Below are 57,671 nucleotides of genomic sequence, written 5' to 3'. Positions count from 1 at the left end.
GCAAAGTCCCAGGATGATGACTCCAATGAGGCAGATGAACAATCCCGTACGGGCTAGGGCCGGTGTACGGAAGGTAGCAATCGGCGTATCGTTGGGAGTGATATACATGGCTTTCACAATCAGCAGGTAGTAGTAGAGAGAAATGATGGTGTTCACCAAGGCCAGGAATACTACCAGCCAGTGGCCGCTGTGGAAGGCAGAAGCAAATACGAAGAATTTGGAGAAGAATCCGGCAAACGGCGGGATTCCGGCCAAAGAGAACAAGGCCAGCGTCATGAGGAAGCTCAGGTGTGGGTTGGTTTTATAGAGTCCATTGTACGCGCTGCGGTCTACTTTTCCTCCGGTATGTTGTTCAATGACACTGATTACACCGAATACAGCCAGGTTGGCAGCGATGTACACTACGAGGTAGTACACCAGTGAAGCCATTCCCTGTTCGTTTCCTCCCAATACGGCCAGCATGATGTAGCCGGCCTGTGAGATACTACTATAGGCCATGAATCGTTTCAGGTCTTCCTGCAGGATGGCGAAGATATTGGCAATGGTAATGGTCAGTACGATGACGATGCTCAGCAGCAGACTCCAGTTGGCCACCATCTGTCCGAATACTTTCACTAGGATGCTCATCAGTGCAAAAGCAGCTGCACCTTTGGAGATGACAGACAGGTAGGCCGACACTGTGGTTGGAGCTCCCTGGTAAGTATCGGGTGTCCACATGTGGAACGGAACCAAGCTCAGCTTGAATCCCAGTCCGGCAAAGAAGAACACCATGGCCATAATCTGGAGCGGTGTGCCGGTCAGTGCGGTCGTTACATCGGCAAAATAAGTGGTTCCGGTAGTACCGTACACCATAGAGATACCGTACAGCATCAGGGCAGAAGAGAACATGGAGTTCAGAATGAATTTTGCTCCGGCTTCGGCACTGTGATGACGGAACTTGTCGAAAGCCACCAGACAAGCCATCGGGATGCTGGCCAGTTCCAATCCTACATAGAACAGGATAAAGCTTCCGGCGCTCACCATGAAATACATTCCCAGCAGCGTACTCAGGGTCAGCATGTAGAATTCACCGGCTTTGTGGCGGGTATCTTCGCGTGACAACCATTCGCCCGACTGCAGGAACACGAGCAGGGTACCGGCGGTCAGGATGGTTTTTACGATAGATGCCATTTGAGTGGCATGATACATTCCTCCGAATGCTTCACCGCTGGTCGGAACGATGTTCAGGGCCAGTTGTACGACCATCAGCACGCAAGCCATGTACTGGAGCGGCTTGTGGCTGGGCGTCTTCATAATCAAGTCGGCCAGCAGCATGAGGAGGATGATAGCGACCAGGCTTATTTCAGCCTGCATAGTAAATAATTCGCTCATATAATTTCTTTTTATTTATTCGGGTTATCGGATAAGTTGGCTGATAATAGGTTCTACGCTTCCGCTGATGACGTTGCTCACCCAATAAGGAGCAAGTCCCAGTCCGGCTACGGCCACAATCAGGCAGATTACAGCCAGACGTTCGTCCCAGGTGGCATCGGTCAGTTTCAGGTGTTCCGGGTTATGGCAGGTGCCATACAGGATTTTTCCGACCACGCGTAGGATATACACTGCCGTAATCACAATACTCATCGTAGCGATGACGGTGCAGGTGCGGTGGAACAAGTCCGGATTCTGGAAAGAACCGACGAAGACGGTCATTTCGGCAATGAATCCGCTCAGGCCCGGCAGACCCAAGTTGGCCAGACCGGCAATGACATAGCCGACAGACAGGAACGGCATGATTTTCATCAGTCCGCTCAACTGACGGATGTCACGGGTGTGGGTACGTCCGTAAATCATACCGATGAGGGCGAAGAACAGGGCGGTCATCAATCCGTGGCTCAGCATCTGCAGGATGGCACCCGTCGCACTGACGCGGGTCATCATCAGCAAAGCAAACAACACCAGTCCGCAGTGGCTTACGGAAGAGTAGGCGTTGATGTATTTCAAGTCGGTCTGTACCACGGCACTGAAGGCACCGTATACGACAGAGATGGTCGTCAGCACCAGGAAGAAGTCACCCCAAATGGCAGCTCCGGTCGGCATCAGGTACATGGCGATACGGAAGCATCCGTAACCTCCCAGTTTCATCAATACACCGGCGTGCAGCATACTTACGGCCGTCGGGGCAGAAGCATGACCGTCGGGGCTCCATGTATGGAAGGGGAAGAGGGCGCCCAGTACACCAAATCCCAGGAAGACCATCGGGAAGAAGATGCGCTGCATCTCGGTCGGTATCTGGTGTTTCACGATTTCTAGAATGTTCATGGTTTCTGCGCCGGCTCCGTAGTAGATGCCCAGGATACCAATCAACAGGAAGGCGGAACCACCCATCAGCATCAGGGTCAGTTTCATGGCGGCATATTCCTTGCGGCCGCTTCCCCATACACCAATCAGCAGGTACATCGGAATCAAGGCTACTTCATAGAACATGAACATGGTGAACAGGTCGGTAGAGATGAAGAAACCGAATACACCGGTGCTCAGCAGGGTGAACCACAAGAAGTATTCCTTGGTGAGCGGCTTCAGTTTCCAGGAGGCAAATGTACCGGTAAATACGATGATGGAACTCAGCAGCAGCATGACCACCGAGATACCGTCTACTCCCACCGAGTAGCAGATGTGAAGCGGGGCATACCACGTGATGCTGTCCATGAAAAGCATCTCAGTCGTGGCTCCGGCATGGCGCTGTCCGATATAAGACACCGTGAGGTAGGCGGCAAGCACCAGCAGGATGGACGAGCCAGCCACCATCACTCCTCTGACCTGATTGACGTTGCGGGCAATCCACAGTCCCAGCAGCATCAGCAGAGGTATCAATACGAAAAGACTTAATATATTCATACGTTATAGATTCTTCTTTGTTAGTTCAGCAGCAAGATGATTGTCAGTACAATAATACCTGCCAGGAAATAATGAGTGTACGTCTGGATTTTACCATTCTGTATCGGCTGTACGGTTTCTCCAGCGGCGTTGGTGCTCCATGCCATGAAATTCATGAACTGGTCGATGACGTGGCGGTCGAACCATGCCAGCGGAGTGGATACGCAGCGGAAGATGATTTTCTTGGTAACGAACAACCAGATCTCATCCATGTAGAAGCGCTTGTAGGCTGCACGGTGCAGGGTACTGAAGCGCTGTGCCAGCATCTCGGGTACAGGCTGTTTTTCGCGGGCATACATCCAAGTGGCCAGGGCGATGGCGATGACGGCAATGACGATGCTGGTGCCGGCTACTCCCCAGTCGAGGTGAATGTCGTAGGCATGTCCATTGGAAGAAACGAAGTGTCCGAAAGGAATGAATCCGGCTACGATGGTAACCAGTGCCAGGAACATTAGCGGGAAAGTCATGGCCAGCGGACTTTCATGCGGTACATGATGTGCATGCAGTTCCTTGTTTTCCTTGCCCCAGAAGATGCAGTAGTACAGACGGAACATATAGAAAGCGGTCATTCCGGCGATAATCGTCATAATCCATCCGATGACCGGGCTGTACTGGAAGCAGGCCGTCAGAATCTCGTCCTTGGAGAAGAATCCGGAGAACGGAGGAATACCGGCGATGGCCAGGCAGGCAATCAGGAAGGTGATGTGGGTAATCGGCATGTATTTGTGCAGGCCGCCCATGGTTTCCATTTCGTTGCTGTGTACGGCATGGATGATGCATCCGGCACCCAGGAAAAGCAAGGCCTTGAACATGGCGTGAGTGAACAGGTGGAACATGCCGGCCATGTAACCCAGACCGCCTTCGTGTGGGTCGGCTGCGGTGCAGACACCCAGTGCCACCATCATGAAACCAATCTGCGAGATGGTAGAGAAGGCAAGTACACGTTTGATATCACTCTGTGCGCAGGCTACGCTGGCTGCGTAGAAGGCAGTGAAAGCACCTACCCAGGCCACGATGTGCAGGGTGTGAGGCGCATAACCGATGAACAGCGGGAACATGCGGGCTACCAGGTACACACCGGCTACCACCATGGTGGCGGCATGAATCAAGGCAGATACCGGAGTCGGACCTTCCATGGCATCCGGCAACCAGATGTGCAACGGGAACATGGCACTCTTACCGGCACCACCCACGAACATCAGTCCCAGTGCGAGGGGAAGTACCATTCCGGCCTGCATCAGACGTTCCGTGCCCGGAGTGAAGGTAAAGGTCTGCATGTAATATCCGTAAATCAGGATACCGATTAGGAAGCCCAGGTCGGCAAAACGGGTTACGATAAACGCTTTCTTGCTGGCGGCAATGGCTTCCGGTTTGGTGTAATAGAAACCGATGAGCAGGTAAGAAGACACACCCACCAGCTCCCAGAACACATACATCTGGAAGATATTGGTTGCAACGACCAGTCCCAGCATGGAGAAAGTAAACAATGACAGGAAGGCGTAATACCGCTGGAAACCGACCTCTCCTTTCATGTAACCGAAAGAGTAGATGTGTACCATCAGGGAAACGGTGGAAATGACCACCAGCATCATGACGGAAATCGGGTCCAGCAGGATACCCATGTCAATATGAAGAGACGAAGTGAACGGCAGCCATTCAATGTTCCACGGAGTCAGCGTGGGGTAGAGGCCTTCCGCAGTACGTGGAGCCGTGAAATAGCTGAATGCCGTCAGATAGCTCAGTACGGCTACCACTCCCAGTGAAAGTGTGCCGATGGCGCCCGCTACACGATGAGGCATTTTCATGCCGGCCAGTGCCAGGAGCAGGAAGCTCAGCATCGGGAGGGCAAGTATCAGAATTGTATAATCCATAAGCAATTTAATAATGTATAAGAAAGTTATCCTTTCAAATCGGTTATATCATCGGTAAGCACCTGTTTCAGGTTGCGATACACATTAATAATGATGGCAATGGCCACGGCGGTTTCGGCTGCAGCGATGGCTATTCCGAACAGGCTGAAGAAATGCCCCTCCAGTTGCCCGGGGAAAAGATAACGGTTGAATACCGCGAAATTGATGTTGGTCGCATTGAGCATCAATTCTACTGAAATCAGCAGTGCCAGCAGGTTCTTGCGGGTAAAGAAACCATAGATGCCGCAGAAAAGCATGACGGTGCTGATGACGAGGTAGTGAACTACATGAATTTCTATTTCCATAATTTTACTGTGTTATTTTTCTTTGCGTGCAATCAATATCGCACCAATCATACAAGCTAATAACAATACGCTGACGGCCTCAAACGGCAGGACGAACTGGTATTTGTCGGTACCAATCAACGCGTGTCCAATCTGGTCGACTGGAAGTTCCACTCCCTGTGGAATCAAGTTCAGGGCAAATCCGTTGGTCATGACCAGGAAGAGTACCAGTACAGCTCCCACCACGGTGGTAATCAGTACGCTGATAAGTTTGGCCTGGTTTTGTTTGTATTTCATATTCTTGTCCGACTGGGTCAGCAAGATAGAGAACACATACAATACCACGATACCTCCGGCATACACCATCAACTGGACCGCACTCAGGAAGGTGTAGCCCAGGATTCCGTAGATGGCGCCTGTGCCGAAGAGCACGAACAGCAGGTAAGTGGCTGCACGCAGAAGTCTTCCTGTAGTGACAGCCAGAATGGAGCTGACGATGATACAGGCACCTACGATATAAAATACGATTTCTTGAAGTGATATATTCATATCCGTTTCGTTTTATTTATTTCTTGTTCAGTGTCATTACGAGTTTTTCTTTCTGGAACACCGCATTCTCGAAGTCGTTCGTGAATCGGATGGCGTCGTGCGGGCAGGCATTGACGCACAGCATGCAGAACATGCAGGATCCCAGGTTATACTCATATTTCACCAGTACTTTTTTCTTTTTGCCGTCTTCGGTTTCCCGCATTTCCGTGGTCAGGTGGATGGTTCCGTTCGGACAGTTCATCTGGCACAGTCCGCAAGCAATGCAACGGTTGTTTCCGTTCTCATCGACCGGCATTTCGAGCATGGCTCTGTGGCGTTCCGGAATATGGAGAGTCGTGTGGCGGTTTTCCGGATATTGTTCGGTTATCTTCTTCTGGCAAAACACCTTCATGGAGGTACGCATACCTACCAGCAGGCTCTTTACTCCACCGACATATCCTTTCAAATATTCTTCCAATGCATTCATATTCAAAAAAATTTAATCAAAATGTCAGGCCGCATACTTTGCATACGGTCATCAGTAACAAAACCACCAGTGAAAGCGGCATCAAGTATTTCCATTCCAGTGTCAGTACCTGGTCGATACGCAGGCGCGGGAAAGTCCAGCGAATCCACATCAGCAGGAAGACGATGAGGAAGGTTTTTCCCATAAACCAAACAAATCCGGGGATGTAGTCCATCACCAGGTTCAACCCGTCGAGACCGGCAATGTGCAAAGGCATCCATCCGCCCAGGAACAGGGTGGTGGCGATACCGGCTGTAATGAACAAGTTCAGGTATTCGGCTAGATAGAAGAACCCGAAGTGCATACCGGAATATTCTGTATGGTATCCGGCTGTCAGTTCCTGTTCTGCTTCTGCCAAGTCGAACGGGCCACGGTTGGCCTCCGCATTACCTGCAATCAGGTAAATGATGAACGCCATGATGGCTGGAATGTGTCCCTTGAAAATGTTCCATCCGTTGGCTTGACCCTCTACAATGGTCTGGATGTCCATGGCACCGCTCATGACCACCATGGTCAATACGCTGAGGCCGATGGAAAGTTCATAACTGATAATCATGGCACCACTTCGTACAGCACCAATCAGCGTATATTTGCTGTTACTACTCCATCCGGCCAGCAGGATACCCAGCACGCCGATGGAAGAAGCTGCCAGCACGAAGAAGATACCGATGTTCATGTGCAGGATTTCCCCTCCTTTGTTCCACGGCAAGCAGGAGAAGGTAAGGATAGAAGCCAAGATGACGAGGAACGGAGCCAGGTTGTACAGAAAATGGTCGGAGTTCTTCAGGCTGATGATTTCCTTGGTCAGGATTTTCAACACGTCGGCTGGAACCTGCAACAGTCCGCCCTTTCCTCCTACACGGTTCGGACCGATACGGCACTGGAAAGCCGCACAGACTTTACGCTCCATATAGATAAGGATGATGGCCAGTACGGCGTACATGACGAGAATGAACACGCCGACCACGAGGCCTTCAAGGGTAAGTGCCAGCCACTCGGGCATCAGGCCGCACAGAAAGGCATGAATCTGCATGAGCAGCGGGCTGAAATTATAATAATCTAAAAACATATTTCTTTTAATTTTTCAGTTTTACTGTGATGATTGTCCACTTGTTTCATCGGGAGATTATCGGTCAATGTCGGGAATGACAAAGTCGAGTGTACCTCCAATGGCAATTAAGTCCGCAATCTTTGTTCCGCGGCAGATTGTATCCATGGCATGTACCAATGGAATTCCCGTAGAGCGATAGTGCAGACGGTAAGGCACCTTGTCTCCGTGGCTTTCAAGCACTACGTCGAATTCTCCACGGCTGGTTTCTACTGAGGAAGTGAACACGCCTTCCGGCAACTTGATGATGGGTTTGGTCTTTACCCGGAATTCACCTTCCGGAATATTGTCAATCAGCTGTTCGATGATGTGGCAAGATTCCATGATTTCATCCATACGTACCATATAACGGGCAAAGGAGTCTCCTTCTGTATAAGTGATTTCCTTGAAGTCCACTTTGTCATACAAAGCATACGGATGATGCTTGCGCACGTCGTTGGCCCATCCGGAAGCACGTCCGGTACCTCCTGTACAGCCCAGTGAGATGGCATCCTCCTTTGACAGGATTCCCACGCCTTTCAGACGGGTGTCGGCGATGACGTTGGAAGTGAAGATGTCGTGATAATCTTGGATAACACTGCGCAGGTGTTTGATGAATTCTTTTACTTTCTGTTGGAAAGTGGGATGGATATCAGCCTGCACGCCACCAATCATGTTATAGTTCTGAATCAGACGTCCTCCAGTGGTTTCTTCAAAGATGTCCAGAATCATTTCACGTTCACGGAAACCATAGAAGAACGGAGTCAGTCCACCCATATCCATTACCAGGCAAGAATAGAACAGCAGGTGAGAATCGATACGTTGCAGTTCGTCCATGATGGTACGGATATACAAGGCACGTTCCGGGATTTCGATTCCAGCAGCCTTTTCGATGCACATACACAAGGCGTGGCGATTCTGATGAGCACTCAGGTAATCTAGACGGTCGGTCAGTGCCAGCGTCTGTGGATAAGTCAGGCTTTCGTTCATTTTCTCGATGCCTCGGTGGATGTATCCCAGAATCGGGTCAATTTTACGGATGTTTTCACCGTCGAGTGAGGTACGCATACGCAATACACCGTGAGTAGAAGGGTGCTGCGGACCGATGTTTACGACGAAGTCATCTTCTCCAAACACAACATTCTTGTGTCCCTCGAGTGTACCGTCCGGACGGAGGAAGTATTCGTCGGTAAGGTCGGCATTCTCTTCATTGTCCATCTGCAGCGGATTGGAGTTCATGTCATAATCCTTGCGCATTGGATAGCCTTTCCAGTCTTCACGCAGGAAGATGCGGCGCATGTCCGGATGGTTCAGGAAGACGATGCCGAAAAAGTCGTACACTTCACGTTCTTTGATGAGTGCCGTTTTCCACAAATCGCTGACAGTCGGTAAAAATGCCTTTTCCCGGTCGGCTGCTACTGATTTGAGGATGATTCTAGCTCCTGTGTGCGTAGATTCCAAGAGGTAGAGCGCTCCCAATCCCTCTTCTCCCCAGTCCATTCCTACGATGTCACGCAGGAAATCCATAGATTCCTCTTTATCGTCATGCAAGGCTTTGGCCGTGGCATGCAGTTTGTCTGCCGGTATTTTGATCACCGTTTCGCCAGCCTGACTGATTTCCGCTTCAGGAGTAATGCGTTTTATTTTTTCAATTTCCATTTGTATTTCTTTTTTTACTTGGTTGATTCCTCTTTTTCTTTTCGGTTGACGCCTCCTAAGAAACGTTCCACTTTGATTTTACGTTGGAGTTGCATCATTCCGTAGAAGAAGGCTTCCGGCCGTGGAGGACATCCCGGAATATATACGTCGACCGGAATGATTTTGTCAATACCGTTTACTACGTGATAGGATTTGATGAACGGACCACCGGAAATGGTACATCCGCCTACTGCTACCACATATTTGGGTTCGGCCATCTGGTCGTACAGACGCTTCAATACCGGGGCCATCTTGTAAGTGATGGTTCCCAATACCATGATCATGTCTGCCTGACGAGGAGAGTTTCGGGTTACTTCAAATCCGAAACGGGCCATGTCATAGCGGGCTGCTCCCAATGCCATGAATTCGATGGCGCAACAACTGGTACCGAAAGTAAGACTCCACAGAGAGTTGCTACGGCCCCAGTTAATCAGTTCGTCTACTGTTCCCAATACGATGCCTGCACCGTCCATGTTCAAACGGCGCACCATGTCTTCCAGATAATCATTGTTCTTGAAGTCCTCATACTTCATAGAACGGATGGAGGTGGCTTTTTTTACTTCCATTCAAGAGCTCCTTTCCGCCAGGCGTATGCCAGGCCTAAAATTAAGACAACCAAGAAGAATCCTACACTGACCAGTGCATATACTCCTACCTGACTTGCCACTACGGCCCATGGGAAGAGGAACACCGTTTCGATGTCGAACATCAGGAACAGGATGGCAAACAAGTAATAGCCAGCTCTGAATTGTACCCATGATTGTCCGCGCGTGGGAATACCACATTCATACGGTTCTCCTTTCTGTGGGTTGAATGACCGTGGAGCAAGTAATCTTGCAATGGTCATCGCCGCAACGACAAGAACGACAGCTGTCAGAATAACGACAATAATAAATGTAAAAAACATATATCTAAGAATTTTTGATGATACATAAGTTGATATGGTTTCCGATACATTAAACCTCTGTTTATTAAGAATGTGTTCGGATACTTGTGCGAATGAATCTTAGATAGTATTAAATCAGGATTTTTTTGAGGGTATATAAATAATATGTACGGTTTAAATGTGTATAAGGGTGTTTAGAATGTGTCGAATGAGATAAATTCAGGCTCAAAGGAGGTCTGTGGAAAAAATCTTCTCCCATATTAAAGCCGATGAGGAAGAACTTTCCATCGAGGCTTTTCTGTGTCTGTATGAATAAAATGGTTTGAGGTATGAGGGCTTTCCTGTTGGAAATCAGGTAGTCGATGGCTTTGGAGGCTGTATGTTCAGCATGTGGGGAAACACAATAGCTAACCTCTTTCTCCACAGAATTTTCTGCTTGAAGAAGATGGGGACAAAGGGTACAAAGGCCTGCTCTTACGAATAATGTCATAAGAGTGATAATTGATAGAAAAGCAAAAATCTTCCACTTATTCATTCTAAAACCTTAATACCTTCAAAAAACGCTGCAAAGGTAGGCATTTATTTTGATACCGTCTCTGTATTTGCCTTAAATTTTCTTGTCGAATTGCAAGGGCTTTTTTAGAATGGATAGCCAATGGCAAAGTGGATTCCCATACCGTCTTTAAATCTGGGAATGTTGTAATATCCGCTTTTTCCGGTTTCGTAGGGTACGTGAAGAGCTATTCCAAAGTCCAGACGTAGAATCAGAAAAGAGAGGTCATAGCGCAATCCAACTCCTGTGCCCACGGCAATGCTGTCGAAGAAATTGTGAAGACTGAATTCAGCTTCCGGTCGTGCTTCGTCTTTCCGCATCAACCACACGTTACCCGCATCCAAGAACGTGGCTCCGTTCAGGTTTCCTCCCAGAAAATTGGACAAGATGCGGAACCTGTACTCCAGGTTGGCTTCCAGCTTGATGTCTCCGGTTTCATCTACGTATGAGTAACTGGCATTATTGGCTGGATGGAATCGTCCCGGTCCAATGGAACGGACGGTAAAGGCACGTATACTGTTGGCACCTCCTACGTAGAACTGCTCACTGTAAGGCGCAATCGTTTTGTTTCCGTAGGCCCAGATTACCCCTCCCATGAGACGGGCAGCCACTTGCTGCTTTTCACTGATGTTATGCAGGAAGCGGACTTCTGATGAGTATTTCAGAAACTGTGCGAACGGGGTTCCCAGCAGTTTTTTTTCTTTGGTACTGAATTTCTGTCCGAAAGCCGCGTAAATCATGGAGGTGACGTTGCCGGCTGAAGTCAGCGAGTTTTCCCACCACACCTGATTCTTTTTCTTCCGGTAACTGTTGTCGTAGGTTACAGTGTAAGTCAGTGAAGGAATAAACTGGTCGTCCAAACTGTGAAATAACATTGGATTGGCATTGGCTATGGAATCAAAGCGTGCCGTACGGTGTTGCAGTGTATTGAAAGCCAGGTGTAGCGGAGTGACTGTATGTTTGATGCTGCGCTTAGGCTGGAAGCTGTAGGATACGGTTCCACCAAATGACAGCATCTTGAAATAACGGGCACGATTGATTTGTTCTGCATAAATTTTGAAGTTTGTTTCAGAGGGGAAGCGGAACGGGTCTATCCGATTGCGTATCCAGGGAAGAATCAGTCGTGGAAAGTTCAATGACAAGGCTGTTCCCAATTCGTATGAGTTCATGACAGAACTTTCTCCGTCGACGGTAGAACTGGTTTGCCATTCGTACGATCCTTTGAGTTCCAGATTCAGTGAGGCCCCCATTCTTCGGAAATTCTTTCGTGCGAGGTTGAATTTTGCTCCCGGACCTGTTTGTTTGGTACTTTTGGTGGTGATATTCAATTCCAGTTCGCTGTCGTACGGAAGGTCGAACATGGCATTGACCGTAATGTCCAGCGTGTCTTTTCCAGGCCGGGGGGTGTATTTAAAGTCATTGAACTTAAATACGCCCAGTCGGGATAAAGCTTGTTGGGTGTAGTTCTGGCGTGTTTGAGAATAAATCTCTCCACTTTTATAGAGGAAACGTCGGCGAAGCACTCCGTATCGAATACCCGGTTTGTTGCCTGCATAGCCAATGGTAAAGTTATGGAAATTCAGCGAATCATTCGGTTGCTCCCCGTTGTATCCAATCAGGTTGATACGGGTTTTCCCGATATAGTAGGTGCGCAAGCCTTCTTCCGGTATGTTTTGTTTCTGTACCACTTTCAGGTTGACGTATCCCGGATGCATCAGTGTATCTGCCAGAAAGGTGATAAAATCAGAACGATAGAAGTAGTATCCGTTGTTACGGAACAGTTCCACCAGACGGTCTCTTTCTGCATTGAGTGTGTTGACACTGAATGCCTCTTCTTTCTTGAGCAGTCGTTTGTCATAGGTCTTTTGAATCAGACTGTCGGCCTTCTTAGAGAAGCCTACATAGCTTATGGAATCCAGTTTGTAACGTTGTCCTGTGTAAATGGTATAGCGGAGCTTGGCCTTTTTAGGGTTTTTGGCCGTGTCTACCTTTACGGTGACATTTCCTTGGAAAAAACCGTTTTCTCGTAAGAGGTTACTGGCTATTTTCGTGCGAGTTTCCGGATTCACCGTCGAAATATAAATCGGGTCAGCTGCCAGTTTTTTGAAAATCCATTTTCCGATACCTTTTTCATAGCGCTCGAAACCGTTGTATACCCATAGTCCGAGAGGGAAGGGGATACGGAAGTTTGGGTGGCCAAAGAATGAGTTGTTCGGCGCCACATTGAGTGCTCCTTTTACTTCTTCGAGAGTAGCTTCTCCTTCATCTTCTGGGTTGTATCCTGTAATTTGGGGAGAAGGAGTTCCAGTATACAGCAATTCCTCTTCCGGGAGATGCTTGGTGGTGGAGCATGCTGCCGTAATCAGCAGTAATCCTGTCAGCAACCAATTAGTTATTTGGGTTTTCATTTTCGTTTTCATCTTCCTCTTTTTTTTCTGCTTCAACGGGTGCTTTCTTCTTTCTCCTGAAAATAAACAGTTCACCCACTTTGCTTACTTTCTTACGTAATACGATACCTGCGCCTGTTTCAATGACTTCTCCATCAAGGACACTTTCATAGTTCTTGTCGTGGAAAAGTTTTACGTAGCGTGTGCCACTGTTGTCCAGACGGTATTCCAGCGAGATGTTGTCAATGAAAGAATCATCTTGCTGCACATTGTTTCCGGTAGAGACCTTTCCACCAATGACAACCCGGATGCGGTTGTTCCAAAATCGTTTGGCAAACTGGAAGTTATAGTCCGTGCTTGATTGTCCGGTTTCTTCTCCATTATTGGTTTCTATGCCGAAGTTCACGTCAATGGTTTTGAGTGCGCTTCCAGCTACTTTTGAAATTTGGTCTTGCAAGAATGAGTTCATTACGCTGCTTCCGCCTCCTCCTCCCAGGGTACCCCCTTCTGTCAGGTACATTCCTGTGACAAGCATGGTGACAGCTACTTTATTCTTTTCTTCGGTCGACATGGAAGCCAGTTCGTTCTGCATGGTTCCGTCTTCCGGGGCATCGATGATGAAGGTAAATCCCAGATCTTCCAGTGTGTTGGTGATATTTACTCCTACATCAAAGTTGACCATGCGGGAAGCTTGTCCTTCTTGCGCCACGGAGGAACGTATCCTTTCTGTAGCTTTGATATTCAGTAGCGGATTCATGGCATTGCCGCTCCATTGAATATAGCTCCCACCTTGGATGTAGAAGGTTTTCAGCGGAATAATGGGGAGCTGATATTTCATTTCTCCGCTTAGAAGAGAATATTTTCCGCTTAAGATGATGTTTCCTTCCTGAGTATATTGGAAAGAAAGGTCGCCTCCTCCTTCGAAATACATATAGTTGCTGCCTTTTTCATCCATATTGACGCGGCATTGCACTCCTTCATCGATGTGTAGAGTCATCAGCATATCAATGCCACCTAATGATAAGGCGGGCAGTATTCTCCGGTTGACAGAAGTCGTATCGTTGAAGTTCATGAATGTGACAGTCTCTCCCAGCTTGTCTTCCACGGTGAGCGGTGAATCTTGTAGAATATAAGTGAAATCACTGTTACCCAATATGTTCATATTCCCACGTATGCTCATGTCATCTGGTGTACCTTTTAAGGTGGAGTGGAAATCTACATATAGTTTTCCAAACACAAGCGATTGTTTGGTTTGTTTGGCATTTAGCAGCTCAAAGTTGTTGGCATCCATTTTCAAATCCATTTTCATTTGGCTGAAGTCTGCCATATCTACGTTACCGTCGATAGTAAAAGGTGTCTTTCCTTTTGTGAATATCTTGAAGCGATTGAAAAGCAGTTTGCTGTCTTTTACTTCCACCGGTCTGTCATCGAAACGCAGATTCATGGAGGCTTGTGGAATGTAGATGTTCACACTATCCAGGTTGATTTGTCCGTTCATTAAAGGGCTGGTACTGCTTCCCGATACCTTCATGGTGCCGTCAATGTCTCCGCTCAGTGTTGCCATTCTTCCTGGAATAAACGAATTGGCTATTTCCAGTGGGAAATGGTGCAGGTCCATATTGGCATTTATGCGGTCGTTGTTATCTCCTTTGTCTGAAGGGAAATAAGATCCGTCTATGCTGGCAATCTCCTGTTTGTTGCGGGTAATAAAGCCATTGATACTTTGTTCTCCGCTTTGTTTGGGAAGATAAACGGCACTCAGTGTCCAGTCGCCCAATGCAATCCCGTTGTATGCCAGTTGGTCTACACTGTTTTCCAGTGAAATCATATCTGTTTGCCCTGTTTGCACATAATGCGCTTCTGCATTGATGATGCCGTTAATGTCGGGCATATAAGGGATGACCCGTTTGAATTCGCCGATGTTAATCTGGCTTAAGGTAAGGGTCAAATCTTGTTGTGCCGTAGAGTCTGGGGTAGAATACAGGCTAAGTCCTGTCTGCATTTCATCGTGGATAGACAAGTCGGCCATAATACGCCCATCGTCTCTCAGGTAAATGTAGTTGTTCGGATTTACCGTAAATTTACGATACACCAGGATTGGGTCAAAAGGAGCGATATGCAGACTGATTCCACCTTTTTGTAATCCGGCTGTCATACCAATGTTGACTCCACATTCTTTTTTCCCGTTCAGATATTCAATGGTTGTATTGATTTTATCAGCTTCTATTTCTCCGTTAAGGGTAATATCGAATGCTTCTTGGAAAGGCTTGTCGTTGGCAATGACTCCACTGCTGAGCTTTATATTTTCGGTTTGTTGTATCGCTTGGAAATAAATGGTGTCGAAAGCCAGGCTGTCGGTCCTCAATCCGTATAGATTCATGGCCGCGTTCAATCCGTTCTCCGGAGAAGTCTGTACGTCCACATTCATTCGGTCGAAATTTATTTTCCGGATGGATAAAGCATTGGAAATCGGATTATCTTTTCCGGCAAAAATACGTAATCTGGCATTTGGAAGCAATTTTTTCAGGACGGCCTGGTCAATATGTTTTTGTTTCCACTGCATGTCTAAAGCATGGGTCAGTTGAGTTATCTGACTGCCCAGTTCATCTATGCCTCCCTGGCTTCGGAACAGGAAGGTCAAGTCGCCTGCATTTACATAGCTGCGTATAGAGTCGCGTGCCGTATTGAATCCCACATGCAGGTCTTTGGTCTTGTAGGTCTGGCTTTCAGTAAGCAGTTGAATGTGAGTGACGGATACTTGCACCCCATGATTTCTTTTCATATCTGTGTGCAGGTGCAAATCCACGTTCCCCATGGTTTTCAGGGGAGAAGCCGTCAGTCCCATATCGTACAAGTCTATCCCGCCCACCTGAATCTGTCCGTCGGCCTTGATGCGTGACGGGTGTAAAAGTGCGTTCAGTTGGGAAGAAATCTGCATGGAATTGTCTTTGACATTTAAGTTTATGCCTGCCTGCGAGGCTTTCAAATTTGCCTGTAATTGTACTCCCGACAGTATACGTGAGCCCCATTGCAGGTGGTCGAGTCCGGCATCAGCCTTCAGGCGAGTATGCGGTGAGAAGAAATCGAATCCTTTTCCTTCGATGTTCGCATGCGCAGAAAGTCCGAACAAAGAATCGGTAGGCATGAATTTATGCAGGTTCAACTCATTAATATGCAGGTTGGCCTGATAAGCCTCTTCCAGAAGATTGTACTTTCCGTCCAGTTCTACGAGTCCTTCACCCGGATTCAATTGTGCTTTGGCCTGCAGGTCGTTTCCTTTCATCTGGGCTTTTCCTTGGAACTTTGTTCCCTGTGGAATCAAAATTCCTCCTGTCAGACTTTCCAGAAAGTTCATCCGATAGAAATCTGAGTGAAGTTGAACCGTAGCTTCACGTGAGATACTGTCGAGCAGATGCTTGACTGTACCGTTTGCTTCCATTCGAAAATAGTCGGTAATTTTGATCTGGCAGGTCTTCAGCTGCAGATTATTCAGGTTTCCGTTTATGCCGATACGGATTTGTAGCGGTGCAGAGGGAAATTCCTGAACGAATTTTTCTGGCATATCGGGTAGCAGTTTGAACAAGTCGCCTTTCCCAATTTCAGCCATGAGTTGTCCGTTCAGTGTTCCGTCCTGGTTTTGTTCCGTTACCGACCAGTCGATGGTTGCATTAAAAGCTAAGAATGAATTGGCTGTCTTGATTTGCAGGGCAGGTATTCGGATGGCTTTTTCGTCGGCTTGCAATTGTCCTTCGGAAGAAGTGATTTCCAGTCCTGAACGTTCTTTTAGTTCAAACTGATGCAACAAGGCCCGGATGTTGTTTCCTTGATAATAAAGTGAATCCAGTTGTAAATTAATGTCAGACAGGGCAATATGTGAAGGATCGAGACCTTTTTCCAGTGGAGCGGAATTGCCAGAGTTATAGAACATCTGGCTGTTCAGTAGCTTGAAAGTACGAACCGAATAAGCTTCTTTGTGCAGGTCGATAAATCCATTGCGCAAAGAAGCATCCTTGATATGGATGCCAAAATTCAATGTGTCGAGCGGCATATCCATCTGGAAATTTACGTTGCTCAGGTCTATTTTTCTCAAATCAAACTTCCAGAAAGTGGGGGTACTTTGGGTCGTATCCTGTGCGGTCGTATCAGCCAGACACATTTTCAAGTCGGCGTTCTTGAGGGTGAGTTCGTTTAACACGGCTGTTTCCGGAGTGAGGTCCACACCGTGCGATTTCAGAAATAGTTCCCCCAGCTTTCCCTGCAGTGACATGCCGTCAATCAGATTTCCAGTATGGACGGATGCATTTTTCAGTCCTATGCCGTCTACTTCTATCTGTTTTTTTATCAGCGGAAGTAATTGAATCTTTACAGTCAGCTCTTCTACGTTCAGCAAAGTGTCTTTCTGATTTGTCACGCTTGTTTCGTGCACCACCAGGTTCAGGGGAAAGGACAATGAGATGCGTTGTATATGAATGTGCATGCCAGTAGCCTGTGACGCATACGAAGCCGCCTTGTCGACAATAAAATTCTGGACAGGGGGAATGTAAATCAATATGCATAATATGATGAAAAGGATGACTGGACTTGCCAGAACGATTCCTCCCCATTTGATATATTTTTTCATACGCTGTAGAGCTGTTAGTTCTTGCGAATATACAAAAAAGAACCAAAAGTTGATACATTTTGTTTACGAACTATGGTTTCAAATCACATTATTTGTTTACCTTTGTGGAGTTACTAAATTTATATACAACTTTATGAAACCAACTTTATTTGTATTGGCTGCCGGTATGGGGAGTCGTTACGGCGGCTTGAAGCAACTCGATGGACTGGGTCCTAACGGTGAAACAATCATGGATTATTCAATTTTTGATGCAATTCGTGGTGGTTTCGGGAAATTGGTCTTTGTAATCCGTCGTGATTTTGAAAAAGATTTCCGTGAAAAAATTGTAAGCAAATATGAAAACCATATTCCTGTAGAAGTTGTGTTCCAGGATTTGACAAACCTGCCTGCTGGCTTTACTTCTCCGGAAGGACGTGTAAAACCTTGGGGTACAAACCATGCTGTATTGATGGGTAAGGATGTAATTAAAGAACCGTTTGCCGTAATCAATGCAGATGATTTCTATGGTCGTGACAGTTTTGCTGTAATTGGCAAATATTTGTCAGAGCTTCCTGAAGGAGCGAAGAACGATTACTGTATGGTTGGTTTCCGTGTAGGAAATACATTGTCTGACAGTGGCTCTGTAGCTCGCGGTATCTGCTCTACCGATGAAAATGCTCATTTGACTACTGTAGTAGAACGTACTGAAATTATGCGTGTAAACGGTGTCGTTTCTTATAAGGACGAAAAAGGCGAATGGGTAGGTATCGAAGACAATACTCCGGTTTCAATGAACATGTGGGGATTCACTCCAGACTATTTCAAGTATTCTGAAGACTATTTCGTAGAATTCCTGAAAGCTAACATTGAAAACCTGAAATGCGAATACTTCATTCCGTTGATGGTCAACAAGCTGATCAATGAAGGTACTGCTACTGTAAAAGTGTTGGATACTACTTCTAAATGGTTTGGCGTGACTTACGCTGCCGACCGTCAGAGTGTGGTAGACAAGATTCAGGCTTTGGTGGATGCAGGTGAATATCCTTCTAAATTGTTTTGATAACAATCGCATAGCTATATAATATAAAAGGAAGCCGGGACTGCAGAAAACTGTGGTCCCGGCTTTTTTGTTATAACTAAGATAATCCAATGGGGATGATGGTGTTACTATTAGCTTGAGCAAAAAAAAGAGAGAGGTTGCCCTCTCTCTTAAATATGAAATGTATTAGAATAGCTTATCAATAAGCAGGATTCTGAACCATGTTCGGGTTGGCGTTCATTTCTGAAGCCGGAATCAACGGAAGAGCTTTCTTTGAATTACGGTCGAAAGTCTTGGCTTCATCTGTCAATACATCGTGCCATCCACGATCAGCTTCTGAAGTGTAACGTACGATCGTTTCACCACGTCTCATTGCGTCGAAGTAACGTTGTCCTTCTCCAACAAGTTCTTTGCGGCGTTCCACATAGATACGGTCCAGTGTAATATTGGAAGCTGTTACTTCTTTTGACGTATCTGTTGTACGGTTCTTGATGATGTCATTCAGCAAGCTGGCTGCTTTGGTGAGGTCACCAGTCTGGAAGGCAGCTTCTGCTGCTGACAGATATACTTCAGACAGACGCAATACCGGAACATCTGCATAACGAACATCATTTCCTACTGCAGGCATCTTATTGATATAAATCTTATATCCTTTATACGGTGACTTTGGATCCAAAGACTCCAGTAAGACATTATTTCTTACATCCTGAGGGTCAGAAGTCAGCATATCAGAGAAGGCTTTGGATACAATTACGTCTCCATATCCGCCACCTTGGGTTGCAGGGTCAGAATAAAGATAAGCAATACCTTCACGGTCGGTCCAGTCGGTTGTGTCATCAATCACCAGTTCAAACAAGATTTCTTTTGAGTGAGCAATGCTGGATTCTGACCATGCTCCTGCATATTCAGAAGTACTCCACAAAGAATAAGGAGCGTTCTTAATGATATCTTCGGCTACAGACAATGCTTTGTCAAATTCTCCTTTAGTCATATATACACGAACCTGCAAAGCTTTAGCAGTCCATACAGTAACATAACCTTTGGAATATTCATCATTCGTTGTCATCAAAGCACCTGAAGAGATAGCATCGTTCAAATCTTTTTCAACAGTTGTATAACACTCAGCAACAGTACTACGGGCCGGTTTTATATCGGGATCAACCGATGAAGTGACAATAGGCACACCTAGAGAAGCCCCCTGATCCATAGTATACGGTTTTCCGTAAATACGGGTTAAATCGAACAACGCCATTGCACGTAATACTCTTGCTTCAGCTGCATACTGTGCAATTTCAGCCTGTGCTTCTTCTGCATCAGAGAGTTGACCGCCTTCAGCTGCTTCAATCACCCGATTGGCACGGGCGATTACTATATACGGAGTCTGCCAGACTGCGGACGAAGAACTGAAATCATCAGCTGTAGAATAGTTCATATAATAATAGAACTGGGCACGACCGCTACCGCTGTTATTTTCATACTGTACATCCTCGCCTCTCATATCGCCATAAACAAACATCAGTCGACCATAATAATCAACCAAAGAACTGTTTCCTTTCACTGCTGCATAGATACCAGTTCGTGCATTTGAAAGAGCAGAACTTGACTGGATAGCAGTTTCCGCTTCGATACCATCAGCTGGAGTTTGTTCCAACCAATTATTGAGGCAAGATGACAAACTAGCGGTCATTGCCACACCAAGCGTAGCTTTAAATATATGTCTAAATATTCTCATTTGTCTTAATTCTAAGCGTTAAAATGTTAATTCAATACCGAAAGTAAAGGTTCTCAGAGCCGGAGTTTCGAATGTACATACACCACTAACCGGCATTTCTGGATCAACAGTCAAGTCTTTAGACTTCCAAGTCAACAGGTTTGATCCTGAGAAATAGATACGTGCATTACTCATGCCGACTTTGTTAGACCAACTTTGCGGCATACGAATACCGAAGGTCAAGTTCTTCAAGCGCAGATAGTCGGTAGACATCAGCCAGCGTGAAGACATAGACTGAGAGTTCTTACCATACTGGAACGCTGGCAGTTTAGCTGATGTATCACCAGGACCTGTCCACATATCGTCCAGTTTGTAATAAGCAGGAACAGCACCATTATATAGATAAGTACCACCATCGGTATGCTGCCATGTAGCATAATCAAATGCATCTCCACCCAAAGAGTAAGTGAAAGTAAAGCCCAAATCGAACCACTTCCATCTCAGATTGTTGGTCAAACCACCTTCCACCTTGGCATCATGTTTGCCTACAATAGTTTTGTTGGCTTCAGAGATGTTTGTCGTAGTTTGGCGTGCGTCAGCTGTACCATCATTTTTATAAAACATTTCCTTACCAGTTTGCGGATCCACCCCAGCATATTCATATAAATAGTAAGAATAATAAGACTCACCGACACGATGAATCAACGGTCCGGAAACGATTTCATCCTGTTCACCGTTCAATTTCAACAATGTATTAGTGTTATGCCCAATGTTGAAAGAGGTCGTCCATGTGAAATCATCTGTCTGGAAATTGGTAGTCTGAATCGTTACTTCCACACCGCTATTCTTCAAGGCACCAATGTTCACAGGTTTATACGGATAATAGCTAGAGTTGTAGTAACCACCAACCTGAGAAATCGGAAGGTCGTAAATCAAGTCACTGGTTTTACGCTGATAGTAGTCGAATGTCAAAGAGAAGCGGTTCAGGAAGGTCAAATCTAATCCTATGTTGAACGTTTTGTTCTTTTCCCATTTCAAATCAGGATTAACAATGCCGATGATACCCATACCTGAAATACCATTATATTTCTGTCCGAACTTGTACAGATTCATATAAGCATAATAATCAGAAGGCTGCGTACCGTTCACACCGTATGACAAACGCAACTTACCGTCAGACAAAATATCCTTTATAGATTCCATGAAGTTTTCGTGAGTGAATCTCCATGCACCGGATACAGACCAGAAGCTACCCCAACGATTGTCTCTGGCCAAGCGAGAGCTACCGTCAGTACGATAACTTCCACTCAAGTAATACTTGCCACCGAAGTCATAGTTCAGACGCCCTAAGAAAGAGGTCAGACGATAAGACTGTTTGTTGCTCTCTGCAGAAGTAGAGCCAGCCACAGTAAGTTCATACAAGTCATCTGGATAATCTTGTCCAGACATATAATTATAAGCGTAAATGTTATCTTCCGTTTCAAAACCCAGCAAAGCATCAATGTTATGCTCTCCGAATGACTTGTTGTAAGTCAGCTGAGTCTGAGTATTCAACTGTTCATTCTTACTGATAATACGCTGCATAACACCACCCGGGCCACCATTGTTAGAATATCTATCCCAAAGCACGTCGTTGGTGTTGTTCATATAGTCGTATGAAATCTTTTCACTCAAGTTCAAGTTATCCCAAATGTTATAAGTAGCCTTAACCGTATTAAAAGCCTTGATAATTGTAGCACGGTCTGAACTGTGATTGAATTCAAACAACGGGTTTACTCCAAACATACCGCAACCATTATTCAAGGTACCATCTTCATTATACGGAGTAGAAGAAGGGCTCTGGAAGAATGCGTAGTTGGCAACGGCACCGTCATAAGAAGCTCCTTCATTTGTTTTCTTTTGAATCATCTTAGAGAACTGGCTGGTTACTTGGACAGTCAGTCTTTTGAAGGTGTGAGTCAAGTTTGCATTTCCAGTGAATCGTTCCAATCCTTGATTTTGAATGATACCATCCTGTTTAGTATAAGACAATGAAGTATAGAATTGAGTATTCTGTCCTCCACCTGATACACTTACCTGATAGTTTTGGTGGCCACCCGTCTTGAACAGTTCATCTTTCCAGTTAGTCCATCCAGTAGAAGGTTTTGCAGCGAAACTGTCAATGTTTGAATCTGCGAATGCAGCAGCATCTGTATCAGACAGTCCTTGGCTGTATAAACCATAATTTTTTAAACCGGTCCATAACAGTTCACGACGTTCGTCACCATTCAATTGCGGACGATAGTCGATTGCCATGTTTGAGAAACCCCAGTCACTACGGAAGTTTACTTTTGTCTTACCTTGGCTACCACTCTTGGTGGTGATTACAATCACACCGTTGGCTGCACGTGAACCGTAAAGTGAAGCAGCTGCCGCATCTTTAATGACAGTGATAGATTCAATATCATTGGTATTCAGTGTAGCTAAAATACTTGTACCTGCATCGCTGTAATCAAATTCACTAACATTACCACTAGTCACAGGGGTACCATCAATGACATAAAGAGGGTCGTTTCCTGCATTGATAGAACCCATACCACGGATTCGGATACTGCTTACGGCACCCGGGTTACTAGAAGATGAACTGAGTGATACGCCCGGTACACTTCCTGATAATTTTTCTTCTACAGAAATAACCGGTACGTCTTCAAGTTTACCTGTATTTACTGTGGAAGCAGCACCTGTAAATGAGGCTTTTTTAAAGTTACCATATCCTGTTACTACTACTTCGTCAAGTACTTCAGTATCAGATTTTAAAACTACTTTAACCATCGGAGCAATTTTCACTTCCTGTGACTGCATTCCAATGAAAGAAATGACCAAAGTTCCCGCGGAACTGGAATTACATATAAATAACTAATAAACAGCTTATTATAGAAATACTAATTTATCTATAGATTCCTCTCAACCTTTGTAACGATGAAAATTAGACAGGTTTTCTACCCTGTTTTTACTGATATAAATAAAAATCTAACGATATTAATTCATAACCAGTTCATTGTATTTTATGTTTCGCATGTGAGAAACGTATGTTTCCCAGTGCAGAAACATACGTTCCCCTATAGGAAAACATACGTTTCTGTATCAGGAAACATAGAATGTAACAAGGCGTTGTTCTATTACTGCCTATGTTTTTTCACGTTTGCTTATCTTCCGATAAAATAGCCATATACCTTAATATATAGAAATACTAGAATTTACACCTCTTCAAATCCTTGATGATTGTACCGGAAAATATATCGCTATAACCCTGCGTCGTTTTCACACTTTGATGACCTAATAATTTTTGAACTGTAGTTATCTGTGCTCCATTATATATCAAAAGCGTAGCATTCGTATGTCGGGCAGTATGAAATGAAAAGTGTTTATCGATTTTTGCCATTGTCCCGATTTTCATCAAATCTTTATTTACTGATGAATTTGATTTCAAACGGAAAAAAGAATTCAAATCATGCTTATATTCCTGCAAAAGAAGAAGCGCCTTTCCTTGGAATAGCAAATACAATGGAATGCTCACCTCCGTATCGGTTTTTACCGTTTTAAACATAAGCCATTTTTCGCCTTTCACTTTTACTATATTTTTTTCATTGAGACGTATAAAATCAGAATATCGAACCCCTGTATAGCAACAGAACAGAAATGCTTTTAAACTATGGGTCAAAGATTCAGGAAAAGATGACAGATTCAACTGCTCCAACTTCCGGATTTCTTCAGGCAACAAAAATGTATGTTTGCTTTGTACCGTTTTTATCTGATAATTTCTGAAGGGATAGCTTTCAGCTGTCATATAACCTCTTTTTATTGCTTCATTGACAAAGGTTCTTAATTGTCTCATGTGTTTGGCTATCGTGTTCGTTTCATAAAATTTCTGGTGCATGAAATTTTCAAAATCCTGAAGAAATGAGTAAGTGATATCTTCAAAGTCAATGGAAGAATGGAAGTGACTCAGCAAATCAAGTGTAGTTAGTAAGTTCTTTTTTGTGTTTTCTTTGCGTGACGATTGTTCTACCCAGTTTCTACCAAAGTGTAAAAATGTCATTTTCCCAGCATCCGAATGTACTTTTAACTTTCGAAAAACAGATAGGCTGACAGGAATGCCACGTTTCCAATATTTCAATTCTTCCCATTGTAATTCCAGTATAAATTCCTCCAACATTCTATTCAGTTCTTCCGCATGTGGATGGTGAATAATCCTACTATGTGAATTGTCCCATTGTTGCGGATTTACATAGATTCCTGACGAAATGTAAATCTTTTTACGGTTTTGATATACTTCCACCTGAATAAGGGCTTTTCCACACTTGTTTAACTTCTTTTTGCGATTATACACTAATCGGAAATGGATTTTGTTCATAATAGTTGATTTTTAAAAGAATATGCAAATAATATTCATTTATGCAAGAGTTTATAACATATAAACGGTCTGTTTGATTTAAATTTGAAGAAAAATACAGTCTACAAAAAAGATTTATATTACATTATGACAAAAAACTCAAAGACGAAGAAAACACATAAATTATTTTATAAAAACATACTTTTGCACTGAAGTTCCTCCGAAAAGTGTTAAAAAGCAACCTTTTGAGCGTTTTTTCTTGAAAATGGTATAAATATTTAAAAATATATCACTACTTTTGCCTGCTGTTAGAGTGAATGAATTTTTATTAATGTAAAGTTAAACTTTAAGAGAGATTTTTATGAAAAGAAAATTGATGCTGTTAATGACCTGCCTGATGATAGGTATCGGTCTGGTAAACGCTCAAATCTCGAAGGTAACTGGTAATGTTACTTCTGAAGAAGACGGTTTACCTGTAGTGGGCGCATCAGTATTGGTAAAAGGTACCACTGTAGGTACTGTTACCGACATTGATGGTAATTTTACGTTGACTAACGTACCAAGTTCCGCGGGAACTTTGGTCATTTCTTTCATTGGAATGCAGTCACAGGAAGTGAAAATTGCTCCGATGGTGAAAGTGGTGTTAAAGTCTGATGCAGAGCAACTTGATGAGGTGATGGTCGTTGCATACGGTACGGCAAAAAAATCAGCTTTCACAGGTTCTGCATCTACAATCAAAAATGAAAAGATTACTTCTCGTCAGACGTCAAATGTGACGAATGCCTTGGCTGGTCAGGTCGCTGGTGTACAGACTACAAGTAGTACAGGTCAGCCGGGTAAGGATGCTACCGTACGTATTCGTGGTATCGGGTCTATTTCAGCAAGCAATACGCCGTTGTATGTAGTGGATGGAGTGCCTTATGATGGGGAAATCTCTGCTATCAACTCTTCTGATATCGAGTCTATGACTGTATTGAAGGATGCGGCTTCTAATGCATTGTATGGTGCCCGTGGTGCAAATGGCGTCATTTTGATTACTACCAAGCGTGGTAAAACAGGGGATGCACGTGTGACATTCGATGCAAAATGGGGTGTCAACAAGCGTGGAGTTCCTTCTTATGAGACTGTACAGGATCCGGGCAAGTTCTATGAAATGGCTTATTCTGCCATTTACAATGGTGACCTGAAAGGATATGCAGCTGCGGGTGATTTGGTAGCGGCCAATAAATATGCTAATCAGGCTATGTTGTCTTCATCTTATTTAGGATATCAGGTTTTCACTGTACCTAATGGAGAACAGTTGATTGGCATGGATGGCAAATTGAATCCAAACGCTACTTTGGGTTATTCTGACGGTACATATTATTATAGACCGGATAACTGGAGTGATGAATTGTTTGAAAACAACATGCGTCAGGAATACAATCTGAGTGTCAGTGGTGCTACTGAGAAAATGAACTATTACATGTCTGCCGGTTACTTGGACGATCAAGGTATCGTTCCGAACTCTGGATTCCAACGTTATTCAGCCCGCTTGAAGGCAGATTATCAAGTGAAACCTTGGTTGAAACTGGGAGGTAATGTGTCATTTACTCATTATGACAGCCGTGAACAAGATACAGAAGGAGGTTCATCCAATGCCAATGCATTCTATGCAGCCAATATCATGGGTGCTATCTATCCGATGTATATTCGCGACGCAGAAGGCAATATCATGATAGATGAAAGAGGATACAAACGTTATGACTACGGTTCTGATACGAACTTCTCTCGTGACAATGTGATTCCGAATGCCAACCCGCTGGCCAGCTACATGCTGGATATGATGCGATATGCCGGTGATGTAATCAGTGGCAAATGGTTTGCTGATATTGACATCTGGGGTGGAATTAAGGCTAAAATCAATGTAGGTGTAGATGCAAATAACGTGCGCTATACCAATATGGTCAATCCATATTATGGACAGTACTCAGAAACCAGTGGTGTGGGTGGTATTGTAAGTGTAGCTTCTCAACGTACATTCAGCACCAACTTGCAGTATTTGCTGACCTATAACAAGACATTCAATAATGTACATAATTTGGATGTGTTGGCCGGTTATGAAAACTATAACTACAAATATCAATATTTGTATGGTTCACGCGAAAAAATCTATAACCCGGATGTGCCGGAACTGAACAATGGTATCTTGAACCAGAATAACTCTTCTTACACCAACAATTATGCTACTGAAGGATGGTTGTTCCGTGTGCAGTATGATTATGATGGAAAATACTTTGTTTCCGGATCTTATCGTCGTGATGCTTCTTCAGTGTTCCATCCGGATAATCGTTGGGGTAACTTCTGGTCAATCGGTGCAGGTTGGCTGATGAACAAGGAATCCTTCCTGGCAGACCAGACTTGGATTGACATGTTGAAATTCAAGATTAGTTACGGTTTGCAAGGTAACGATAACCTGATGTATGAAGGTGGTTTGTATCGTAACTATTATCCTTACATGGACCAATATACACTGTCCAACAGTAACAGTGACTTTGCTACTTCTTTGTATTATAAAGGTAATCCGGAAATCACATGGGAAACTTCTCATAGTTTCAATACCGGTTTTGACTTTACTTTCTGGGGTGGCAAATTGAGTGGTACGGTAGAGTACTTCTCACGTAAGACGACTGACATGCTTTACTTTAAGCCGGTGTCTCCGTCTATGGGATATTCTCGTTTCCCGGAAAATGTCGGTTCTATGATTAACCGTGGTGTGGAATTGGATTTGAACTCTAATATCTTCAGTACAAAAGACTTTACTTGGGATGTGAACTTTAACCTGACTCACTTCAAGAATGAAGTGCTGGAGCTGGCTCCTGAACTGAATGGTCAGTTGATTGACGGATCACGTATTTACCGTGAAGGTGAATCTATGTACCAGTTGTATTTGCCGAAGTATGCAGGGGTGAATCCTGAAACAGGTGAGAGCCAATGGGCTTTGCTGAAACCGAATAAAGCAGGTGAGACTGTAACCACATCTTATACTGAAGCATCTTCTAACCGTTTTGCTACAGGTGACATCCTGCCGAAAGTATATGGTGGATTTGGTACAAGCTTGACTTTCAAAGGCTTTGATTTCTCTATTGCATTTGCTTATCAGTTGGGTGGACGTATTTTGGATTATACTTACCAAAGCTTGATGAGTACGGATGCACAGGGAGCAGCATGGCATGTGGATATGTTGAGAGCATGGACTCCGGAAAACAAGAATACAGATGTTCCGCGTATGAATGTGCAGGACTTGTACACATCTAATCTGTCTGACCGTTGGTTGACAAGTTCTGATTATTTGAGCTTGCAGAATATTACGTTTGGTTATACGTTACCGAAGTCTTTGACTCGTAAGATTAAGATTGATGGTATCCGTTTGTATTTCGTAGCAGATAATGTAGCTTTACTGACTGCCCGTAAAGGTCTCGATCCACGTCAGGGTTATGTAGCTGCGGATAATGTGTACTCACCGATTCGTACAATTTCCGGTGGTATCTCATTGAATTTCTAATTTATTAAATGTTTTAGAACGTATGAAAAAGACAAATAAATATTTGGTATTCGTAGGTGCTGCCTTATGTCTGGCTTCCTGTGACCTGGATAAGCTTCCGGAAGGCCAGTATGTAGGAGATGGGCAGAACGAGGAGATTATAAGTAAGCGTCCGAATATGGTTGTGGCAGGTGTCAATGCGATGGCTGCGAAATTGAATACATTCGGTACAATTTCAGATGATGCTAATACCTATCATAATGACTATGGAGTAGCTGCTGTAAGTCAGTTCCTGGAACAGGGTGGACAGGATATGCCTTGTACGACTTCAGGTTATAACTGGTTTGCAACGGCGCAGAATTACTCAGACCGTCTTTATACAAGTGCAGGAGATGAATTGATTTGGAAAACTTTCTATAATCACATGAAAACTGCCAATGATGTGCTTGTGCTGACGGAAGGTACGAAAGATGAAACCATGTTGGTTTATCGTGGGCAGGCCTTGGCGGCTCGTGCATACGATTTAATGAATTTGGCTCAGATTTATCAGTTTACTTATAAAGGGCATGAAGATGCATTGTGTGTGCCTATCATTACTGAGAATATGACAGAAGAGGAGATGCAGAACAATCCTCGTGCTACAGTTCAGCAGGTTTATGACCAGATTATGAAAGATTTGAATGAGGCGGTTACTTTGTTGTCTGGTTATGACAATGGTTCATCAAAGGATAAAATAGATGAAGCTACGGCCTATGGTTTGCGAGCTCGTGCAAACTTGTTGATGCAGAATTGGGCAGAGGCGGCGAAGGATGCAGCAAAAGCCATTGAAGGTGGAACACCTCAGTCGCTCAGTGAAGTGTCTAGTCCGACATTCAATTCAGCTTCTGCCGATTCTTGGTTGTGGGGAGTGCTGATTACTCCAGATAATGATGTGGTTACCACAGGTATTATCAACTGGCCTTCTCACTTGTGTTCACTGACTGGAAACGGTTATACTACACTGACGGGTTCTTTCCGTTATGTAAGCTCTGCATTGTATGATCAGATTCCTGCTACAGATATCCGCAAACAGTGGTTTATTTCTCCGGATACAACTTCTACTTTGGTGGACAATAAAACGGTGGGAGGTATTCCTGTGATTGATTATTTTGGTTTGACTCCTTATACCAATGTGAAATTTGGTCCGTATCAGGATGTAATGGGTAATACCACTAACTCACAAGACTGGCCACTGATGCGTGTGGAAGAAATGTATCTGATTAAGGCGGAAGGTGAAGCAATGTCTGGGGACCTGCCTACGGCCAAACAGACATTGGAGAATTTCGTGAAAACTTATCGTAATCCGTCATATGTATGCAACGCTTCTTCTGCAGAAGCTATGCAGGATGAAATCTGGTTGCAGCGTCGTATGGAGTTATGGGGTGAAGGCTTTGCTCTATTTGATATTTTGCGTCTCAAGAAGCCTATTATTCGTAAAGGAACAAACTATGCGGCTATTGTTCAGTTCAATTTGGAGCCAGAGTCTCAGATTATGATTTATCGTATTCCACAATGTGAAATGGAAACCAACAAGGGTATTACGGAAGCCGACAATAATCCGGCAGCTCCGCAACCTTCAGTTTAATTCGTAGGATAGACTAATATTGAGAAGGAGGTATATCTTTTGATGGATATACCTCTTTTTTTGTCTTGATTTTATTAAAATATGGTCTATTTTTCTGAAACTTCTTGTTAATAATGCAAAATATATGCAATTTTATTCTATTTATATTCGTTTTGTATAAATATAGGTAAATATATACAAGTCGTTAAGAATCATTTATTTATCTCTTTTTAATATTGTTTCATCTCCAGCCTGTGGAATAAGTGTAAGAATACCCTCTGTTTGCCTTATTCTCTTTGGTTTATTATTTTAGCAACCCGTTTGTGAAAACATACTTGTTTAACTTAACTAAACTAAAGAGAGATTTTATGAAGAAAAAAATCACGTGGTTCGTGACCTTTCTCCTGATAGGGATTGGTCTGTCTAATGCCCAGATTTCTCAAGTGACCGGTAATGTGACGTCCGATGAAGACGGACTGCCGGTAGTGGGCGCATCGGTATTGGTAAAGGGTACGACTGTAGGGACAGTGACCGATATCGACGGAAATTTTACAATTACCGGAGTGCCGGCCTCGGCAAAAGTTCTGGTGGTTTCTTTTATCGGTTTGCAGAGCCAGGAAGTGCCTGTGAAATCGGTGGTAAATGTAGTGCTGAAGTCGGATGCCAAGCAGCTGGATGAAGTAATGGTTGTGGCGTATGGTACAGCCAAGAAGGAGTCGTTTACCGGTTCGGCGTCGGTGGTTAAGGCCGACAAAATCACGTCAAGACCGGTAGCCAATGTCACGAAGGCTTTGGATGGACTGGTGGCCGGTGTGCAGACCACTTCCGGATCTGGACAGCCGGGTTCGGGAGTTTCGGTCGTGGTACGCGGTTATGGTTCTATCAATTCGGCTCAAAGCCCTTTGTATGTGGTAGACGGAGTGCCTTATGATGGAGATGTGGTTTCCATCAACCCGAATGACATTGAATCGATGACGGTATTGAAGGATGCCTCGGCAGGTGCGTTGTATGGTTCACGCGGAGCAAACGGCGTAGTGATGATTACAACGAAGAAAGGAAAGTCGGGCAAGGTGAATGTCAATCTGAAGGCGAACTGGGGCGTGGCGTCCCGTTCCATTCCCCGCTATGAAACAATGGATGAGGCGGGGTATCTGGAGACTATTTTCCAGTCGTATAAAAACAATCAGATTTATAACAATGGCCTTTCGCCGGCGGAAGCTGGAGTTGCGGCATTGGAGGCTATGAAATCGGGAGCTACTGCGATTTTCGGTCAGAATGAGCAGTATAATCCGTTCAATTATTCTGTGACGGAACTGATTGATCCTGCTACGGGCAAGGTGCGCAGTGACGCCCGTCTGAAGTATTCGGAGGATTGGATGAATGAGGCGATGGTGAACAATCCTTTGCGTCAGGAGTATAATGCTTCTTTTTCTGGAGGAAATGAGAAGACAAAGTATATGTTTTCTTTGGGGTATCTGAACGAAAAAGGGTTGCTGAAGACTACGCAGTTCTCTCGCTACAATGGCCGTATGAACATTGATTCGGATGTGACAAACTGGTTGAAGGCCGGGATGAACGCCAGCTATTCGCGCAATGAGAACAATACGGCTGTGGAAAACTCATCGGGAAATTCCAATGTGTGGTATACGGCTCAGTTGATGGCACCTATTTTCCCTGTTTATGAAAAGGATGCAGATGGAAAAACGGTGTTGGACAAAAACGGAAATCCGGTGTTTGATTATGGTACCAACCGTCCAGCTGGTGCCAATGCGGATTGGAATACCATCGCTACATTGTATGATGACAAATATTCTACTACGAGTGATAACTTGAGCGCCCGTATGTATATGGAATTGGGTAACCTGAAAGAGGGGCCTTTGCAGGGCTTGAAATTCTCGGTGAATTATGGTTTCGATTTGATTAACCGGAATAATATGACTTACTATAATCCTTATAACGGAAATGCGACTTCCGTGAAAGGACGTCTGACCAAAAGTGCTTCCCGCTCTTTCAGTTACACACTGAATCAGCTGCTGAATTATGACCGCCGCTTTGGCAAGCATCATGTGGCGGCACTGGTGGGACATGAGTTCTATAAATATACCTATTCTTATTTATCCGGTCAGAAAACGGGTTTCCCTTTTGGTGGATTGTATGAACTGGCGGCAGCTACAACGGTAGTGGATACGGATTCTTATAGCCATAATTATTCAGTGGAATCGGTATTGTCGCGTTTGTCTTATGATTATGCGGATAAGTATTATTTCTCGGCCAGTTTCCGAACCGACGGGTCGTCTCGTTTTTACAAGGAAAGCCGCTGGGGTAATTTCTGGTCGGTAGGAGCGAACTGGCGGATTTCGCAGGAAGAGTTCATGAAAAACGTGAGATGGGTGAACAACCTGTCGGTGAAGGCTAGTTATGGTGTGCAGGGAAATGACCGTTTGCTCGATTCAAACGGTTATGACATCTATTATGCATGGCAGTCTTTCTATAGTCTGAGCTATCCGAACAATACGATGAACGGTGCCGCATTGTCTTCTTTGGAAAATAAGGGGCTGAAGTGGGAAAAGAACGGCAACCTGAATGTGGGAGTAGAAGGCCGTTTGTTCGACCGTGTAAGTTTTAGTGTGGAATGGTACCAGCGCAAGACTTCAGACATGTTGATGTCTTTCCCGATGGCTACCTCGCTTGGATTTGACGGATATAACAAGAACATTGGCAGCATGCGTAACCGTGGCTTGGATGTGAGCATCGCCACCGATATCTTCCAGCAACCGAATTTCGGATGGCGACTGACGCTGATGGGTTCGACCGTGAAGAACGAGGTGCTACAGCTGGCCGATAAGCCGGAAATCATCAATGGAAGTTATATCATCCGTGAAGGTGAGACTATCAATTCATTTTATACGGCTACAGCGGCGGGAGTGGATCCGGCTACAGGTGAACAGTTATATTGGGTGTGGGATACGGATAAAGACGGCGTAAGAGGCGAGAATTATATCTCGAATGATGCCTCGAAGGCTACCAACTGCAAGGAAATCCAGGGCAGCCGTATTCCGGACCTGTATGGTTCTTTCAACAATGAATTTCGGTACAAGAACTTCGATTTGGCTGTGCTCTGTACGTATTCTATCGGAGGTAAGGTGCTGGACGGTGTGTACAGAACTTTGATGTATGGAAATTATGTGGGACAGGCAAAGAGTAAGAACTTGGAGCGTGCCTGGAAACAGCCCGGTGACATTACGGATATTCCACGTATCGAAATTGGCAAGAGTTATATTACGACCAACAACGACTTGATTGATGCTTCTTATCTGGCCATCAAGAATATCTCGCTGGGCTATACTTTCCCGGATAAGTTGATTCAGAAATGGGGCATGAACCGTTTGCGGCTTTCGGCTACGGCAGACAATGTGGTATTGTTCAACTGCCTGAAGGGGATGAATCCTCAGCACAATTTCAGCGGCGGTACGAGCTTTGGTTATGTGCCGGTGCGAACTGTATCATTTGGTATTGACGTAACATTCTAATGAAAAAAGACAACAATGAAAATCAATAAATATTTTTTATGCGGGCTGGCGTTTGCAGGAGTCGGTTTGTTGGCTTCCTGCTCGGATGAACTGGAAACGCAGCCTACCAATTCTGTGTCTGGAACACAGGTTTTTGAGAACGCGGAGCATGCGGAAGCCGCGATTAATGGTGCATACCGTTTTTTGTACACTGCCGGATGGAGCTCAGGCTGGGGTACACAGAATTGTGGACAAACAGCTATTCAATTGTTTGCCGATTTGATGGCAGAAGATCATTTGATGAACGAACAGGGACAGGGATGGTTTTATGAGGATTATCGCCTGAATGTGCATGGAGACTATGCCGGAAAAGCGGGACGTTCTTATTCGGTGTGGAATTTCTATTACACGATTATCAGCAACCTGAATTATATCCTGGCAAACGATGGAAAGTTGGAGGGAGATCCTGATTTGGTAAATAGCTTGATGGGGCAGGCGTATGCATTCCGGGCTTTTTGTTATTTTTATCTGATTCAGTTGTACCAGCAGACTTATGTAGGACATGAGAATGCACCGGGAGTACCTCTTTATACGGAGCCGACAGTGGCTGGAACAGAGGGAAAGCCCCGTGGTACGGTACAGGGAGTGTACGATCAGATCAATGCGGATTTGACTGAGGCAGTCAACCGATTGAAAGGACTGAAGCAGTCGCACATTTCTCACATTGACTATTATGTGGCTAAAGGTTTCCAGGCTCGTGTTTTCTTGGTACAGCATAAGTATAAGGAGGCAGCAGAAGCGGCAGAAGAGGCTTTGGCGAAACCCGGACTTTCATTGGTGAAGATTGATGCGTTGGGTGGAAACAACAGTGTAAAGACTGCCGATGTGATGTGGGGACTGGAAATTTCGAAAGACCAGACGTCGGGCTATGCCGGATTCTTTTCTCACATGGATGCGGACGCAAAAGGTATGTATGGTTCGAAAGCCCGTCAGTGTATCAGTTCCGGGTTATATAACCTGTTGTCGAATACGGATGAGCGTAAGATGAAATGGTTCCGTGGAAAACTGGAGAAGAATGAACAGGGCAACTCTAAGGTAAGTTATTGCCAATTGAAATTTAAAATGGCCGATTATACCACTTGGACCGGTGACTATCTATTGATGCGTGCAGAGGAAATGGTGCTGATTAAAGCTGAGGCGGAATGTCATCTGAAAAAGTTCGATTTGGCACGGAACACAATCAAGCAGCTGGGTATGCTTCGGGATGCGAATTATGAAGCCATTCTGTCACAGCGTGAAAGCTCGGAAACTTATAACTCGAATACGAATGCGTCTGTCCGTACGTTGATGGAGGAAATTCTGTTGCAGCGTCGTGTGGAATTGTGGGGTGAAGCAGGAAGAATTTTCGATTTGCAGCGTCTGGCTTTGGGATATGACCGCAAATATGTGGGTTCCAATCATTCGGAAACCGTGCAGACGAAGAATACGGGAGTGGCTTCTCCGCTGTTCATCTTCCCTCTGCCTCAGTCTGAAATTGACGGGAATGAGCATATCAGCAGCTCGGATAACAATCCTATTGTACGATAACTTTTAATAGAAATGAAATGAAGAATTATATATTAGCGATTGCAGTTTTATTGTCAGGTATGGCTACTTCGTGCAACAAGGATGCGGAGGGAGCTGTGTATGCAGAAAGTGAAATGGCTTTTTCTTTTGTAAATTCCAAACAGGTGATGGAAACAGGAACGGAAAATACCGGAATAGTGAAAGTGCCGGTCTATCGTTCCAGCAGAAACGGTGAGGCTAAAGTGCAAGTGGTTCTTGATGAAAAGGCCGTAGCAGAGAATGTGCTGAAACTTCAGACGCCGGAAGTGACTTTTAAAGATGGTGAACCGGCTGCTTATGTGGAGTTGAATTTTAGTTTGGCGAATCGCTCGGAGAAAAAGAAATATGTGGCAGTGCTGACTTTTAAAGAAGGTACTCATCTTTCTCCAAGTGCCAAGGCCAGCACGGAAATTACGATACAGCAGAAATAACGGAGGAGGCATTACCATTTGTAAAAATAAAAGAGCGCATCTGAAAGGAGATGCGCTCTTTTTGTTTATATTTGTGGCGTATAGAAATTAGATTTACACTGAATGAAGGAATTTGTTATATCGGATGCGCAGACCGAAAAGGCTGCACTGGTGGGTTTGATTACGCAGACTCAGAATGAACGTAAGACCAATGAATATTTGGACGAACTGGCTTTCCTTGCTGAGACGGCAGGGGCAGAGGTGGTGAAGCGTTTTACTCAGAAACTGGATACGCCAAACTCTGTGACGTATGTAGGAAAAGGTAAATTGCAGGAAATCAAAGAATATCTGGCGGCTCAGAACGAAAGTGAGGAAACAGAAATCGGTATGGTGATTTTTGATGATGAACTTTCGGCGAAACAAATCCGTAATATTGAGAATGAGTTGAAAGTTAAAATACTGGACCGTACTTCGCTTATATTGGATATTTTTGCTATGCGGGCACAGACTGCCAATGCCAAGACACAGGTGGAACTGGCGCAATATAAATATATGCTTCCCCGTTTGCAACGTTTGTGGACACACTTGGAACGTCAGGGAGGTGGTTCCGGTGCCGGAGGTGGTAAAGGCTCTGTAGGTCTGCGTGGTCCGGGTGAAACACAGTTGGAAATGGACCGCCGTATCATCTTGAACCGTATGGCTTTGCTGAAACAGCGCCTGGCTGAGATTGACACGCAGAAATCCACCCAGCGTAAGAATCGCGGACGATTGATTCGTGTGGCGCTGGTGGGATACACCAATGTGGGAAAATCTACGTTGATGAATCTGCTGGCAAAGAGTGACGTGTTCGCGGAAAACAAGTTGTTTGCTACACTGGACACCACAGTCCGTAAGGTGATTATCGAAAATCTGCCTTTCCTGTTGTCCGATACGGTAGGGTTTATCCGGAAATTGCCGACCGACCTGGTCGATTCGTTCAAGTCGACGTTGGACGAGGTGCGTGAGGCGGATTTGCTGGTTCATGTAGTCGATATTTCTCATCCTGATTTTGAAGAACAGATTCAGGTGGTAGAAAAGACTATTGCCGATTTGGGAGCTGGTGGTAAGCCGAGTATGATTGTATTTAATAAGGTGGATGCCTATACGTATGTGGAAAAGGCGGAAGACGACCTGACTCCGAAGACAAAGGAGAATATCACACTGGAAGAACTGATGCATACTTGGATGGCGAAACTGAATGATAATTGTATATTCATCTCTGCACGTGAAAAGACAAATATTGAACAGTTCCGTGAACTGTTATATAAAAAGGTAAGGGAACTGCATGTGCAGAAGTATCCTTACAATGATTTTCTATATCAGACATACGACGAAGAATAACCGACAAAAATTATGACATCACACTATCGTTTACTGACAGAAGGGGAAATTGCACAGTTGGAAGTACAGCACTGCGTGGCTTCCGACTGGAAAGGCGTGGAAGTAGCCGATAATTTCCGTACGGATTACGTACATCATACTCGTTTCTCGGGAAGAGTACGGCTGGGAGTTTTTGAAAAGGAGTTTACATTGGCTGGTGGAATAGCCAAGCATTCCGGACTGTATTATGCTACGTTGCACAATGTGACTGTTGGTGACAACTGTTATATCGAAAACGTGAAGAATTATATTGCCAATTATGAGATTGGGCATGATACGTTTATCGAGAATGTGGATATTATTCTGGTAGACTGCCGGAGCCGTTTCGGTAATGGTGTGGAGGTGTCGGTCCTGAATGAGACAGGAGGTCGTGAGGTGATTATTCACGACCGGCTGTCTGCACATCAGGCATATATTATGGCGTTGTACCGTCATCGTCCGGTATTGATTGAGAAAATGCATCAGATTGTTGAAGCATACGCGGAGAAGCATGCTTCAGAAACTGGGACGATTGGCAGTCATGTGACAATTGTCAATGCGGGATACATTAAAAATGTACGAATAGGTGATTATTGTCAGATAGAAGGAGCCGGACGCTTGAAAAATGGAAGCGTGAATAGCAATGAAGCGGCGCCGGTACACATCGGCTACGGAGTGGTTTGTGATGATTTTATTATCTCAAGTGGTTCTCATGTAGAGGATGGTACGATGCTGACGCGCTGTTTCGTGGGGCAGGCTTGTCATTTGGGGCATACGTACTCTGCATCCGATTCGTTGTTTTTCAGTAACTGTCAGGAAGAAAACGGAGAGGCTTGTGCCATTTTTGCAGGGCCTTTCACGGTGACACACCATAAATCGACTTTATTGATTGCGGGAATGTTTTCATTCATGAATGCAGGCTCGGGGTCCAATCAAAGTAATCACATGTATAAGTTGGGGCCGATTCATCAGGGAACGCTGGAGAGAGGAGCAAAGACGACCTCCGATTCTTATGTCCTGTGGCCGGCCCGTATCGGTGCTTTCTCACTGGTAATGGGAAGACATGTGACACATCCCGATACGTCTAACCTTCCTTTCTCTTATTTGATTGAGGAAAAAAATACGACTTATCTTGTACCGGGGGTAAATTTACGGAGTGTGGGAACCATTCGCGATGCGCAGAAATGGCCTAAGCGTGATAAACGTAAGGACCCGAACCGTCTGGACCAGATTAACTATAACCTGCTGAGTCCGTATACTATCCAGAAAATGATGACTGGACGTCAGATTTTGAAGGAATTGGCCCGTGTATCGGGAGAGACTTCAGAAATCTATTCTTACCAGAGTGCGAAAATAAAGAATTCGTCCTTGAACAAGGGCATTAAGTTTTATGAAACAGCCATACATAAGTTCTTGGGGAATTCCGTCATTAAACGTCTGGAGAACATTTGCTTCACTTCTGACGAGGAAATAAGGAAGCGGCTTTTGCCGGATACTTCTGTAGGCATGGGAGAATGGGTGGATATTTCTGGCTTGATTGCCCCCAAAAGTGAAATTGAACGACTGATGGAGGACATTGAGTGCGGACGGTTGACTTCCGTGGATGAGATACACGACCGGTTTGCAGAAATGCATGCCAATTATTATACGTATGAATGGACCTGGGCTTATGCAAAAATGCTGGAGTTTTACGGTTTGCAGGCAGATAAAGTGACTGCATCGGATATTGTAGCCATTGTTCGGCAGTGGCAGGAAGCGGTGGTCGGATTGGACAAGATGGTATACGAGGATGCGAAGAAAGAGTTTTCTTTGACTTCCATGACCGGATTTGGAGCTGATGGAAGCAGCGAAGAAAAAGTACGTGATTTTGAGGAAGTACGTGGGGTGTTCGAAAGCAATCCGTTTGTGACCGCAGTACTTGAACATATTCAGGTCAAAACCGCATTGGGCAATGAACTTATCGAGCGCATTAAGGGCTTGTGTAAAGAATAAGGAGGATTGTCTATGAGAAGAAGGATATGCGGCTGTTTATGCTTGCTTTGCCTATGTTGGATAACCTTACAAGCTCAGGCCGGCAGACGAAAGGTAATGGAAAATCCGGGTTTCGTATTGACGAATACGGAAGATTTGGAAATCAGGCGGATTGTGCTGACGGATGAGCAGACACAGGTGGAGGTAGTGATGTATGGAAAGCCCGGTACACCGGCGGTCTTTTCTTCAAAGGCCGCATTAAAATGGGCTGACGGTGGAGTTGCACGGCTTCGCGATGCTGGAGGGGCTTCGGTGGATGGATTGACTGAACCGGAAGTGATTGCAGAGGATGGAAAGTTGGATGTGACACTCTCTTTTGCTCCGATACGGTCGGATGTGCACGAGGTTGACTTTGTAGATCCGGAAATGGGATGGAACATTTTTGGAATTCAGCTAAGCAGCAAGGAACCGTATGTATATGTGCCAAATTATCTGACAACCGATAAACCTGAGCGTCGGAATGAAATTCCGGAACCGGGGCTGGCGTCAGGGAAGGCTGTAGTAAACGGGTATATTTTGGGCTATGATCCGAGAATGTCCTTGTTTGCGGAACTGGTATATAAGGATGGAATTTTCCCAGAGGAGTGGAAGCAGAGTATCAAGGTACGTCAGGATGGCTCGTTTCATCTGGAAACAGAATTGTTGCAACCTACGCTGACCTCGTTGAGGCTGAATGAAGCTACCTTACAATTGTTTTTGGTACCCGATGAGGAAGTAACGGTCTATGTTCATCTCCCTCGTGTAAGTATGGCGTCTTCCCGGTTGCTGGGTAAACACTATGAGAAGAAGCAGAAGGCATGGTTCGATGGTGCTGCTGAAACCATTAATATGGAACTGGCAGGCGGACGTTCTTCAGCGTTGGAGGCATATCGGGTTGTGGAAAAAAAGATGATGGAAAGCCCGGAAGTGGCTTCTCGTCTGAAAGCTGATTATCAGAAAGCTGTTCCTGTGTGTGCACGGTTGGCTGCATCTTCCTCCTTGAACTCAGATGACCGCAAAATTTTAAAGTCAGTTAATTTTCCGGAGATTCGTACGTATGTGGAGGCGGTGGCCCAGTCGCTTCAGGCAAATGCCAAACGGATGGACGCGGTTAGAGAAGCAGTGATTGTGTCGTTGGATTCCCATGTGACAGGGGCAGATATCTTGCCTAAAATTATAGCTCCTCATAAAGGACGTGCCATTTTGATTGACTTCTGGGCCACTTGGTGTGCTCCATGCCGGAAAAGCATGCAGGCTTTGGTGCCATTGAAGAAAAGTTTGTCCTCCAAAGATATTGTATATGTTTATCTGACAGGGCCTTCTTCTCCAGAAAATGTATGGAAATCTACTTTGTCTAAAATGACGGGAGTACACTACCGGCTGACAGAGGCACAGTGGAAATATCTGTGTGCTTCTTATGGAGTGACAGGCATACCTGCTTATTTGATTATCAGTCATGACGGAAAACTGCAGGCCCGTTATATTGGTTTCCCAGGAGTCGATGTGTTGCAGAAAGACTTGATTCGTGCCGTGGAAGAGTAAAACGGATTGCCGATAACTTTTTGGATGAATTAAGGAAAAATTTCGATAATACTTTGTAACTTTGTGTCCACAATAACTAACAATTAATTTAATGTAATATGGCAACACCCGAATTCAAGTATCAGCCAATGTTTGAACGTGGCAAAGATACGACTGAATACTATTTGCTTACCAAAGATTATGTATCTGTAAGCGAGTTTGAAGGAAAACCCATCCTGAAAATCGAAAAGGAAGGTTTGACAGCGATGGCCAATGCGGCTTTCCGCGACGTTTCTTTCATGTTGCGCCGCTCTCACAACGAACAGGTCGCAAAGATTCTGACTGACCCGGAAGCAAGCGACAACGACAAGTATGTAGCTTTGACTTTCCTGCGCAATGCAGAAGTAGCAGCCAAGGGCGTACTTCCTTTCTGCCAGGATACCGGTACGGCGATTATCCACGGTGAAAAAGGACAGCAGGTATGGACCGGATATTGTGATGAAGAAGCGCTTTCTTTGGGTGTGTACAAAACTTATACAGAAGAAAACCTGCGTTATTCTCAGAATGCACCGCTTACCATGTACGAAGAAGTGAATACTCGTTGCAACTTGCCGGCTCAGATTGATATCGAAGCTACTCAGGGTATGGAGTATGAATTCCTTTGCGTCACAAAGGGTGGTGGTTCTGCCAACAAGACTTATTTGTATCAGGAAACGAAGGCTATCCTGAATCCGGCTACGCTGGTGCCGTTCCTGGTAGAAAAGATGAAGACCTTGGGTACAGCTGCTTGTCCTCCTTATCACATCGCTTTCGTGATTGGCGGTACTTCTGCTGAAAAGAATCTGCTGACAGTGAAACTGGCTTCTACTCGTTTCTATGACACACTGCCTACTACAGGTAACGAATACGGTCGTGCATTCCGCGATATCGAGCTGGAAAAACAAGTGCTTGAAGAAGCTCATCGCATTGGTTTGGGTGCACAGTTCGGTGGTAAATATTATGCACACGATGTGCGCATCATCCGTCTGCCGCGTCACGGTGCTTCTTGTCCGGTTGGTCTGGGCGTATCTTGCTCTGCCGACCGTAACATCCGTTGCAAAATCAACAAAGACGGTATCTGGATTGAAAAGCTGGATTCAAATCCGGGCGAACTGATTCCGGAAGAATTGCGTCAGGCAGGTGAAGGCAATGCCGTGAAGATTGACCTGAACCGTCCGATGCCGGAAATCCTGGCAGAACTGGATAAGTATCCGGTAGCTACCCGTCTGTCTTTGAACGGTACGATTATCGTAGGTCGTGATATCGCTCATGCCAAACTGAAAGAACGTCTGGATCGCGGTGAAGACTTGCCTCAATATATTAAGGATCATCCGATTTATTATGCTGGTCCGGCCAAGACTCCAAAGGGAATGGCTTGCGGTTCTATGGGCCCGACAACTGCGGGACGTATGGACCCGTACGTAGACTTGTTCCAGAGTCACGGTGGCTCTATGATTATGTTGGCTAAGGGTAACCGTAGCCAGGCTGTGACAGATGCCTGCAAGAAACACGGTGGTTTCTACTTGGGTTCTATCGGTGGTCCGGCTGCTATCCTGGCACAGAACAACATCAAGAGCATCGAATGTGTAGAATATCCGGAACTGGGTATGGAAGCTATCTGGAAGATTGAGGTAGAAGACTTCCCGGCATTTATTCTGGTAGACAACAAGGGTAATGATTTCTTCAAACAAATCAAACCTCGTTGCACAGGTAACTGTAAATAATTGAAGCATTAGATATGCTCTTTCCCTAGGAAGAGCATGAGACCATACAAAGGATTTGCAAACCGTAGCCTGTCGATGGCCGGATTTGCAAATCCTTTTTTTATTCTGTTCCCCCGATTTGTTTCATCATAGTGGATTAAAAATGAATTTTCTGCGTTTTTGTAAAAACTGGACGCTTCCGATTGCTATGGCAATGGGAGTCATCCTATATTTTGTGTATGTCAGTATTCCTTTTCTTGCCCCGACCAAACCGTTTGTGACCCGTGCCATCGACATTGTACAGCCGGTGTTGATTTTCCTGATGCTGTTTCTCACGTTCTGTAAAATCAGTCTCCATGATTTGAAACTGTGTGCCTGGCACCTGCGTTTGCTGCTGATTCAGGGAATCAGTTTTGTGGTCTTGGGCTTGCTGCTGGTGATATTCCCTGATTTCCCGGCCCGCATTCTGGTGGAAGGAGCGATGATTTGTCTGATTTGTCCCACAGCTACGGCAGCCGCAGTAGTCACCCGTAAACTGGGGGGAGATGCGGCCCATCTGACCACTTATACTATTCTGATTAATATCCTGACTGCCATTCTGGTACCGTTGATGCTTCCGCTGGTTCATCCACATCCGGAACTGAATTTCGGTAGTTCGTTTACCCTGATTTTAGGAAAGGTCTTCCCGTTGTTGCTTTGTCCGTTTCTGGCTGCCATTCTGTTGCGGGTACTTCTGCCGAAGGTCCATGCCAAGGTGGCGCAGTATCATGAGCTGTCATTCTATTTGTGGGCCGTAGCCCTGACTCTGGCTATCGGAGTGACGGTAAAAAGTATCGTCCACAGCGACGTGTCTTTCTGGTATCAGGCCGGATTGGGAGTCGTTTCCCTGGTATGCTGTGGTCTGCAGTTCTATTTTGGAAAGAAAGCCGGGCGTAAGTATGGCGATTCCATCAGTTCCGGACAGGCTTTGGGGCAGAAAAACACTGTATTCGCCATTTGGATGGGCTATACCTTCTTCACTCCCGTGACGGCAGTAGCTGCCGGGTTCTACAGTGTATGGCACAATGTGGTCAATTCCTACCAGCTATATTTGCAGCGCAAGGTGGAAGGAGCGTCCGACGCTTTGAAAAATTAACAGCTTGTCTGTCATTGCTGTGCGCGGAAAGTTGTAACTTTGCCGTCACTTTGTAATGTAGAAGAATAGATTCGCATGATTTCAATAGAAGGATTGAAGGTGGAGTTTGGAACGACTCCCCTGTTTGAAGATGTATCGTTTGTTATCAACAAGAAAGACCGCATCGCACTGGTTGGAAAAAACGGTGCCGGAAAATCTACCATGCTGAAAATCCTGGCGGGATTGCAGCAACCCACGGAAGGGGTGGTGGCTGTGCAGCGGGGTATTACCATCGGATATTTGCCGCAGGTGATGATTTTAAGCGATACACGTACGGTGATGGCGGAAGCCGAGATGGCTTTTGAGCATATCTTCGAGATGCAGGAGAAGCTGGAGAAGATGAACCAGGAGCTGGCCGACCGTACGGATTATGATTCGGAGAGTTATCACGAACTGATAGAGCGCTTTACCCACGAGAACGAACGTTTCCTGATGATGGGAGGTACCAACTACCATGCAGAGATTGAACGTACGCTGACGGGGTTGGGATTCAACCGGAGCGATTTTAACCGGCCGACATCTGAGTTCAGTGGAGGATGGCGCATGCGTATTGAGTTGGCGAAACTTTTGTTGCGCCGTCCGGATGTGCTCTTGCTCGACGAGCCGACCAACCACCTGGACATTGAGAGTATTCAGTGGCTGGAGAATTTTCTGAAAGCAAGTTCGGGGGCCGTGGTGTTGGTGAGCCACGACCGGGCTTTCATCAACAACGTGACGAACCGTACCATTGAGATTTCCTGCGGACGGATTTACGACTACAAAGTACCCTACGATGAATTTGTCGTGTTGCGTAAGGAGCGCCGCGAGCAGCAGTTGCGTGCGTACGAAAACCAGCAGAAAGAGATAAAAGATACGGAAGACTTCATCGAACGCTTCCGTTACAAGGCCACGAAGGCTGTACAGGTGCAGAGCCGCATCAAGCAACTGGAAAAAATTGTCCCCATCGAGATTGACGAAGAAGACAATTCCACCCTTCGCCTGAAATTCCCGCCTTCCATCCGTTCCGGCAACTATCCGGTGATTTGCGAGAATGTGAAGAAAGCATACGGCGACCACGTGGTGTTCCACGATGTGAACCTGACCATCCACCGCGGGGAAAAGGTGGCGTTTGTGGGAAAGAACGGCGAAGGTAAGTCTACCTTGGTGAAGTGCATCATGGATGAGATTCCTTTCGAAGGCAAGCTGACCATCGGACACAACGTGCAGATTGGGTATTTTGCCCAGAACCAGGCTCAGCTGCTTGATGAGAACCTGACGGTGTTCGACACCATCGACCGGGTGGCGAAAGGAGATATCCGTTTGAAGATACGTGACATCCTGGGTGCTTTCATGTTTGGAGGAGAAGCCTCCGAAAAGAAAGTGAAAGTGCTGTCGGGAGGAGAACGCAGCCGTCTGGCCATGATTAAGTTGCTGCTGGAGCCGGTGAACTTCCTGATTCTGGATGAGCCGACCAACCACTTGGACATGCGTTCGAAAGACGTGCTGAAGGAAGCGATAAAGGAATTTGACGGAACCGTCATCGTGGTATCACACGACCGTGAGTTCCTCGACGGACTGGTGACCAAGGTCTATGAGTTTGGCGGTGGTCTGGTGAAAGAACATATCGGCGGCATTTACGATTTCCTGCAAAAAAAGAAGATGGAGAGCCTGAACGAACTTCAGTTGTCGCAGTCGCCTCAGGTGGCTCCTGAAAAGAAAGAAGAAACACCGGACAGTGACAACAAACTTTCGTATGAAGCCCAGAAAGAGTTGAACAAGAAAATCCGCAAATTAGAGAAACAAGTGGCCGATTGTGAGGCGAAGATTGAGAAGCTGGAAGGCCAGGTAGGGGAACTGGAACAGCAGATGGCCACACCGGAAGGGGCTTCCGACATGAAACTGTATGAACAGCATCAGCAGCTGAAGAAACAGATTTCAGACGCGGAGGACGAATGGACTTCCCTCTTGTCGGAACTGGAAGAAATGAAGCAAGAATAATTTGAGACTTAATTAAAATAACAACCATTTATGAACAAGAAAAATTATGTAGCCGTAGCTACGTTGGCATTTGCCATGCTGACCAGCTGCGCCGGACAGAAGGAAGCGAAAAGCACTTCTGGTATCGATCTGGCAAACATGGATACGACCGTGGCTGCCGGAACCGACTTTTTCCGTTATGCATGTGGCGGTTGGAACGACGCACATCCATTGACTGCCGAATACTCCCGTTATGGTACATTCGACCAGTTGTTTGAAAACAGCCAGAAACAGTTGCGTGAACTGATTGAAGGACTGGCTGCCCAGAAGAACAATCCGGCAGGTTCAGCCGCACAGAAAATCGGTGATTTGTACAACATGGCCATGGACAGCGTGACCTTGAACAAGCAGGGCGCAGAGCCGGTGAAAGCAATGCTGGGTAAGATTGCAGCCCTGAAAGACAAGGGTGAAATCATCCCGATGATGACTGAAATGGCGCATATCGGTATCGGTACTTATTTCCATAGCTATGTATATGCCGACCCGAAGAACAGTTCGCTGAACATCTTCCAGATGGGACAGGGCGGTATCAACCTGGGTGAAAAGGAATATTACCTGGACAACGACAGTATCACGCAGAATATCCGTGAACAATATAAGGTATATATCGGCAAATTGTTCCAGCTGGCAGGCTTCACAGAGGCAGAAGCTCAGCAGAAGGTGGCAGATGTAATGGAAATCGAAACAGCTATTGCCAAGGCTTCACGCAGTGCTACAGAACTTCGTGACCCGGAAGCCAACTACCACAAGATGTCGTTCGATGAACTGAAGAAGACCATCTCCGGTATCGACTGGGATGCGTATGTAAAGGGACTGGGCATTCAGGCTCCTGCCGAACTGAACGTGGAACAGGTAGAACCGATTCAGGAAGTAGCTCGTCTGATGAACACACTGCCGATATCAAAGCATGTGTCATATCTGGAATACAACTTGCTGGATGCAGCCGCTTCTTGTCTGAGTGATGACTTTGTGGCTGCTCGCTTTGATTTCTACGGCAAGGTATTGTCCGGTCGTCAGGTAAACCAGCCGCGCTGGAAACGTGCCGTAAATTCAGTAAACGGCATGCTGGGCGAACTGGTCGGCGAAATGTACGTGGAGAAATACTTCCCGGCAGCAGCCAAGGAGCGTATGGTGAAGTTGGTGAAGAACTTGCAGACTGCCTTGGGTGAACGTATCAATGCACAGGAATGGATGAGCGACAGCACCAAGGTGAAAGCGCAGGAAAAACTGGCTGCTTTCCATGTGAAAGTGGGTTATCCTGACAAATGGAAAGACTATTCCAAACTGGACATCAAAAAAGATTCTTACTGGGCCAATGTATGCCGCGCCTCAGAATGGAGTTTCAACGATATGTACAGCCGTCTGGGCAAACCGGTCGACAAGGATGAATGGCTGATGACTCCGCAGACAGTCAACGCGTACTACAACCCGTCTACTAACGAAATCTGCTTCCCGGCTGCCATTCTTCAGCCGCCGTTCTTCAACATGGAAGCAGACGATGCAGCTAACTACGGTGCCATCGGCGTGGTAATCGGTCATGAAATGACTCACGGATTCGACGACCAGGGCCGTCAGTTCGACAAAGACGGTAATCTGACCGACTGGTGGGCTCCGGGTGATGCCGACCGCTTCAAGGAACGTGCACAGGTGATGGTGGATTTCTTCAACAATATCGAAGTATTGCCGGGCTTGCATGCCAACGGTGAACTGACACTGGGTGAAAACCTGGCCGACCACGGAGGTCTGAACGTGGCTTACCTGGCCTTCCAGAATGCGACGAAAGATGCCCCTCTGGGTGTGGTAGACGGTTTCACTCCGGAACAGCGTTTCTTCCTGGCATACGCTACTTTGTGGGCTGGCAATATCCGCGACGAGCAGATTCGTGTATATACTAAGTCAGACCCTCACTCTTTGGGCAGATGGCGTGTGAACGGTGCGCTCCCGCACATCCAGGCTTGGTATGATGCTTTCCACATCACACCGTCTGATCCGTTGTATGTAGCTCCGGAAAAACGTGTGAACGTATGGTAATCAAGTGATTGCCTGATGATATAAAATGAATGGGGCAAATTCGTCATCTTGTGCGACGGATTTGCCCCATTTGTTTGTTAGTGTTTGGAGGAGGATGGCATTTCTTCTCCCCAATGCGTTTGGCTTTCCCGTTCTTCCCGTTCCCTTACCTCTTTAGCCTTCTGTGCATAGACGATGAGGCGTAGCGATTGGTCATACGTCAGATAACTCCAAACCCAGTTTAATAATACATTGATTTTGTTGCGGACACCTAGGATAGATCGTAGGTGTACCACCAGCCACAGTACCCAGGCAAACCATCCTTGTGTCTTGAGGGTATGTAGTTCGGCAACGGCCTTGTTTCGCCCGATGGTGGCCATGGTACCCAGGTTCTTGTAGTGAAACGGATGCAATTTTTTCCCTTGCTCCAGTCTTTTCAGGTTTTGGGCCAGAAGCTTTCCTTGTTGGATGGCCACTTGTGCCAGTTGCGGATGCCCTTCCGGATAATGCTTGTCGTCGGTCATCAGACACTGGTCGCCAATACAGAACACGTGGTTCATTCCTTTTACTTGGTTGTAGGCATCTACCAGAATGCGTCCTCCACGGCCGGTGATTGTGGGAGGCAGGTTGCCTATCTCATTGGCCCGTACACCGCTGACCCATATAAAAGTCCGTGTTGGGATTTCCATTCCGTCTTCTAGGATTACCTTGTGTGCCACAAAATCTGTCACGCGTGTATGGAGATAAATTTGCACTCCCATGCGGTGGAGAAATTCTTCCGCTTTTCGGGAAGACACGGGCGACATGCCGGAAAGCAGACGGTTGCCTGCCTCAATCAGGAAAATGTGCAGGTCGTTGCAGTCGATTTCCGGATAGTCTTTGGGCAATACGTAGCGTTTCATTTCAGCCATGGCGCCGGCAATCTCCACGCCCGTCGCTCCTCCGCCTACAATGACCACATTCAGCAGTTCCCGTCGTTCCTGGCTGGTAGCACACGTGATGCTTCGCTCCAGGTTGCTGAGCAAAGCATTTCTTAACCCCATTGCTTCCGACAGGGTCTTCATGGGCATGGCTGCCTCTTCTATCCGTTTGTTTCCAAAAAAATTGGATGTCGTACCAGCTGCCAGTATCAGGTAGTCATATTCGATTTTCCCGATAGAGGTCTGGAGAACCTTTTGGTCGGGATAGATTTGCCTTGCTTCGGCCAGACGGAAATGAATGTCTTGATATCCGTTGAATAGTTTCCGGAATGGAAACGAGATGGAGCTGGGTTCCAGTCCGGAGGAAGCCACCTGATAGATAAGCGGTGGAAACTGGTGATAATTGTTCTTGTCAATCAGGATTATCTGGAAGCCGGACCGATGCAGTTCTTGAGCCAGTTTCAGTCCTCCGAATCCTCCTCCTACGATTACTATTCTTTTTTGGCTGGTTTTTGCGATATTGAAGCTCATAGTGTAATTAGTTGTAGAATTTATATATAGAATTTTTTGTCGTCCTTCATGCCGGGTAGGCACGAACAGACGTCAGGTAAGAACGCGATAAGTGCTTGCCTGATGTGGGTGAGATGGGATGACGATACAGCTAAATTACAATATGCCGAATGATGTACGTGTAAAGAATTTTCTGCTTTTTCTGTGTGAGCGTGTGTCCCTGTTTATATTGCCCGGTCGAAACCGCGGTCCGGTTTTGTACAGAAAGTCTGATGGCTTTGAGAAGGCGTGGCATGTTTGCACGGACAGAGAACTGTAAATATTGTAAGTACCGTTGACAGGACTGCTTGAAAAAGGTGTGTATTTCGTATACGTGGTCTGCGGGAAGCATGCAGTCTGGATGGAGAGCAGGTGAAATAAATTGCGGTTTATGCTTTTCAACCTGTAAGACGCTTCCCATTGCCGGGTGCAATTTTTCCGTCGGTTTCTCCGCCGTGTCCAAAGTGTATGCAGCAGAAAGGGTGAATATAAACAGTATAAGCGCAATCAGTACTCTCATTTCAATGTAACCGGTTGTTTATATAACAAGCGGAGGGGGGATTTGTTCAACGGTCGGGTGCATAGTTTGTGTTGGCTTTACATCTTCTTCCTTTTCTGCCGATGTTTTCTCTGTACCACACTTTGGTATTTGTATTTCACAGTGTGAAATATATATCCCGCACTGTGGTTTTTATATTTCACACTGTGGTACAGAGAAAATGACTTGTCGTTACACAGAAAATAAAGGGTAATTTGATTATTTAGGTTAATAAAATCACGGTTTTCCGTGGTGTATGGGATAAAAATAAAACCTTTCTTTGCGTAAATAATAAAAAATAGGTTAATATTTTTTGTATAAATGAATTGAAGTAAGACTGTTGCTGAATTTATCTATTATTATGATGACAAATATCGTTATCATTGGTGTATGAATCGGTTGATTTATTCTCTTATTGAAAAACGATGAACCCCTTTCTTGAAAGCTCCGCAGAGCCGAAAGAAAGGGGTTGCTTTGTTATAGATAGAGTATATAGGGCCTTAGTATCGTCCTACATTAGTTTTCAGGATAATGACAGTTATAATTGGTTACTTTCCGTCATCGTTTTTTTGAAAGAAGGACATGCTTTACTGCGAATGTAAAGTGTAAAAATAGGCTTTTATACTGATTTCTTTAAGCAGGATTTGTCGCGTGAGGAACGTAAAGTAGCCATGCAGGAATTGAATAAGAAAATAACGGATTTACTGACCGACGAACAGAAGACGGCGTTTGAACAGATGAAGAAGGAGCGCCCGCAGCGGAAACGATAAGAATATTTGTAAGAGTAAATTTGATGATACGGCCTCATTGGTGATCTTTCGATTACTGGTGAGGCTTCTTGGTGTATATTCCAATAAATAGGAATATAAAATAGGTTATTTATGGGGTTTTGTTTTTAGGTTTAATCGCTTATTTTTGACAAAAATAATAATAAAAGCCTAGGATTTGAAAAAGGATTTAAAGAAGAACTGAAGAACAATGAGATTCTGAAAAGGAGAATTTGCTATACGGGGATTTATACAAAAGTAGCTTTTGAAGGGGACAATATACCGCGGAAGGCCACAAGGTCTTTTATATTGGGTAAAGAAAGATAGTGAGAAATCATGATTGGGGGAACTGACAGATTGATGGATAAGTAATAATTTTATTACTATGATGAACAAAGAATCCGTGTTACGACGTAGGGGAGTTGTAATACGGATTCTTTTATTCTGCTTCTAATGCAGGTGCCTTGAGACGTTATTTTCTCTCTTGGCTAGTCGGTCTTGTGATGAGATTTATTTAAGAAATATTGGTAAAAAATTATACAGGAAATTTGAAATGGATAATCGTTCCGTGACCTTTTTTCGATTGAATCTCATAAGACCCTTGGAGCTTGCTGCAACGTTCTTTGATATTTTTCAACCCCAGTCCGGTTTGAAAGGAGTTATTGACAGGATTCTCTAAATCAAACCCTTTTCCATCGTCCTCAATTAGAAGATTTATCTGCTGGAATTCATAAGTGACTGTGATATAGGCATTTTTGGCGTCTGCATGCTTGATCAAGTTGGATATGACTTCCTGAAGAATACGATAAACTTCTTGAGTACGTTCGGGTGAAAATGAGAGTTGTTTTATATTTTCTTCTATATAGCATTCTATATGAATGCTTTCCAATGTCTTCAGCTTGTCTGTATAAAGAGTCAGAACCTGATATAAACTGAAATTGCGGAAGATGGGAGTGGCCAACTGATGAGACAGATTGCGCAGCGCTTCTCTTACCTGCTCGAGTTGGAAGCTCAGGGTGGAAGGTCCTGTTTGTTGCATTTCCAGTTCGATTGCCAGCAGGTCATTGCATACACCATCGTGAAGTTCCTTGGAAATGCGGTTATTGCTGTCTTCCAGTCCACAGATGTATTGTTCGGTCATTTTTTTATGCATGTCAGTGAGCAAAAGCTGGCTTTGCATTTCCCTGTCTTTGATTTCTTTTTCCAGCTTCAGTTGTTTTAAATTGAATGCTATCTTTCTTTTGTGCATGCTGATGATTAGGATTACAAGAAGCAGGACAAGCAATACAAGAATGCTTCCGATGGTATAGGTGCGTAACAGATAAGCTGCTTTTTCTTCCGCCCGTTTTTCGTTGATACCAGCAATTTGCAGGTTCTTTTCTTTTAAATCCAGTTCTGCTTCGAATCCGGACAGGCGATTATGGAAATATTGGTTGTTCAGTTCTTCGTTGGCCTTATAAGCCTCGAGAACCAGTTGGTAGGATAACTGGTTTTCATGTCTTTTGGCTTCTATTTCAGCAAGAGTCAGTAATATTTTGGGCAACAGGCCGGAGGGGTTTTTTCTGGCGAAGTCGGCTGCTTCCATGATGTAGTGGCGTGCCTGCAATAAAGAATCTGTATCGTGAAACAGCATGTAGCCATACAGGTATTCCAGATTGGCAATGTTTGCTTTATTGCGTGTGGTAGCTTTGTAGCTCATGGCTTTTTGATAATATTGAAAGGCTTGCGAAGATTTCCCCAAATCTCTTGCCACTCGGGCGTATTGTGTATATGCCAGTAACTTGAGTCCGTCGGGCATTTCCGGTTGGAGTTTCTGGTCTACCAGTTGGAGGGTGTCCAATGCATTGTTGAACTGATGGTTGTTGGCCAGCATGATGGCGTGATTGCATAACCTGTTAACTTCTCCGATGCGGTAATCCAAGGTCAGTGTATCGGTCTGAGGATAGGTAAACATTTTTCGGGAAACTTGTATGGCTTCGTCGTTTTTCCCTATTTCATTGTAGAGAATGGAGATGTTGGATACGATGATAGACGCCAGGTTATAGTTTTGCAGGTTTTCGGTAATGGCCAGCGCTTTTTCGTACAGCGTGATGGCATCGTCGAACATAAAAAGTTTCCGGTGTATAACTCCCGATAGGTTATAGGCTTCGGCCAGATTGGCAGAATCTTTCAATTGTTCCAATAATTTGACGGCCTCAGTAGCAGTACCCCTGGCTTCCGACAAGTGGTCGGCTTGCCATTGTCCGTAGGCGGTTTCATACGTGGCCAGTGCTTTAATCGTTTGTAACATGGGGTGTAGAGGTCTGTTTTCCTGCAGTTTCTCCAGTGTGGTGGCTTTTCGTCGGATTTGGGTCAACAAGGTGCATGCTTTTTCACAGTCTCCTTTTTGGTTGAGAAACCGGGCATAATCCAAGTCAATATTCAAGGCATAAAGTTTATCTTGGCTGTAGCGGCTTTCACGAGTGATGAGTCTGTATATAGAATCCATTTGGGCATATTCACCGTTATCGCCAAACGACTGTAGCAAGTCGGTTAAATTATGGCCTTTTTCGCCGGCCGTTAACTGTGTGGTCAGGCAGAGAAAAATAAAAAATACAATCTGTTTCATATCGTAATCCAACCTTTTAAAAAAGCAATTCGCATAAGATGTGAGACATTGGTGGCTCCACTTTTTAACAGGATGTTTTTTCGCATCGTGTCAATGGTATTTTTACTAAGGTTGAGCTTGTGGGCAATTTCATCGGAAGTAAGTCCACAAGATAGCATTTGAATAATTTCGTTTTCACGTGGACTGGGAGTGTAGTTTATCTGTTTGGTGGCAGACTGGTCGCCTACAATGGAAAGCACGACATGTAATGCTGTCGGTGAATAATATTTGTTGTGTTCCTCTAAAATGCATTCGATGGCTGTTTCGATTTCATTTATTTTGTCATTTTTGGTTACGATGCCTGCCACTTCTGCCTTGGTCAACAGTTTGATAATCCAGAATTCTGTGTGCATGGTATACACAAGTATGGGAATCTGGATTGCTTTCTGCCGTAGATAGGCTATAATATCCAAGGCCGTTTTATTTTGAATTTCATAATCTATGATTAATAAATCTGGAGTGGTCTGAGTCAGGTAATTGTATAATTCAGAATGATGATGCCCGATAGTTATCTGATAACGCTGATTGTTGGCCAATAGCTGGCTAAGTCCTTCTGTGATGATGGGGTGGTCATCTAGAATGTATAGGTTCTTCATGGAGGAACGTAAATTTAGTTTTTTTTGCTTTTCTACAAAGATGGAAATTTTTCTTACGTTATGCAAGCGTAAGCAAGGAAAAGAAATACTGGTTGTACAGATTTTGTATGCACGTTTGGCAGGTTAATGTATTTGTCTTGAAATTTTGGAAGAGAATAACCGTATGTTAATCTGTTAATTTTTTCTTGGCTATTGGGGGAGAATGTGTTATATTCGCAGAATCTAAATGCTAGTGAAAAGAATAAGATACTGAAGTTTTGGAGTATATCACCTTGTAAATTCATCTGTTGGGGATGTTGTGCATGCCATGATGAAGAATAACTTTGCTAAATAGAAAATGATGAAAACATATCACAAACAAACTTATATGTCACGTTGTTTCAGTAAGCTCCGGGTACTGTCATTGTCTTTTCTTTTATTGTTTGCTGGAAATTTGTTTCTTTCTGCCCAGGAAATAAAAGGACGCGTATATGCGGCCGACGAGAACCGGCCACTTGCAGGTGCTACGATGCGGGTGCTGACAGAAGACTCGGTGTATGTCACTGGGTTTACGACGGATGAGAAAGGACGTTTTGAATCGGAAGTGAAACTGGATAATTTCTGGTTGGAGATATCGTATGTGGGGTATGAAAAGAATGTCGCATTGATACAGAACGGTGAGCGCAAGAACCTGGATTTGGGAATCATATCGTTGGCACTCGATACGGTCAGCCTGGGAGGTGTTGAGGTGGTAGCGCAAGGCATGGTACACAAAACCGGGAAGATTATGGCTTATCCGAGTGTGAAGCAGGTGGAAGCGGCCACTTCCAGCCTCAGTCTGTTGAAAAGCATGATGCTCCCGCGGCTGTTTGTCGACCCGGTACAGGAATCGATTTCCATTTCTGGGGTTTCCGGGGTAATTTACCGGATTAACGGGGTGAAGGCGAGCCTGCAGGAAGTGAAGGCTTTGAAGCCGCAGCAGATTGCACGTGTGGATTATAGTCAGTTGCCCTCCATGCGTGAACTGGACTCCAATTCCGGAGTGCTTGATTTCATCTTGAAAGAGCCGCGGGTGGGCACTTCGCTGTCCGTCGGAGGTACGAGCGCGCTTACTACTGGCTTCGTGAACGGGAACCTCAACTTTCGGACCAATTATAAGAAATCTCAGTTCTCGATTGACTATAATGTGAACTACCGTGACTATTCCGAACGCCGGACGGATGAACTGGAGACTTATTCGTTTCCGGACGGTTCAACGCTGAAGCGTGACAAACGGGGGGAGTTTGCTCCTTTCGGATATACGGATCATCACATTGCCGTCGGTTACCTTTATAAAAATGAGAAAGATATGGTGAATGTCCGATTGGATAACCAGATTAGTTCGAACTACAACAGGAACCGTCAGCAGATGTTTCAGGAGCAGCAGTTCACGGGGCAGCGGGATATCCATTCTTCTTTCTCCAGCTATATCCCGTCGCTTGACCTTACTTACAGCCGCAAGATGAAGAACAATCAGGGAGTGGAAGTGAATCTGGTCGGTACGCTGGGAAATACGGATTATGAGCGTACGCTGACAGATCGCCTGGATGGACAGACTCTGTCGGAAATAAACAACACGACGGATGGAAACCAGAAATCACTGATTGGCGAGGTATATTATTGGCGGGAAGGCAAGAAGGTGAACCTCTCGGCTGGTTTGCGTGCTACATACCAATACGCGAGCAACCTTTACGGAACAGACGAGCAAGTGAATCTGAGGAACTACAATGCCTATCCGTATGTCCAGCTCCAAGGCAGTCTGGGTAAGGTCGCTTACACGGTCGGTACAGGTTTGCGGTTCCAGCAGCAGCGGCAGGGGAACGAGTCGGTGAATTATTGGCGCAATACTTCGTCCTTGTCTTTATCCTACAAGCAGAAGTATTGGGATTTGCAGTATTCAATCAATTTTCGTCCGTTGTTCCCTTCTTTGAGCAGCCTTTCTGAAGTGATACAGGAAATCGATTCCCTTTCCATTATGCGTGGAAACCGTTCGCTGACTCCTTATAACACGTTGCGCAATCAAATTAATTTCTCGGTGTGGGATAACAAGAAGTTTGCTTCTGTGCTGACGCTGGTGGCCGACCGCAGCTTTCATCCCATTCAGCAGGATATTTTTTATTCGCCCGAAAGGAAACGCTTTGTCTTTCAGGAAAACAACCAGGACTATGACGTCAACTATGGCGCACAGTTGATTGTACAGATGACGGATATACTGAAACTGTTTATTTTTCAGGTGTTTGGCGGATGGAACTATTATAAATCGAAGGGGGAAGCTTACGAACATACCCTGAATAATTTCTATTATGGTGCTTATCTGGCCATGACATACAAGGGGTTTCAACTCAATGGCTCCTGGATGAAACCGATGAAGTCTTTGTCGGGCCAGTATGTCATGACATCTGAAAATAACAGCAGCATTAATGCAAGCTATAAATGGAAGAACTTGAATGCCGGGATGGGGATTCTGTTTCCATTCACGGAGGGTTCCAAATACCGGACAGAACCGGACAGAACAATTGAACCAGGTCATCGCCTCCGACCGGAATGTATTGATTCGTAACAACCGGAATATGTTCTATGTCAGCCTGTCATACAACATCAATTGGGGACGTTCCATTTTCCAAAGTAATAAACGGTTACAGAATGCAGACCGGATGAACAGTATTTTGAAAGTAAATGACAATTAAAATAAATAGCAGTATGAAGAGAATAGCATTATGCTTGGCAGGACTTGGCTTTTGTTTGTTGAGTCAGGCTGAGAAGCCGGTAAAGAACTTTTATTTTGCCGGATACAAGGTCGTGTTGATTCGGGCAGATACATTTCGTGTAGAAGTGGAGAACCCGGAGCTGGGAATGCAGAAACTGGAGAACGGTACACTGTCATTCACGCTTAAGGATGCGAATGGACCGATGCCGAAAGGGAAAGTATGTATTTATACGAACGATGTGCGCCGAATCAGCATGACTTGTTCTGAACTGAAGGCGGACCAGCCGTTTGCAGTAGATTCACTCAGTGTGTCTTTGGCTGCCGGTTCTAGGGGAGCGATGAACGTAAAGGCAAGATACTTGCAAGTATCGGCTGGAGCGGGTAGCCAATTTACCTTAGAAGGAGAAACGGATGTGCTTGACTGCACGACCAAGGGGAACAGTCACGTCAATTTGAGCCGACTGAAGGTGAAGAAATCACAAAGTGAAGAATTGAAATAGTTCAGGATTAGCTTCTTGGGTCTCTCTATTTACAAGTTACATTACCTTATTAGAATAACATTACATTGTATTTGATTACCTTAATTTTTACGACAAATGACTTCAAACAATAAAACTTTAATACCTCTGGCTTTTATCGGAATAATGTTTTTTGCCATAGGTTTTGCTTTGGGAATTAACTCTTTATTGGTACCAGTACTTCAAAGTTCACTGAATATATCCAATGCGGCTTCTTACCTGATTATAGCAGCCACCTTTATACCTTTTCTGTTATTCGGCTATCCTGCCGGACTTACGATAAAGGCGATAGGATATAAGAAAACCATGTCAGTGTCCTTTTTTATATTTGCAGTTGCCTTTTATCTTTTCATTTTGTCTGCAAATGATGGCAGTTTCACATTGTTCCTTCTGGCTTCCTTCGTGAGTGGGGCAGGTAATGCCTATCTGCAGGCCTCAGTAAATCCATATATCACCATACTCGGTCCGTTGGAAAGTGCGGCCAAACGTATCAGTATTATGGGTATTTGTAACAAGCTTGCCTGGCCGATACCGTCTATATTCATCGTATGGCTCATTGGAAAAGATGTAAACAAGATTGGCATTTCCGACCTTGAATATCCTTTCCTGATTATCATCTTGGCATTTGTGATTCTTGGTATAATGGCATTTTTCGCTCCCCTGCCGGAAGTAAAGGCAGAAGGAGAAGATGCTCCGGCAGATAATGTAGCTGACGAATCAAAAAGCTCAGGAAAAACATCCATATTCCAGTTCCCCCATTTATTGTTGGGGTGTATCGCACTGTTTCTTTATGTCGGTGTAGAGACTGTATCGTTGGGTACACTGGTTGATTATGCTAATTCAATTGGACTGGCAAATGCTGCCAACTATGCATGGATTGCACCTATCGGAATCGTTATAGGATATATATGTGGCATCATCTTTATACCACGCTATATCAGCCAGGCTACCGCATTGAAGATATGTTCTATCATTGCAATTATCGGTTCCGTACTGGTGGTCGTTACTCCTTCTGACATATCTATTTATTTTGTGTCTTTAATGGCTTTGGGTTGTTCGCTGATGTGGCCTGCATTGTGGCCTTTGGCAATTGCTGACCTTGGTAGATTTACGAAAACAGGTTCATCACTACTTATTATGGCTATGTTCGGCGGTGCAGTGATACCGACTGTGTATGGTTGGTTGAAAGATGCATGTGGCGCACAACAGGCATATTGGTTATGTTTACCCTGTTTCCTGTTTATTTTATATTATGGAATGTATGGTTGTAAAATACGTAAGTAAGAACGAGAGGATGTGTCAAAATGATGCATCCTCTTTTCGTTATATAATCATCGTTTTGCCATTTTTCATAGAGTATGATTTATGTTTTTCCTATGTCCATGCCTTTTGG

The 57,671-nt window shown here is 45.0% G+C and carries 34 protein-coding genes and 1 pseudogene (1 of these 35 running past the window's edge); 16 read left to right on the top strand and 19 right to left on the bottom strand.

The genetic code is table 11. The annotated features are described in order from the left end of the window. The 13 genes from OCV81_RS10850 to OCV81_RS10790 all read right to left on the bottom strand — a co-directional run. Positions 1 to 1,371 carry the 5' portion of an NADH-quinone oxidoreductase subunit N gene (locus tag OCV81_RS10850; RefSeq protein WP_148330023.1) on the bottom strand. It extends 48 nt beyond the left edge of the window, so the window shows 1,371 of its 1,419 coding nt (coding positions 1-1,371); it begins with the start codon at positions 1,369 to 1,371; its stop codon lies beyond the left edge, outside the window. A 24-nt stretch (positions 1,372 to 1,395) separates the two neighbouring features. Next, complete coding sequence (locus OCV81_RS10845) at positions 1,396 to 2,877, bottom strand: complex I subunit 4 family protein (RefSeq protein WP_148330022.1); 1,482 nt, start codon at positions 2,875 to 2,877, stop codon at positions 1,396 to 1,398. Positions 2,878 to 2,897: 20 nt separating this feature from the next. Beyond that, positions 2,898 to 4,787, bottom strand: a complete 1,890-nt coding sequence (gene nuoL / locus OCV81_RS10840; RefSeq protein WP_148330021.1) for an NADH-quinone oxidoreductase subunit L — start codon at positions 4,785 to 4,787, stop codon at positions 2,898 to 2,900. A gap of 26 nt (positions 4,788 to 4,813) precedes the next feature. Continuing rightward, positions 4,814 to 5,131, bottom strand: coding sequence for an NADH-quinone oxidoreductase subunit NuoK (gene nuoK / locus OCV81_RS10835; RefSeq protein ID WP_007557857.1), 318 nt, complete (start codon positions 5,129 to 5,131; stop codon positions 4,814 to 4,816). Positions 5,132 to 5,143: 12 nt separating this feature from the next. Then, positions 5,144 to 5,659 carry an NADH-quinone oxidoreductase subunit J family protein gene (locus OCV81_RS10830; RefSeq protein ID WP_148330020.1) on the bottom strand — a complete coding sequence of 172 codons (516 nt, stop codon included), beginning with the start codon at positions 5,657 to 5,659 and terminating at the stop codon, positions 5,144 to 5,146. Between the two features lie 16 nt (positions 5,660 to 5,675). Further along, positions 5,676 to 6,125: a 4Fe-4S binding protein gene (locus OCV81_RS10825; RefSeq protein WP_148330019.1), complete on the bottom strand. Its 450-nt coding sequence runs from the start codon at positions 6,123 to 6,125 to the stop codon at positions 5,676 to 5,678. A 16-nt stretch (positions 6,126 to 6,141) separates the two neighbouring features. Next, the gene (nuoH, locus tag OCV81_RS10820; RefSeq protein ID WP_148330018.1) at positions 6,142 to 7,233 is read right to left on the bottom strand and encodes an NADH-quinone oxidoreductase subunit NuoH; all 1,092 of its coding nucleotides are present in this window, start codon (positions 7,231 to 7,233) and stop codon (positions 6,142 to 6,144) included. A 57-nt stretch (positions 7,234 to 7,290) separates the two neighbouring features. Continuing rightward, positions 7,291 to 8,910, bottom strand: a complete 1,620-nt coding sequence (locus OCV81_RS10815) for an NADH-quinone oxidoreductase subunit D-related protein (protein WP_148330017.1) — start codon at positions 8,908 to 8,910, stop codon at positions 7,291 to 7,293. A gap of 14 nt (positions 8,911 to 8,924) precedes the next feature. Then, positions 8,925 to 9,515, bottom strand: coding sequence for an NADH-quinone oxidoreductase subunit B (locus OCV81_RS10810; protein ID WP_022354997.1), 591 nt, complete (start codon positions 9,513 to 9,515; stop codon positions 8,925 to 8,927). Next, a complete protein-coding gene (locus OCV81_RS10805) occupies positions 9,506 to 9,856 on the bottom strand; it encodes an NADH-quinone oxidoreductase subunit A (RefSeq protein ID WP_022354996.1) in 351 nt (116 codons plus the stop codon). Before OCV81_RS10805 ends, OCV81_RS10810 begins: the two co-directional genes overlap by 10 nt. A 109-nt stretch (positions 9,857 to 9,965) precedes the next feature. Further along, on the bottom strand, positions 9,966 to 10,370 hold the full coding sequence (locus OCV81_RS10800; RefSeq protein ID WP_148330016.1) for a hypothetical protein: 405 nt from the start codon (positions 10,368 to 10,370) through the stop codon (positions 9,966 to 9,968). Between the two features lie 104 nt (positions 10,371 to 10,474). Further along, the gene (gene tamL / locus OCV81_RS10795) at positions 10,475 to 12,808 is read right to left on the bottom strand and encodes a translocation and assembly module lipoprotein TamL (protein WP_148330015.1); all 2,334 of its coding nucleotides are present in this window, start codon (positions 12,806 to 12,808) and stop codon (positions 10,475 to 10,477) included. After that, positions 12,777 to 17,396, bottom strand: coding sequence for a translocation/assembly module TamB domain-containing protein (locus OCV81_RS10790; RefSeq protein ID WP_148330014.1), 4,620 nt, complete (start codon positions 17,394 to 17,396; stop codon positions 12,777 to 12,779). The genes tamL and OCV81_RS10790 overlap by 32 nt, the downstream gene beginning before the upstream one ends. A gap of 133 nt (positions 17,397 to 17,529) precedes the next feature. On the opposite strand from OCV81_RS10790, the gene OCV81_RS10785 reads away from it, so the two are divergent. Then, positions 17,530 to 18,435 (top strand): glycosyltransferase family protein, encoded by a 906-nt coding sequence (locus OCV81_RS10785; protein ID WP_148330013.1) that lies wholly within the window; start codon positions 17,530 to 17,532, stop codon positions 18,433 to 18,435. A 178-nt stretch (positions 18,436 to 18,613) separates the two neighbouring features. Here the strand turns inward: OCV81_RS10785 and OCV81_RS10780 are convergent, their stop codons facing one another. From OCV81_RS10780 to OCV81_RS10770, 3 genes and pseudogenes are all read right to left on the bottom strand, one after another. After that, positions 18,614 to 20,146, bottom strand: coding sequence for a RagB/SusD family nutrient uptake outer membrane protein (locus tag OCV81_RS10780; RefSeq protein WP_148330012.1), 1,533 nt, complete (start codon positions 20,144 to 20,146; stop codon positions 18,614 to 18,616). An 18-nt stretch (positions 20,147 to 20,164) separates the two neighbouring features. Beyond that, positions 20,165 to 23,002, bottom strand: a pseudogene (locus OCV81_RS10775) (SusC/RagA family TonB-linked outer membrane protein); the annotation flags it as partial. A gap of 352 nt (positions 23,003 to 23,354) precedes the next feature. Further along, positions 23,355 to 24,518 carry a site-specific integrase gene (locus OCV81_RS10770; protein ID WP_148330010.1) on the bottom strand — a complete coding sequence of 388 codons (1,164 nt, stop codon included), beginning with the start codon at positions 24,516 to 24,518 and terminating at the stop codon, positions 23,355 to 23,357. Positions 24,519 to 24,858: 340 nt separating this feature from the next. Between OCV81_RS10770 and OCV81_RS10765 the strand changes: the two genes are divergently transcribed. The 12 genes from OCV81_RS10765 (at position 24,859) to OCV81_RS10710 (ending at position 47,039) form a co-directional block, all read left to right on the top strand. Then, positions 24,859 to 28,041 (top strand): SusC/RagA family TonB-linked outer membrane protein, encoded by a 3,183-nt coding sequence (locus OCV81_RS10765; RefSeq protein WP_262640330.1) that lies wholly within the window; start codon positions 24,859 to 24,861, stop codon positions 28,039 to 28,041. A 22-nt stretch (positions 28,042 to 28,063) separates the two neighbouring features. Continuing rightward, entirely contained in the window at positions 28,064 to 29,644 is a 1,581-nt protein-coding gene (locus OCV81_RS10760; protein WP_148330009.1) for a RagB/SusD family nutrient uptake outer membrane protein, read from the top strand. Between the two features lie 347 nt (positions 29,645 to 29,991). Further along, positions 29,992 to 33,153: a SusC/RagA family TonB-linked outer membrane protein gene (locus OCV81_RS10755; RefSeq protein ID WP_148330008.1), complete on the top strand. Its 3,162-nt coding sequence runs from the start codon at positions 29,992 to 29,994 to the stop codon at positions 33,151 to 33,153. A 15-nt stretch (positions 33,154 to 33,168) separates the two neighbouring features. Continuing rightward, the gene (locus tag OCV81_RS10750; protein ID WP_148330007.1) at positions 33,169 to 34,719 is read left to right on the top strand and encodes a RagB/SusD family nutrient uptake outer membrane protein; all 1,551 of its coding nucleotides are present in this window, start codon (positions 33,169 to 33,171) and stop codon (positions 34,717 to 34,719) included. A 17-nt stretch (positions 34,720 to 34,736) separates the two neighbouring features. Further along, complete coding sequence (locus OCV81_RS10745; RefSeq protein ID WP_022352873.1) at positions 34,737 to 35,168, top strand: hypothetical protein; 432 nt, start codon at positions 34,737 to 34,739, stop codon at positions 35,166 to 35,168. 102 nt (positions 35,169 to 35,270) lie between these two features. Further along, entirely contained in the window at positions 35,271 to 36,527 is a 1,257-nt protein-coding gene (gene hflX / locus OCV81_RS10740; protein ID WP_022352874.1) for a GTPase HflX, read from the top strand. Between the two features lie 12 nt (positions 36,528 to 36,539). Then, positions 36,540 to 38,537: a DUF4954 family protein gene (locus OCV81_RS10735; RefSeq protein WP_148330006.1), complete on the top strand. Its 1,998-nt coding sequence runs from the start codon at positions 36,540 to 36,542 to the stop codon at positions 38,535 to 38,537. A gap of 12 nt (positions 38,538 to 38,549) precedes the next feature. After that, positions 38,550 to 40,097, top strand: coding sequence for a TlpA family protein disulfide reductase (locus OCV81_RS10730; protein WP_262640329.1), 1,548 nt, complete (start codon positions 38,550 to 38,552; stop codon positions 40,095 to 40,097). Positions 40,098 to 40,195: 98 nt separating this feature from the next. Beyond that, positions 40,196 to 41,839, top strand: a complete 1,644-nt coding sequence (locus OCV81_RS10725) for a fumarate hydratase (RefSeq protein WP_022352877.1) — start codon at positions 40,196 to 40,198, stop codon at positions 41,837 to 41,839. Between the two features lie 142 nt (positions 41,840 to 41,981). After that, the gene (locus OCV81_RS10720; protein WP_148330005.1) at positions 41,982 to 42,953 is read left to right on the top strand and encodes a bile acid:sodium symporter family protein; all 972 of its coding nucleotides are present in this window, start codon (positions 41,982 to 41,984) and stop codon (positions 42,951 to 42,953) included. 75 nt (positions 42,954 to 43,028) lie between these two features. Then, on the top strand, positions 43,029 to 44,969 hold the full coding sequence (locus OCV81_RS10715) for an ABC-F family ATP-binding cassette domain-containing protein (RefSeq protein WP_148330004.1): 1,941 nt from the start codon (positions 43,029 to 43,031) through the stop codon (positions 44,967 to 44,969). A gap of 30 nt (positions 44,970 to 44,999) precedes the next feature. Continuing rightward, on the top strand, positions 45,000 to 47,039 hold the full coding sequence (locus OCV81_RS10710; RefSeq protein WP_148330003.1) for a M13 family metallopeptidase: 2,040 nt from the start codon (positions 45,000 to 45,002) through the stop codon (positions 47,037 to 47,039). 77 nt (positions 47,040 to 47,116) lie between these two features. Here OCV81_RS10710 and OCV81_RS10705 read toward each other — a convergent pair whose 3' ends face one another. The 3 genes from OCV81_RS10705 to OCV81_RS10695 all read right to left on the bottom strand — a co-directional run bounded on the left by OCV81_RS10705 (position 47,117) and on the right by OCV81_RS10695 (position 53,035). Beyond that, positions 47,117 to 48,469, bottom strand: a complete 1,353-nt coding sequence (locus OCV81_RS10705; protein ID WP_148330002.1) for an NAD(P)/FAD-dependent oxidoreductase — start codon at positions 48,467 to 48,469, stop codon at positions 47,117 to 47,119. Positions 48,470 to 50,327: 1,858 nt separating this feature from the next. Further along, the gene (locus tag OCV81_RS10700; protein WP_148330001.1) at positions 50,328 to 52,400 is read right to left on the bottom strand and encodes a tetratricopeptide repeat-containing sensor histidine kinase; all 2,073 of its coding nucleotides are present in this window, start codon (positions 52,398 to 52,400) and stop codon (positions 50,328 to 50,330) included. Beyond that, on the bottom strand, positions 52,397 to 53,035 hold the full coding sequence (locus OCV81_RS10695; RefSeq protein ID WP_148330000.1) for a response regulator: 639 nt from the start codon (positions 53,033 to 53,035) through the stop codon (positions 52,397 to 52,399). Before OCV81_RS10695 ends, OCV81_RS10700 begins: the two co-directional genes overlap by 4 nt. A 340-nt stretch (positions 53,036 to 53,375) precedes the next feature. Here OCV81_RS10695 and OCV81_RS10690 point away from each other — a divergent pair, with 340 nt between their 5' ends. The 3 genes from OCV81_RS10690 to gluP all read left to right on the top strand — a co-directional run bounded on the left by OCV81_RS10690 (position 53,376) and on the right by gluP (position 57,562). Beyond that, complete coding sequence (locus OCV81_RS10690; protein WP_262640328.1) at positions 53,376 to 55,613, top strand: carboxypeptidase regulatory-like domain-containing protein; 2,238 nt, start codon at positions 53,376 to 53,378, stop codon at positions 55,611 to 55,613. A 140-nt stretch (positions 55,614 to 55,753) separates the two neighbouring features. Next, complete coding sequence (locus tag OCV81_RS10685; protein WP_148329998.1) at positions 55,754 to 56,260, top strand: GIN domain-containing protein; 507 nt, start codon at positions 55,754 to 55,756, stop codon at positions 56,258 to 56,260. Positions 56,261 to 56,356: 96 nt separating this feature from the next. After that, on the top strand, positions 56,357 to 57,562 hold the full coding sequence (gene gluP, locus OCV81_RS10680) for a glucose/galactose MFS transporter (RefSeq protein WP_204434904.1): 1,206 nt from the start codon (positions 56,357 to 56,359) through the stop codon (positions 57,560 to 57,562). Positions 57,563 to 57,671 lie beyond the last annotated feature (109 nt).

This window comes from Phocaeicola fibrisolvens (genome assembly GCF_025567125.1).
Classification (GTDB): Bacteria; Bacteroidota; Bacteroidia; order Bacteroidales; family Bacteroidaceae; genus Phocaeicola; species Phocaeicola fibrisolvens.
This window is presented reverse-complemented; position numbering and strand designations above follow the sequence as displayed.

What these genes read in the sequence shown, in the direction of transcription:
- OCV81_RS10780 (WP_148330012.1), bottom strand. Translation starts at nt 20,146, where the DNA reads ATGAGAATATTTAGACATATATTTAAAGCTACGCTTGGTGTGGCAATG.
- OCV81_RS10845 (WP_148330022.1), bottom strand. Translation starts at nt 2,877, where the DNA reads ATGAATATATTAAGTCTTTTCGTATTGATACCTCTGCTGATGCTGCTG.
- OCV81_RS10725 (WP_022352877.1), top strand. Translation starts at nt 40,196, where the DNA reads ATGGCAACACCCGAATTCAAGTATCAGCCAATGTTTGAACGTGGCAAA.
- OCV81_RS10710 (WP_148330003.1), top strand. Translation starts at nt 45,000, where the DNA reads ATGAACAAGAAAAATTATGTAGCCGTAGCTACGTTGGCATTTGCCATG.
- OCV81_RS10720 (WP_148330005.1), top strand. Translation starts at nt 41,982, where the DNA reads ATGAATTTTCTGCGTTTTTGTAAAAACTGGACGCTTCCGATTGCTATG.
- nuoL (WP_148330021.1), bottom strand. Translation starts at nt 4,787, where the DNA reads ATGGATTATACAATTCTGATACTTGCCCTCCCGATGCTGAGCTTCCTG.
- OCV81_RS10830 (WP_148330020.1), bottom strand. Translation starts at nt 5,659, where the DNA reads ATGAATATATCACTTCAAGAAATCGTATTTTATATCGTAGGTGCCTGT.
- OCV81_RS10685 (WP_148329998.1), top strand. Translation starts at nt 55,754, where the DNA reads ATGAAGAGAATAGCATTATGCTTGGCAGGACTTGGCTTTTGTTTGTTG.
- OCV81_RS10755 (WP_148330008.1), top strand. Translation starts at nt 29,992, where the DNA reads ATGAAGAAAAAAATCACGTGGTTCGTGACCTTTCTCCTGATAGGGATT.
- hflX (WP_022352874.1), top strand. Translation starts at nt 35,271, where the DNA reads ATGAAGGAATTTGTTATATCGGATGCGCAGACCGAAAAGGCTGCACTG.
- OCV81_RS10705 (WP_148330002.1), bottom strand. Translation starts at nt 48,469, where the DNA reads ATGAGCTTCAATATCGCAAAAACCAGCCAAAAAAGAATAGTAATCGTA.
- OCV81_RS10810 (WP_022354997.1), bottom strand. Translation starts at nt 9,515, where the DNA reads ATGGAAGTAAAAAAAGCCACCTCCATCCGTTCTATGAAGTATGAGGAC.
- nuoK (WP_007557857.1), bottom strand. Translation starts at nt 5,131, where the DNA reads ATGGAAATAGAAATTCATGTAGTTCACTACCTCGTCATCAGCACCGTC.
- OCV81_RS10785 (WP_148330013.1), top strand. Translation starts at nt 17,530, where the DNA reads ATGAAACCAACTTTATTTGTATTGGCTGCCGGTATGGGGAGTCGTTAC.
- OCV81_RS10745 (WP_022352873.1), top strand. Translation starts at nt 34,737, where the DNA reads ATGAAGAATTATATATTAGCGATTGCAGTTTTATTGTCAGGTATGGCT.
- OCV81_RS10770 (WP_148330010.1), bottom strand. Translation starts at nt 24,518, where the DNA reads ATGAACAAAATCCATTTCCGATTAGTGTATAATCGCAAAAAGAAGTTA.
- OCV81_RS10815 (WP_148330017.1), bottom strand. Translation starts at nt 8,910, where the DNA reads ATGGAAATTGAAAAAATAAAACGCATTACTCCTGAAGCGGAAATCAGT.
- tamL (WP_148330015.1), bottom strand. Translation starts at nt 12,808, where the DNA reads ATGAAAACGAAAATGAAAACCCAAATAACTAATTGGTTGCTGACAGGA.
- OCV81_RS10790 (WP_148330014.1), bottom strand. Translation starts at nt 17,396, where the DNA reads ATGAAAAAATATATCAAATGGGGAGGAATCGTTCTGGCAAGTCCAGTC.
- gluP (WP_204434904.1), top strand. Translation starts at nt 56,357, where the DNA reads ATGACTTCAAACAATAAAACTTTAATACCTCTGGCTTTTATCGGAATA.
- OCV81_RS10700 (WP_148330001.1), bottom strand. Translation starts at nt 52,400, where the DNA reads ATGAAACAGATTGTATTTTTTATTTTTCTCTGCCTGACCACACAGTTA.
- OCV81_RS10825 (WP_148330019.1), bottom strand. Translation starts at nt 6,125, where the DNA reads ATGAATGCATTGGAAGAATATTTGAAAGGATATGTCGGTGGAGTAAAG.
- OCV81_RS10805 (WP_022354996.1), bottom strand. Translation starts at nt 9,856, where the DNA reads ATGTTTTTTACATTTATTATTGTCGTTATTCTGACAGCTGTCGTTCTT.
- OCV81_RS10765 (WP_262640330.1), top strand. Translation starts at nt 24,859, where the DNA reads ATGAAAAGAAAATTGATGCTGTTAATGACCTGCCTGATGATAGGTATC.
- OCV81_RS10690 (WP_262640328.1), top strand. Translation starts at nt 53,376, where the DNA reads ATGAAAACATATCACAAACAAACTTATATGTCACGTTGTTTCAGTAAG.
- nuoH (WP_148330018.1), bottom strand. Translation starts at nt 7,233, where the DNA reads ATGTTTTTAGATTATTATAATTTCAGCCCGCTGCTCATGCAGATTCAT.
- OCV81_RS10760 (WP_148330009.1), top strand. Translation starts at nt 28,064, where the DNA reads ATGAAAAAGACAAATAAATATTTGGTATTCGTAGGTGCTGCCTTATGT.
- OCV81_RS10750 (WP_148330007.1), top strand. Translation starts at nt 33,169, where the DNA reads ATGAAAATCAATAAATATTTTTTATGCGGGCTGGCGTTTGCAGGAGTC.
- OCV81_RS10735 (WP_148330006.1), top strand. Translation starts at nt 36,540, where the DNA reads ATGACATCACACTATCGTTTACTGACAGAAGGGGAAATTGCACAGTTG.
- OCV81_RS10695 (WP_148330000.1), bottom strand. Translation starts at nt 53,035, where the DNA reads ATGAAGAACCTATACATTCTAGATGACCACCCCATCATCACAGAAGGA.
- OCV81_RS10800 (WP_148330016.1), bottom strand. Translation starts at nt 10,370, where the DNA reads ATGAATAAGTGGAAGATTTTTGCTTTTCTATCAATTATCACTCTTATG.
- OCV81_RS10730 (WP_262640329.1), top strand. Translation starts at nt 38,550, where the DNA reads ATGAGAAGAAGGATATGCGGCTGTTTATGCTTGCTTTGCCTATGTTGG.
- OCV81_RS10715 (WP_148330004.1), top strand. Translation starts at nt 43,029, where the DNA reads ATGATTTCAATAGAAGGATTGAAGGTGGAGTTTGGAACGACTCCCCTG.